The sequence below is a fragment of the Bacillus sp. 205(2023) genome (assembly GCF_037027485.1).
Classification (GTDB): Bacteria; Bacillota; Bacilli; order Bacillales; family Bacillaceae; genus Bacillus; species Bacillus halotolerans.
Map to the genome: position 1 here is coordinate 57,672 of NZ_JAXCHF010000008.1, position 57,671 is coordinate 115,342.

The following is a 57,671-nucleotide window of genomic DNA, read 5'->3' on the forward strand; positions in this document are numbered from 1 at the left end:
GCCGTGTGATGGAGCGTGAGGATTACTTCGAGGACGGCCTGCGCCAGTTTCATGGACATGAGGACGTGCTGCAGGACCCCGTAACCAATCTGTATTACCATGCCTGGGACAACAAAGCGCAAAACCACCTGTCGGGGATTTATTGGGGGCGGGCGAATGGCTGGGCTGCGCTCACGATGGCAAAAGCGCTCCCGCTCATTGAGGTGACGCATCCTTCTTTTATGATCATTGACGGATCGCTCAGAGACCAGCTGAGCGCGCTTGTCCGGCTGCAGGACGATTCAGGGCTGTGGCATACCATTTTGGATGATCCGGATTCGTATTTGGAGGTTTCGGCATCGGCGGGCATTGCCTCTGCTTTGCTGTCGAGCGGGAAGCTCTATACAAAATACGCGCAGAAATCACTTGCCGCCATTTTGGATGCGGTGGAAGAGGACGGACGGGTCAGCAAAGTATCCGCGGGCACAGCCGTCATGAAAAATGCGGAAGGATACAAACAAGTGCCTTACAAACGAATACAAGGCTGGGGACAGGGGCTTGCACTCACATTTCTCGCTGATGTGCTGAGAACGAAAAAACGCGTGTATCAGTAAAGACGGCGGCGGGGGGAAAGGGATGAAAAAACAGCCTCAACAGAAAGAACGGGTTTCACACTGGAAGGGAACGTATTTCAAAAGAAACTTTGTTTTCATTTTGCTGATTGCCTGTATTCCCGGACTGCTGACAGGCGGGGCCATCTACTTTTTGTCTATCGATAAGGTGGAGAAAGAGCTGCAAAAGTCGCATGAAACACAGGTGGCGCGTGAAGTCAGCCGGATGGATGAGAAGCTGGAAGACCTTGAGCTGACGCTTGCCCAAATGGCATACGATTCCTCGCTGATGAACGGATTGGCCGAAAAGGATTTGGAGAAAGACTTTACATTCTCCTATCAATTAACGAAAAAGCTGTTTCTATTGCGGGACCAGCAGCCGCTGATTCAGCAGGCTTCTATCTTTCTGAACAGCCCCCGGCCTCTTGTGCTGAGCCCTGAATACAGCGCGCTGACAGAACAGGATACGCTTCACAAATACCGCTCGCTTCTCGACTCCGATCGGAGTATTTATTGGAGCCGATCGGGAAAAGACGCCGCGCTGATTCAGCTCATTCCGGGTGCGGCTGAGAAACCGTTTGGCGCGATCATGCTGACGGTAGATCCGAAAGAAATGGATGCGCTCCTGCAAAGTTTGTCTCCTTATCCTGAAGGCAGCGCGCTTCTTCTGGATCAAAAGCGTGAGGTGCTTTTCCATGGAGGAGAAAAGGATTTTGAAAATGCTTTAATGAATGAGGTGAAAAAACAGCCTCACCAGAAAGGCCATTTTCAGATGGATTGGGACGGCACGGTGTATTCCGTCTCCTATGGAGAAATGAAGCGAATGCATCAGAAGTGGACCTTTGTTTCTGCGGCGCCTCTTTCAGCTATTACAGCGCCGATGGTGTTTTTATCAAAGGTGATTATTGTGATGCTAGTCATTTGTATCGGCTTGGCTGTGTGCATGACGTGGTACGCTTCAAAGAAAATTTATCGCCCGATTCAGCATCTGCTCGGACTGTTTACCGGCGGCGAGAAAAAAACATGGCAGGCGTCAGGCCAGGATGAATTTAAGTGGATAGAAAAGAGATGGCATGATCTTTCCCTTGAGAGCCGAAAGCTTCAAGAGCAGCTGCTCCGGCAGACGCCCCATATGAAAAAGAGTTTTTTGCAGCATCTGCTTCAGGGTGATTTTTACTATGACACAGAGGACAGTCTCAGATCGCGGATGAAGGATGCGGGCTGGGACATCGGGGAACACGTATTTCACGTCCTTGATCTTCAGGTGACAGGGCTTCGTGGTGATAAGAGTATGTTTTATGCCGATGATGAACAGCTTGCTGTGTTTACACTGATCAATTTACATGAGGAGCTTGCGGCAAACCGCCGTTTTCAACCTTCAATTCTTGATATTGGCCGCCTTTCCGTCACCGTACTTGTGATGAAAACGAGCGGCTCGGATCTGAAGGGGTATGTTTCAGAGCTGGCCCGCGTATTTGGTGCTGTCACGGGACTAAGCCTGACCGGAACAATGAGCAGGCAATCGGCCCGTATTATGGATATCCCATCTCTGTTTAAGGATGTGAAAAGCGGCAAATCCCGCAGGTGTTTTGCCAATTGCCATCAGATCATAGATTTGCAGGATGATGTTTTTCAGGCTGAGCCATCCGCACCCTGCTATCCTTTTGAACTTGAAAAGCAAATCGTTCAGGCCATTCGGCTGGAAAGAAAAGCGGAAGCAGAAGAGCTGATTCGCTTATGTATGGATGAACTGGCCGAAAAGGCGGTCAGCGACAGACAAGTGCATTCTGCGCTGATTCAGCTGTTTTCCCGCATCCAGGAGGATATTCTGCATTCCGGCCTTCATCCGAGCGAGCTGTTTGGCAACAGGGATATGCTTCGCGAAATATCTGAGCTGCATGAGCCTGTCCAAGCGGCTGCCTGGCTGATGGATGCGGTTGTCACCCCGTATCTCGCCAAACTTGAAGGCAGGAAAAACAGACAGCAAAAACAGGTGGCAGAACGTGTGATTGCGATGATTCATGAGCAGTATATGGCGGATCTTTCTCTTGAAAGCTGCGCGGATGCGCTGGGCATGAATTCTTATACCTTGAGCAAGGCCTTTAAACAAGTGACGGGCGTTAATTTTATTGATTATGTGACCCGCATCAGAATCGAAAAAGCAAAAGAACTGCTGGTAAATACAAATAAAAAAATTCATGATGTGTCAGAAGAAGTCGGCTATCGCCACAATTATTTCAACCGGATTTTTAAAAAGCAGGTCGGCATGCCGCCGGGAGTCTTCAGGCAAATGTATCAGGAAACGCCGTGAAAGGAGAGGACATGTGATGGAAAAACCGATTCAGGTGTTTTTAGCAGGAGATTCCACCGTAAGCGACTGCCCGCCGCGTGAAGCGCCGATGGCAGGCTGGGGGCAGGTTTTTGGTCAATTGTTCACCGAACAGGTGAAGGTGCGCAATCACGCCAAAGGGGGAGCAAGCACCAACTCTTTTGTGGAGGAAGGAAGGCTTCGGGCGATTGCTGAGCGTATATCACAAGGCGATTATTTGTTTATCCAATTCGGCCACAATGACCAGAAACCGTGGGGGACGAAGCCGTACTCGACGTATCAGCAATATCTCACTTTGTTTGCGGACACAGCACGAGAAAAAGGAGCGCAGCCTGTGTTCGTTACATCAGTGCAGCGCCGCCGCTTTGATGAAAACGGAAGGATTGAGCACACGCTCGGTGAGTATCCGGATGCGATGAAAGCGTTAGCGAAGGAGCTTGATGTGCCGGTTATTGATTTGTTAACGAAAACGAAGGCGCTTTATGAAGCATACGGACCGGAGGAGTCAAAGCGTTTGTTCGTGTGGCTTCAGCCGAATGAACATCCGAATTATCCAGATGGCATTGAGGATAATACGCATTTTTCAGAAGAAGGGGCCATGGAGGTTGCGAAGCTCGTTGCTGAAGGCATCGAAGAAATCGGCTTGCCGCTGAAGCACCATCTCGTGAGCCGGGAGGGGAAAGAACATGTATAAAGAAGGCGCATGCCTGTACCGCAATCCGCTCCGTTCAGCAAGCGATGTGAAGGACTGGCGGATGGAGGGAGGCGGGCAGGTTTCATTCGAAGATTACCGTATGCACCTGTCACATGTACAGGACGAAGCGCACTTTGTTTATTGGTGCCCGGAAACATTTCCCGACGGCATTATTGTGAAGTGGGATTTTTACCCGATTGAGCAGCCGGGGCTGTGTATGCTGTTTTTCGCAGCTGCCGGCATCGGAGGCGAGGACTTATTTGACCCGCGACTCAAGAAAAGAACAGGAAAGTACCCCGAATACCATTCCGGAGACATCAATGCGCTCCATCTGTCGTATTTCCGCAGAAAATACCCGGAGGAAAGAGCGTTCCGCACCTGCAATGTAAGAAAAAGCCGCGGTTTCCACCTCGCTGCAATGGGAGCTGATCCGCTGCCTTCTCCGGACGACGCTGATTCCCCGTATCATATGAAGCTTATTAAGGATAAAGGGTATGTGCATTTTTCGATCAATGATCTGCCCATTCTGGAGTGGCAGGATGACGGAAGCACATTCGGACCTGTGTTAACAAAAGGAAAAATCGGGCTGAGGCAAATGGCGCCGATGAAAGCCGCTTATCGTGATTTGTCTGTGCACCAAGCGGTGAGAAGATGAAGACGACTGTGACGGATGCGCTTTATGCAGGCTGTGAAGCGGTTGTGAAAATCGCGTGGCTGAACGGGCTGTGGCTGTTGTTTACACTTTTGGGCGGCATTCTTTTCGGATGGGCGCCGAGCACAGCCGCGATGTGTGCCGTCATACGGAAATGGCTGATGGGGCAAAAAGATGTCCCGGTATTTGTGTTATTTCTGGATACTTACAAAAAAGAGTTTCTGAAGGTCAATGCGATTGGACTTGCGTTTTTTGCCCTTTTGCTTATTTTGTCGGCTAATTATTATTATTTTTCGGCAAGTGCGGATTGGCTGTCCTTTACCGTGACGAGCTGCACCCTCTTGGCGGGGCTTTTGTATACCGTCGCGCTCATGTATGTGTTTCCTCTTTATGTGCATTACGAGCTTCCGCTTCGCCAATATATTCCGCAAGCGCTGCTGTTTGGCGCCATGCGGCCGCTGACCACCGGCTGCATGCTGATCGGCTGCGGATTTGTGCTTTATTTGCTGTATACGCTTCCGGGCCTGATCCCATTTTACGGCCCAAGTTTATTTGGGCTCGTGTCGATGTTTTTTGCTTTCAGAGGGTTTCAAAAAACAGAGGCGCAGCACCGCCATCAGGCCGGATAAACAAAAAAATGACAAACAGGCAAAAAAGTGCAGCCAATCAAAAACGTTTATGCAAAAATGTGACATTGAAGACAGCTCCTCAAGCGCATAAAATCCAATTTAAGTAAGCGCTTACAGATAAACGATAAGGAGCTGTCAGATGATTAGACGAAGAAAAAGCATGTTTACCACTCTCACATTGTTGGTGTTGTTGATGATGGGGGCTTCTGTGTTTCCTGTCAAAGCAGAAGGAGCGGCGCGGCAGATGGAAGCGCTGAAACGGGGCCTTGTGGCAGTCAAAACGGATGGCGGCATTTTTGTCAGCTGGCGGTTTCTTGGGACAGAAAACGCATCTGTGACGTTTAATGTGTACAGAGACGGACAAAAGCTGAATGCTTCGCCTGTCAAATCCACGAATTATATCGATAAAAACGGAACAGCGGGCTCAACGTATTCCATTCGGGCTGTTGTAAACGGAACCGAGCAGGCCGCTTCTGAAAAAGCCTCTGTATGGGCACAGCCGTATCATTCCGTTCCGCTGGATAAACCGGCTGGCGGCACGACACCAAAGGGCGAAGCCTATACCTACAGTGCCAATGATGCCAGTACGGGCGATGTGGATGGCGATGGGCAGTATGAGCTGATCCTCAAATGGGACCCGTCCAATTCAAAGGACAATTCACAGGACGGCTATACGGGTGAAGTGTTTATTGATGCGTATAAGCTGGACGGAACAAGATTATGGCGAATCGGTCTCGGCAAAAACATCAGAGCGGGCGCACACTACACTCAGTTTATGGTGTATGACCTGGATGGTGACGGAAAAGCGGAAGTGGCGATGAAAACCGCTGACGGAACAAAAGACGGCACGGGAAAAGTGATCGGAAATGCGAATGCCGATTACAGAAATGAGCAGGGGCGTGTACTTTCTGGTCCTGAGTACCTGACTGTTTTTCAAGGTGAAACGGGAAAAGAGCTTGTCACTTCTAACTTTGAACCGGCACGGGGCAATGTATCAGATTGGGGCGACAGCTACGGCAACCGGGTCGATCGTTTTCTTGCGGGCATTGCGTATCTCGACGGACAGCGTCCGAGCCTGATTATGACCAGAGGCTATTACGCCAAAACCATGCTTGTTGCGTATAACTTCAGAGACGGAAAACTGTCAAAGCTCTGGACGCTGGATTCCTCTAAGTCGGGTAATCAAGCTTTCGCCGGACAGGGCAATCACAACTTAAGCATTGCAGATGTGGACGGAGACGGCAAGGATGAAATTATCTTCGGCTCAATGGCGGTTGACCATGACGGCAAAGGCATGTACTCGACAGGCTTAGGCCACGGAGACGCGCTGCATGCCGGAGATCTTGATCCGAGCCGGCCGGGGCTTGAAGTATTTCAGGTTCATGAGGACAAAAACGCGCAATACGGCTTATCCTTCCGTGACGCCGCAACGGGAAAAATCATTTGGGGTGTCCACGCCGGCAAGGATGTAGGCCGGGGCATGGCTGCTGATATTGATCCGCGCTATCCGGGACAGGAGGTTTGGGCGAACGGTTCTCTTTACACATCGAAAGGCGCCAAAATCGGCAGCAGTGTGCCGTCGTCAACCAATTTCGGCATCTGGTGGGACGGTGACCTGCTGCGGGAACAGCTGGACAGCAACAGGATTGATAAATGGGATTATCAAAACGGCGTCTCTAAAAACCTGCTGACGGCATCAGGTGCTGCCTCCAATAACTCTACAAAAGCAACACCGGCTCTTCAGGCTGATCTGCTCGGTGACTGGCGGGAGGAAGCTGTGTGGAGAACTGAAGACAGCAGTGCGCTCCGCATCTACACCACCACAATCCCGACCGAGCACAGGCTGTATACGCTGATGCATGATCCTGTGTACCGGCTCGGCATTGCCTGGCAAAATGTCGCGTATAACCAGCCGCCGCATACAAGCTTCTTTTTAGGAGACGGCATGGCGGCACAGCCTAAACCGAATATGTATACGCCTTAACAGAAGGGGGGAAGGAACGGGCCAAGCGTGCGGCCCGTTCCCATTTAAAATGAAACCAAAAAAGAGGCAGATGGAATACCTGACCAGAGGCCTGATCGCGGTCAAAACGGAGCAAGGCGTATTTGTGAGCTGGCGTTTTCTCGGAACCGATCATGAGACTGTTACTTTTCACATTTATCGGAACGGAGATCGGATCACTGGCAAACCGATTGCGGATAGCACCAATTTTCTGGATGAAAAGGGAACGGGGGACGCTCTCTATCAAGTGGCGGCTGTCTATAAAGGCCGGGAAGAAAGGCTTTCGAAAGAAGCTCCCGTATGGCGGGAAAACGTTCTCGAGCTCCCGCTTAACAAACCCGAAGGCGGCGTAACGCCGGACGGAAAACCGTATACCTACAGCGCCAATGATGCGAGCGTCGGAGATGTGGATGGGGACGGAGAATATGAAATCATCCTGAAATGGGACCCGTCCAACTCAAAAGATAACGCCCACGACGGATATACCGGAGACGTCCTCATTGACGCCTATAAACTGAATGGCACTTCTCTGTGGCGGATCAACCTCGGCAGAAATATCAGAGCAGGCGCCCATTATACGCAGTTTATGGTCTATGACTTAGACGGTGACGGAAAAGCAGAAATCGCTATGAAAACAGCCGACGGCACAATAGACGGCAAAGGAAACATCATCGGTGAAGCGCATGCCGATTTCAGGGATGAGCAGGGCCGAATCCTGTCAGGTCCGGAATATTTGACAGTGTTTAAAGGGGAAACCGGTGAAGCGCTCACGACTGTCGATTATGAACCGCCTCGCGGCAAATTGGAGGATTGGGGAGACGGCTACGGCAACCGGATGGACCGCTTTCTCGCCGGAATCGCTTATTTAGATGGAGAGCGGCCGAGCCTGGTGATGGCACGGGGCTATTATACGAGAACGGTATTGGTCGCTTATGATTTCAGGAACGGCAGGCTGAAAAAACGCTGGACGTTTGACTCCAATCAGCCGGGGCATGAAGCATACGCGGGACAGGGCAACCACAGCTTGAGCGTTGCCGATGTTGATGGCGATGGAAAGGATGAAATTATTTACGGCGCCATGGCGGTTGATCATGACGGAACCGGTCTGTACACGACGGAACTCGGACACGGAGACGCCATGCACGTCGGCGATCTAGATCCGTCACGCAAAGGGCTTGAAGTGTTTCAGGTTCATGAGGACGCAAGCAAGCCGTATGGGTTGTCGCTGCGTGATGCCGGAACAGGCGAGGTGTTATGGGGCGTCCATGCCGGAACAGATGTCGGCAGAGGAATGGCGGCTCACATTGACCCTCGGTACAAGGGGGCGCTCGTCTGGGGAATCGATCCGCCGGGCAATGAAGGAATGTCATATGGGCTCTATACGAGCAAAGGAGAAAAAATCAGCGACAAAGCGCCTGCTTCCGCCAATTTCTCCATTTGGTGGGACGGGGACTTGGTCAGGGAGCTGTTGGATCATGATTGGAATGGAACGATCGGCAAACCAAAGATTGAAAAGTGGGATGCTGAAAACCGCTGTTTAAAAACGATTTTTCAGCCAGAAGGTGTGCTGTCCAACAACGGGACAAAAGGAAACCCGGTTCTTCAGGCCAACCTGTTCGGAGACTGGCGGGAAGAGGTCATTTGGAGAACCGAAGACAGCAGTGCGCTCCTTATCTATACAACAACACACCTTACCCGCCATCGTTTTTACACACTGATGCACGATCCGGTTTACAGGCTGGGAATCGCTTGGCAGAACACCGCGTACAACCAGCCGCCGCACACAAGCTTTTATCTCGGAACAGGGATGAAAAAACCGCCGAAGCCCGCTCTGTACATAGCGGGAAACAAAGCGGAGACGCCGCTTTAGGAGGAACCGTATGGGATACGAAGCAAAGGCTGAACGCTATGACAAAATGACCTATCACAAAGCCGGGCGAACCGGATTAAGGCTTCCCGCTATTTCTCTCGGCCTCTGGCATCAGTTCGGCGCTGCCTATTCTCCGGAGAACGCGCGGTCCATGCTGAGAGCCGCATTTGATGCAGGCATTGTCCATTTTGATCTGGCCAACAATTACGGCCCGCCGCCCGGCTCCGCTGAGGAGATGTTCGGGCGCATGCTGAAAACGGATTTTGCGCCTTACCGTGATGAACTCGTCATCAGCACTAAAGCCGGCTATGACATGTGGAAGGGGCCGTATGGCAATGGCGGTTCGAAAAAACATTTGACTGCCAGCTTGAATCAAAGTTTAAAGCGGCTGGGGCTTGATTATGTGGATCTCTTCTATTCGCACCGTCCTGATCCTGAAACGCCGCTTGAGGAAACGATGGAGACGCTGGCGGGCTTTGTGCGCCAAGGGAAAGCTTTGTATGTCGGACTGTCAAACTACAGCCCGCAAGAGACAGAGCGCGCCGCCGATCTTTTACAACAGCTCGGAGTCAGGCTCGCCATCCATCAGACGCGATATTCGATGTTTCACCGAGATCCGGAAAAAGGGCTTCTTGATGTGCTGGACAAAAAGGGAGCCGGCTGCATCGCGTTTGCGCCGCTTGCTCAAGGGCTTCTCACGACAAAGTACGTTTCAGGCATCCCGGAAACCTCAAGAGCAAAGGATGCGAACAGTCCTTTCCTGCAGGCGGAGCACATTTCCGAAAGGGCGGTCAGTAAGGCGCAAAGGCTGAATGAGATTGCGAAAGAACGGGGACAATCGCTCCCGCAAATGGCGCTCTCATGGCTTTTGAAGGATGCCCGGATGACCTCCGTTTTAATTGGAGCAAGCCGGGCGCAACAAATAGAGGAAAACGTTCAAGCCTTGCAATCAGCGGATTTTTCAAACGAGGAGCTTTCTGCCATTGAGTTGATATTAAGTGAAAAAAACGAGGGGGAATGAGGCATGGCACATCATATTTATCTTGCTGGTGATTCGACTGTCCAAACGTATGGAGAAAGGACAAATCAAGGGGGCTGGGGGCAGTTTCTCGGTTCGCATCTGCCGGAGCATATTCAGGTGATCAATAAAGCGATCGGCGGCAGAAGCTCAAAAACCTTTGTGGAGGAAGGCAGGCTTCAGGCGATTCTTGATGTGATCGAGCCGGACGATTGGCTGTTTGTGCAGATGGGCCATAATGACGCGTCAAAAAATAAGCCGGAGCGCTACACCGAGCCCTATACCACCTATAAACAATATTTAAAGCAGTATATCGCAGGCGCTAGAGAAAAAGGCGCGCATCCGCTTCTCATTACCCCAGTAGCCCGCTTTCATTATGAAAACGGCGTGTTTTTGAACGACTTTCCTGATTATTGCATTGCCATGAAGCAGACAGCCGCTGAGGAGAATGTCCAGCTCATTGATCTAATGGAAAAAAGCCTCGCTTTCTTTACTGAGAAGGGCGAAGAAAAAGTATACACCTATTTTATGGTTTCTGAGGGGATTGACGATTACACGCACTTTACAAAAAAAGGCGCAAATGAAATGGCAAAACTCGTAGCGAAAGGCATGAAAGAGCTCGGCCTGCCACTAACAGAATCTATCGTCAAAGAAGGGTGAAGGACTTGGGGAGAAAATTATATCACGGCGCTTGCTATTATCCGGAACTATGGGATGAAAAGACGATTCAGCAGGACATTGACAGGATGCGGGAGGTCGGCATCAATGTTGTGCGAATGGGTGAATTCGCCTGGTCTGTGATCGAGCCGGAAGAAGGAAAAATTGACGTGAGCTTTTTTAAGGAAATGATCAGCCGGATGTATGAAAACGGCATCGAAACAATCATGTGCACACCGACGCCGACACCGCCTATTTGGCTGTCGCACGGCCGGCCTGAGCGAATGCATATCAACGAAAAAAGAGAGGTGATGGGACACGGCTCCCGTCAGCATGCTTGTACAAATAACCCATATTTCCGAAAAAGAGCCGCCATCATCACCACAAGCATCGCCAAAGAGCTGGGACACTTGCCGGGGCTGATCGGCTGGCAGCTCGATAATGAATTTAAATGCCATGTGGCTGAATGCATGTGTGAGACGTGCTTAAGCTTATGGCATGACTGGCTTAGAAACCGTTACGGTGTGATTGAACGGTTAAATGAAGCGTGGGGAACCGATGTGTGGAGCGAAACCTATCAAACCTTTGAGCAGGTGCCGCAGCCGGGTCCGGCCCCGTTTTTGCATCACGCTTCATTGCGCACGATGTATCAGCTGTTTTCGATGGAGATGATCGCTCAATTTGCGGATGAACAGGCGAAAATCATTCGCTGTTATTCAGATGCGCCAATCACTCATAACGGCTCGGTCATGTTCAGCACAGACAATGAGCGGATGTTTCAGAATCTCGATTTCGCTTCCTATGATACGTACGCTTCCCAAGAAAATGCATCTGCATTTTTATTAAATTGTGATATTTGGAGGCATTTCAAAAAAGACCGCCCGTTTTGGATTCTGGAAACAAGCCCGTCATATGCAGCCTCGCTCGAAAGCTGTGCCATGCCGCACGCCGATGGATATTTACAAGCTGAAGCCGTGTCTTCTTACGCCTTGGGGAGCGAGGGATTTTGCTACTGGCTGTGGCGCCAGCAGCGTTCAGGCAGCGAGATTTCACACGGTTCCGTCCTTAGTGCCTGGGGAGAGCCGGCGGTTGGTTATCAAAACGTTTTGGCGGTTGAGCGGGCAAGAAAGGAAATCGAACCGATCATTCTTTCTACTGTGCCCGTTCAGGCTGAGGTTGCAATGACCTATTCCGACAGGGCGAAAGCGTTTCTGAAAACAGAGCCTCACCGGGGGCTCCAACACCGAACGCTTATCACACACTTTTACGAGCGCATTCTCAACACGGGTATTCATCGTGATCTCGTTCCGGAAGGCTTTCCGCTGGAGGGCTATCGTGTGCTGTTTACGCCATTTGTGCCTTATCTGTCTTCTGCTTTTATCAAAAAAGCTTCCGCATTTGCTGAAGCGGGCGGCATATGGATTGCCGGGCCGCTGACGGGAGGGCGTACGGGCGAGCATACGGTTCATACCGATTATGGCCTTGGAGAACTGGAGAAAATAGCCGGAATCAAAACACTGTTCACGTTCCCGATGAACGAGGATGCCAATACAGGAAAAGCGTTTGGCATGACGGCGCCACTCGGACTGTGGAGCGCGGTGTTTGATATAGAGAGCGGAAACACTCTCGGCACAGTTGAATCCGGGCCTGGTGCCGGCCATGCATTTCTGTCAGAACGAGAGCACGGCAAAGGGAAAATGGTCATGCTCGGCTCGCTTCCATCAGGCGAAAAAGGGGATGCAATGCTGGAAGCACTCGTCAGGCATTATGCGGGAGAAGCAGCCGTTTCTGTCAGGTCCGATGTCACCCCCGGCACGATTGTTGCCCCGAGAAAAGGAGAAAACGGCCTTGTATGGGTTATCGTGAATATGGATGGAAAAGGCGGGAGTGTGACGCTTCCGGAAGAGGGGACCGATCTTTTGGCAAACCGTTCAGTCGGAGCGGGGAGACTGTCAGTCGGCCAACACGAATACCGTGTGATTCAGTTTGATAATCGCAGCTGATTCTTTGCATTGAATCAGCTTTTTTTATATGGAAGGAGAGAACCGATGAAAAAGATCAAATGGCTATCAGAACAGCCTAAGCTGACAAGCGGCGTAACGTGGGGTGTGCCTTGGAAAAGAGGAGAATTGAAAAAGGGAGACTGTCTGGCGCTTGTAAATGCAAAGGGTGAAAGCCGCTATGTGCAAAGCGATCCGTCGGCCTATTGGCCGGACGGGAGCATCAAATGGACGAAGCACGCGGCTGTGTTCAGTGAACAAACCGATACAAGCTTTACCCTTCAAAAAGATGAAAACCAGCTGCCAGCGAAAAAGCTCATGATCCACGAGTTAAAGGATGCAATCCAAGTGGATACCGGGGCGCTTGTCTGCACTGTGAATAAAACAGGCTCCGACATCATTCAATCTCTGGTGATCAACGGAAAGCCGATCGCCGCAGGCGGGCGGCTGACCGCAATAAAGGAAACGAGAAAGGAGATGGCGGCAGAAAAGGTTTTTTTTCATGAAACATCGGTCAGTCTTATCAAACGTGCGGTCATTGAACAGAGAGGTCCTGTAAAAGCAGTCATCAAGATTGAGGGGGTTCATGTACTCCAAAAGACAAATGAAGAATGGCTGCCCTTCATTATCAGATTGACGTTTTATGCCGGGCTTTCAGAGGTGAATATCATGCACACTCAGCTGATCGACAGGAATTTCAAACGAGAGTTCGTCAAAGGGCTTGGCATGCAGTTTGACCTCTTTCTACAGGGAGAGCCGTACAACCGCCATTTCCGTTTTGCGGGGGACAAAGGCGTTTATAAAGAACCCGCCCAGCTGTTTGGCACCCGCAAATGGAATGAACGGCATCCTCTTTATCAGCGGCACATCAACGGGGAACCGATTTCTCCAAGTGAAGAGCACAAGGATTGGTTCGCACACGGCGTACAGAACGCAGTTTGGAATGATATGAAACTCGTTCAGGACTCCAGCGATCATTACCGACTGGAAAAACGGACCGGCAAGGAATATTCGTGGGTTGACATGCTGCATGGTACGCGGGCGAAAGGGCTTTGCTATGCGGGCGGCGAAAATGGAGGCTTAGCGCTCGGCCTGCGGTATTTTTTTGAAAAATATCCGTCGTCACTTGAGATAACAGGCCTTGCCGATGATCAACCGAACATGACCGTCTGGCTCTGGCCGCCAGACGCGGAAGCAATGGATTTCAGGCACTATACAGGGAACACCCATGTCGTCAGCGCGTACGAAGGATTTGATGAGATGCGCTCTGATCCGACAGGCATTGCCAACACAAACGACATCAGCCTGTCATGCTTTTCTCAGATGCCGTCTGATGACGTGCTGAATGCGTTAGCGGACAAATGGCAGGCACCGCCATTGCTTATTTGTGAGCCGGACGTTTATTACGAGTCAAAAGCGCTTGGCGTTTGGAGTGTAATCGATACGGCCGATCCGGTCAAAAAAGAGCTGGAAGAACAGATGGACGCCGCCTTCTCGTTTTATCAAAAAGAAGTGGAGCAGCGCAGATGGTACGGGTTCTGGAACTATGGGGACGTCATGCATACGTATGACCCGGTCCGGCATATGTGGCGGTATGATCTCGGCGGGTACGCGTGGCAAAATAATGAGCTCATTCCGACCTTGTGGCTGTGGCAGGCGTTTTTCCGCTCCGGCAGAGAAGACTTGTTCCGAATGGCTGAAGCAATGACCCGCCATACAAGTGAAACCGACTGTTTTCATCTCGGAGAATATGCGGGGCTTGGCTCCCGGCATAACGTGGTGCACTGGGGATGCGGCTGCAAGGAAGCGAGAATCAGCATGGCCGGCCTTTATAAATTCTATTATTATTTGACGGGCGATGAGCGCACGGGAGATCTTTTGACGGAAGTGAAGGACGCCGATGCCGCCCTAGTGAACACCGATCCGATGCGTGCTTTCTACGAGAAAGGAGAGCACCCGACTCACGTCAGAACGGGGCCGGACTGGGCGGCGTTTTGCTCGAACTGGCTGGCGGAATGGGAGCGGACTGAGAATCCTGAATATCTCAGGAAAATCCAAACTGGCATCAGCTGCCTGAAACGCCTGCCCCTTCGCTTATTATCAGGCCCGACGTTTGAATATGATCCGGCAACATCTATGCTTCATCACATGGGAGACGGCATCGCGGGCGGCTATCATATGATCATTGCGTTTGGCGCGCCACAAGTGTGGATGGAGCTGGCTGAGCTTCTCGATGACCGTGAATGGGAGGAAATGCTGAGTGAATTCGGCGAGTTTTACACATTCAGTGATGAAGAAAAACGCAAAAAAAGCGGAGGTGCGCTCCATGACGGGCATTTTCACTGGCCGATGTTTGCGGCTGGTATGACAGCCTATGCTGCGAGAAAAAAGCAAGACCATAACCTCGCCGAAAAAGCGTGGAATCTTTTGCTCGACCATAAACTGAGCCATACGCCGCTTCCGATCAAACCCGCGCAAATCGAGACGTGGACTCAGCTTGAAGAGCTTCCGTGGGTAACGACAAACACTGTCTCCCAATGGTGTTTAAATGTCATTGCGGCACTTGAATTAATTGGTGAATACCTCCCCGCAAAAAAAGATACATCCGGCAAAAAAGGATAACAGCCGTCAATTCATAGGAGAAATGATGCAAAAAATGAAGATTGCAAGAATTTATGTAAGCGCTTTATATTAGGGGTGGCAAAGGAGAAATGAAAAAGGAGAAAAAGGGGGACTTACGCATCATGAAAAAAAGAATACGAAAAAGATGGATTGCTTTACCGCTCGCTGCCATGATGATAGCCGGGTGCAGCAATTCAGAAACATCCAATTCAGCGAGCGATTCAAAAAACACGATCAACATCATGGCGCCGCTGCTGTCACCGGAAAGCCCGAGTGACAAAAGCCCATCATTAAAAGCGTTAGAGAAATACACAGGCAAAGATATTAAGGTCACATGGGTGCCTGATTCATCCTACAACGATAAATTTAACATCGTCATGGCCTCTGGAGAGATGCCGCATGCGATTGTGATTAAAGATAAGTCAGCCGGCTTTATTAAGTCTGTCAAAGCGGGCGCTTTTTGGGAGCTGTCTCCTTATTTAAAAGACTACAAGAATGTAAGTCAGGCTGATGAAAAGATACTCAAGAACAGCTCGGTAAATGGCGAGGTGTACGGGGTCTACAGATCGAGAGACTTGATCAGAGCCTGTATGATCATCAGAACCGACTGGCTCAAAAACGTCGGGCTAGATATGCCGGAAACGCTTGATGATTTTTATGAAGTGCTGAAGGCCTTTAAGGAAAAAGATCCTGACGGAAACGGCAAGGACGATACGTACGGCATGGTCGTGCCGAAATGGATGGGGCTTGGCAACGGAAGCCCGTGGGATGTTCTGCAGATCTGGTTCGGCGCCCCGAATCGCTACGGCGTTGAAAACGGGAAGCTGGTGCCTGATTTTTCAACGAAGGAGTATATAGAGGCGCTCACCTTCTTTAAGAAGCTGTATGATGAAGGCTTGATCAACAAGGATTTCGCTGTTATGGATTCGGCGAAGTGGAATGACCCGGTTGTAAAAGGAAAAGCGGGTGTCATCGTTGATACAGGCTCCAGAGCGTCGCAAATTCAAAGTGCCATGGAAGAAGCGGATGAGTCGAACAAGGATATCATTGATATCGTCGGCACAGTAGAAGGACCAAAAGGCAAGCGCACCTTCCCGACATCAGGATATTCAGGCATGATCGCGATACCAAAATCAAGTGTGAAAACGGAAAAAGAGCTGAAAGAGGTGCTGTCCTTCCTCGATAAGCTGAACGATAAGGAAGCACAGATTCTGACCAACAACGGAGTCGAGGACCGTAATTATGAGCTGAAGGACGGCGTATTCACCTCTCTTGAAAAAAACAACAAATCCCTTCTGTATGAGCATGAAGGCTTGGCTCAGTTCAGCATGTCTATCCCGAAAAGCGAGTACTACATCGAAGATCAGAAAACAAAGCTCTTCCAGCATCGCAAGGACATCATCACTGAAGGAGAAAAAATAGCTGTCTTTAACCCGGCTGAGTCGCTTGTATCCGATGTATATACCCAAAAAGGAGCCCAGCTGGACAACATCATTCTCGATGCAAGAACACAATTTATTATCGGAGAAATCGATGAAAAAGGCTTCAAGGATGCGGTGAAGCTTTGGGAAAACAGCGGCGGCAATGAACTGATGAAGGACTTAAACAAATTGTATCAATCGTCAAAATAAACCGACGCGTCTGCCGTTCAGCGGGCGCACCGGTATCACGAAAGGAGAACAGATATGGAAACGGTGCCGAAGAAGGGAAACGCACCAGTTCTCACTGCTGGAGAAGGCATCAGCTGGATGGCTGCGCTCAAAAGAGACAAATGGCTTTATCTTCTTCTTATTCCTGGTCTGCTTTATTTTCTGATTTTCAAATATTTGCCGATGTGGGGCGTGCTTATCGCGTTTAAGGATTATTCGCCATATCTCGGCTTCTGGAAAAGCGAATGGGTCGGTCTTGATTATTTTAAAGATTTTTTTATGAATCCGGACTTTTTCCGGCTGCTGCGCAACACGCTCATGCTGGCTAGCCTTGATCTGCTGTTTGCCTTTCCCGCGCCGCTCATTTTGGCTTTGCTGTTGAATGAGCTGAGGAAGGCTGTGTATAAAAGGTGCATTCAGACCCTTATTTACGTGCCCCATTTTGTCTCATGGACAATCGTGGTCAGCATCACCTTTGTTTTCTTTACAGTCGATACAGGCGTCATCAACAAAATGGTCATGAGCCTGACAGGGAATCAGATTTCTTTCTTATCAGACGCTGACTGGTTCCGGCCGATGATTGTCATGCAAAGCATCTGGAAGGAGACAGGCTGGGGAACGATTTTATTTCTCGCTGCTTTGGCAACGGTGGATCAGGAGCAATATGAGGCGGCGATCATGGATGGGGCCGGCCGGTTTAGGCGGATGTGGCATATTACGCTTCCGGCAATCAGAAGCACCATCATTGTTCTTTTGATTTTAAGGATCGGAAGCTTTTTAAATATCGGTTTTGAACAGGTGTATTTGATGACAAACTCGCTTAACCGCAGCGTGGCTGACATTTTCGACACGTACGTTTACATGATGGGGATTACCCAAGGAGCGTACAGCTACAGCACAGCTGTCGGTTTGTTTAAATCGGTTGTCGGGATTGTCTTAATTTTCGGTGCCAATTACATCGCGAAAAAGTTCGATCAAGAAGGATTGTTTTAAAGGAGGGAGAGGTATGGCTGACATTCATATGATGCACAACACAAAAGCCGGACGGGTATTTGACGTCTGCAACATTTTGTTTCTTGGCGGCGTCGGCGCGATTACCATTTTGCCGTTTTTGTATATTATCGCCGGTTCCTTTGCGACAGAAGCTGAGCTGGCTCAGCGCAGCTTCTTTATTTTCCCGAAAACCTTTACCCTTGACGCTTATCGGTACGTGTTTTCGACACCGACGTTTATCAGAAGTATGGGCGTATCCATCTTCATCACTGTAGTCGGGACAGCCGTGCAATTGTTTTTCACCTTTACGATGGCGTATCCGCTGGCGAAGCGGCATGTGAAGGGACGGAATCTGCTTTTAAACCTTGTGATTTTCTCGATGCTGTTTTCCGGGGGGATGATTCCGACGTATCTTGTTGTCAAATCACTTGGATTGCTGGATTCCTATTGGGCGTTGATTCTGCCGATGGCGATCAATCCGTTTAACCTCATTATTATCAAAAACTTCTTTCAGCAGCTGCCGCAGGAGCTTGAGGAATCAGCAAAAATTGACGGCTGTTCAGAAATCGGCGTCTTTTGGCGGATCGCCTTGCCGCTGTCAAAGCCGGTCATTGCCACCTTTGCGCTGTTTTATGCGGTCGGAATTTGGAATGATTTCTTCCATGCTCTCTTATATATCAATGACAGTGCAAAATGGCCGCTGCAAATGGTGCTCCGCCAGGTCACGATTTTATCGGACTTAACGGCGACCAATGGCGATACGATGCAAAATACCATTCCGCCGGAGCAGGGGATTAAGCTTGCTGTCATCGTCATCGCGACCATACCGATTTTGGCGGTTTATCCATTTTTACAAAAACATTTTGCCAAAGGAATGCTGATCGGTTCTGTGAAAGGCTGAGAAAGGGAGTGTTTCATATCAGTACGTTAGATCAGATCAAAATCGCCTATATCGGCGGGGGTTCCCAAGGCTGGGCCCGAAGCTTGATGAGCGATTTGTCCCTTGATGACCGAATGGAAGGCACGGTGGCGCTCTATGATCTGAATTTTGAAGCGGCGCAGAAAAATGAAATCATCGGCAATCACAGCGGAGACGGCAGATGGCGGTACGAGGCGGTTTCAACTTTGAAAAAGGTATTATCCGGTGCGGATATCATCATTATTTCGATTTTGCCGGGCACTCTGGATGACATGGAAACGGACGTTCATTTGCCTGAGCGATACGGCATCTATCAATCAGTTGGTGATACTGTCGGACCGGGGGGAATCATGAGAGGTTTGCGGGCCGTTCCGATGTTTGCAGAAATTGCCCGGGCAATTAGAGACTACGCCCCCGAATCATGGGTCATCAATTATACAAACCCAATGTCTGTGTGCACGAGAACGCTGTATAAAGTGTTTCCCGGCATAAAAGCGTTCGGCTGCTGCCACGAAGTATTCGGCACGCAAAAACTGCTGGCGGAGATGGTTACAGATAGGCTTGGACTAGAGGTAAAGCGGCGTGAAGACGTCCATGTTCATGTGCTGGGCATTAACCATTTTACATGGGTCACAGCAGCTTCTTACCGGCATATTGATCTGCTGCCTGTTTTCCGTGATTTCTGTGCGCATTATGCCGAATCCGGCTATGAGCTGGAGGGGGAAAGCTGGAAGGACAGCGTATTTCACTCTGCACACCGTATTGCATTCGATTTATTTGAAACGTACGGTGCCATCCCCGCTGCCGGTGACAGGCACCTGGCTGAGTTTCTCCCCGGTTGTTATCTCAAACAGCCTGCGACATGGAAGTTTCACCTGACACCCATATCCTTCAGAAAACAGGACAGAGACCGGAAACAAAAAGAAACGGATCACATGGCACAGCAAAAACAGGGTGTTGAGAGGAAAGCATCAGGAGAAGAGGGCGTGAACATCATGGCGGCGCTCCTCGGACTGGGCGAACTTGTAACAAATGTGAATCTGCCGAATCGAGGCCAGGTCGCTCATCTCCCATTAGATGCGATCGTGGAAACAAATGCATTCATTACCCGCAACCGTGTCCAGCCGATTGTTTCCGGAGCGCTGCCGAAGGGTGTGGAAATGCTGGCGACACGACACGTATCCAATCAGGAGGCAGTGGCGGAAGCGGGGCTAACAAAGGACCGCGGTCTCGCTTTTCAAGCGTTTCACAATGATCCGCTTGTCACGCTCGACCGCCGTGATGCGGAGCAGCTTTTTGACGACATGCTTTCAAAGCACCAGCCGATATTATAATAGGAGCAGTGACCGTTTAGAAAACGTGCAGTTGACCATAATGATAGTAGCTCTTAAGAAGTAGGTGCTATCAACATGGGAGATTATCTCAATGTAGCGGTAGAATTAGTTTGCGGTTTGGGTATTTTATTTGTCATTTTGAAGTTTCTCGGAAAAACCCAATTCTCTCAAATCACTCCGTTTGACTTTATTTCTGCATTGATCTTAGGGGAACTGGTCGGAAATGCAGTGTACGATCATGAAATTAAGATCAAAGAGATTATTTTCGCTTCGCTGCTGTGGGGACTGCTGATTTATATGATTGAATTCATTACCCAAAAAGTAAAAGGGTCCAGAAAGTTTCTGGAAGGTGAACCGAATATCGTCATCCATAATGGAAAGCTCAAATATGAAATGCTGAAGAAAAACAAGCTCGACATTAATCAGCTGCAGAGCCTTTTAAGGCAGGCCGGCTGCTTTTCCATACAGGAAGTGGAATATGCCATATTAGAAACAAACGGGATGGTCAGCGTTCTTCAGAAATCCGACTTTGGCAATCCGACGAGAAAAGATATGAATCTTCCGCAGCAAAATGTGTCTTTGCCCACCACGTTAATTCTTGATGGGGAGATTGTGTATGACAACCTGCGAGAAGCAGGGGTAGACGAACAGTGGCTTAAGCAAACGCTGAAAAACCAGGGGATTGAAAAGACAGAGGATGTATTATTTGCTGAATGGCATCCTAATAAACCGCTGTACGCCATCACATTTGAAGAAAGCAGATTCTCATGAAAAAAAGAGCTTGCGGCATAGCCCAAGCTCTTTTTCGTTATTGATGAGTCCCTTGTTTAACAGCTCTCACGTGATACATGCTCACTTCAGTGCTGATCATATAGTCAGGCTTTGGCTTGCCTTTGTTCGCTTTATGCCCGGCGATATGCGCATCGCTTTTTTCCCACTGTTTCCAGTGATCCTCGGATTGCCAGCGGATCATGACAACGACTTCCACATCGCCGCGGCGGACGTTTTTCTCAAGCACGGTCACATCAATTAAGCCTTCCTGTTTTTCAATGATTCCTTCAGCGCTGAAACGTTCGATCACTTTATCAGCATGGCCTTCTTTTACCGTCATTTTTCTTAACTGAACAAACATCTGTCCATCTCCAATCATTCTCATATATGAATAATTGTAAATGAAATTCATTCTCAGTGTCAAAGGAAGTGCAGGGCGAAACAGTTTATTCTTTTAATAAAAACACATTCCCATCTTCGTCCTTAAATTGAACGAAGGTGCCCCACTCCATTTGATTGGGCTCACCGAGAAATTCTACACCGTTTGCTTTCATGTTCTCGTATGTACCAAAGATGTCTTCACATTCAAATACGATCGAAGCCTTCATTTGTTCAGAGCCTTTCATCATGGCTTTCGGGTAAATGACTAAACGGGTCTCGGCTCCTTTTGGCGCAACCTCAAGCCAGCTTGCCTCAGGTCCCATCGGGTGGTCCGCCGCAATATCAAAGCCTGCCTTCTCTGCCCAAAATTGCTTCGCTTTCTGCTGGTCCTCAACATATACAGCAACAGTGCCAATTTGTTTGATCATAGGGAAACCTCCAATTTGAAAGATAGTTATAATATAACCTGTTTACAGCCAAAGCAACATAAAAAATCAGCCGGGAAACCGGCTGATTTTCGATTAAAATGAGCAGCTCACAACATCGATCTGATTTGTGTCTAAGGCGAAATAAATCCAGCGGCGCCGTGAAGGATCCCAATAAAAGCCGCCGACGGACCTTCTGCCAAGGATAATTGGGTAGAACCAAAATGAGCGGCCGTTGGTTAACCAAACATAGGTAAACCGGAAAAGGCATGGACGAATGGTGATTGGTTCAACTAACAAAATGGCTCCTTGAGAACCCTGCGGTTTTGGGGGCTTCGCTGGTATTTGGGAAGGAGGAGGCCCTTGTGGCGCACCGCCGAAGCCTGGAGCAGTACTGCCGCCCATGCCAGGAACGGAGCCGCCGCCGAAGCCCGGAGCAGTACCGCCGCCCATGCCAGGCCATGGATATCGGTATTCATATTCAAAAGCAGGCCAAGGCTCATAAAAATGTCCGGCAAACATATAAGGATCAACATAATACATGTGATAACGTCCTTTCTCATTGTAAACTGTACAATTGCAGTTTATGCGAGCGGACTTTTTTGGTGCATTCGCCTATGGATGAAAATGGAATGCGCTCATCAAGCAGAATCATCCCATTTTTCCCTAGTCCCATTCACAATTCCGATTTATAATTTTATAATATAAGAGCTTCTATTATGAAAAAGGAGACAGGCCGTGAATATCGATCAAAAACTATATCAATATATCATAGACCATACGGCTGACATTACTGAAAAATGGTTCAGTTTACGATGTCAGCTGCAAGGCGAATTATATTCCGCCGACCATTTAAGTGAAGAAACGAAAAAGCTTTTGACAGAGCAGCATACGTTTACGAATATAACAATCGCAAGTGCATTCCTGGAGGAACAAACCGAATTTCAAGACAATATGGCAAAATGGGCGCTGAATGTTGCGAAAAACAGAGTAGAGCAAGATGTTCCGGTGCATGAGGTCGTCGAAGCCATATCAAATTCAAGAATCGCATTCTGGGATGCTGTCGTTACGTTTATAAAAGAGCATCGGGATATCGTCACAAATGAGGATGCTGACCGCTGGAACCGTATTGTGAATCAGTCTTTCGATAAGCTGATTATTGAGTTTTCCGAGCAGTATCAAAAATTTATGCTGATGAGGCTCACTTCTCAGCAGGAATTAATCAGTGAATTAGGCTGTCCGGTGATTTCCATTGCGGATGGAATCGGCATATTGCCGCTGATTGGCTCTGTCGACACAAAACGTGCGCAGGTGATTTTAGAGACAGTGCCGGTCCGATGCATTGAGAGAAAAATCACAAGTCTTGTTGTCGATCTTTCCGGCGTCCCGATTGTGGATACAATGGTTGCGCAGCAATTGTACAACCTGTCAAAAACACTTTTCTTACTTGGCGTCAAAGCCGTATTTTCAGGCATTCGGCCGGATGTAGCCCAAACATCCATTCAATTAGGGCTCGATTTCAGTGAATATGAAACATACGGCACGCTGAAGCAGGCGCTTGAAAACATGGGCGTTCGCTGTATTGTTGAGGAATTGGAGAAAAACTAAGATGAAATCTGATTAGGCATATGACCGCCCCTTGATGAGGTGATCATATGCCTTTTTGATTTGAATAGAAATCACCATTGATTTATTGGAAAAAACATAATATTATAATTCTTATAAGAATACTATGAATTAAAACCGAACAGAGGGGGGAAGGTCATTGGTTTCAAAAACAACCGTTGATCCGAAAGTGATTGAAAAAATCATCAGTTCGTTGGAAACACTGGATTTCGGCACCGTTCAAATCACCGTACACGATTCCCAGGTCACACAGATTGAGAAGGTCGAAAAGCACCGCTTCTCACTGAAAAGCAAAGAATCGAAGTAAAAGAGGTGTTTTTAAAGGCCTTTGTTCGACATTAAATTCTCCTTAAAACATATACATATTTCATCCATTTTTTATATAATAGACCTTTAAGATCATTTCTTAGGAGGATTTTTGACATGCAAGCTACGGTTCACGAGAGTAAGCAATCGATCATGCAGCGCATTTTGACAGTCTTTGTCTTCACGCTGCTGATCGCGACTGTCGGCCTTTATATCGGCCAATTTGTTCCTGTCGCTTTGATGCTGCCGCTTTCCATTCTTGAAGTGGGGATGATTATTCTGGCCTTCTGGATGCGCAGAAGAAAAGCGGTCGGGTATGCGTTTGTATATACATTCGCTTTCGTTTCCGGCATTACGTTATTTCCGATCGTCAGCCACTACGCTTCCATCGCCGGCGCCTATGTCGTGCTTGAAGCCTTTGGCTCTACATTTGTCATTTTTGCCGTTCTCGGCACAATCGGCGCAAAAATGAAGAAGGATTTATCCTTCCTGTGGTCATTTCTGCTGGTAGCGGTGCTCGCACTCGCAGTGGTGGGCATTTTCAACATTTTCAGCCCGTTAAACTCAGCGGCGATGATGGCGTATTCCGTGATCGGAACCATCGTCTTTTCCCTTTACATCTTGTATGATTTAAACCAAATCAAACACCGCCATATTACAGAGGACTTAATTCCGGTTATGGCATTGTCACTGTATCTTGACTTTATCAACTTGTTCATCAACCTGCTTCGCTTCTTCGGCATTTTGAGCAGTGATGATTAATCAGAAAGCGCCTGTCATTGGATAGGCGCTTTTCGTCATACATAAAAAGGCAGGTGATGTTGTAATGAAAAAACAAATGGGCGCTTATGTCTCCTTGGCAGCAGCCATGGCGATCGTCGGTAGCTCGGTCGTCGTCGGCAAGCTGATGGTCGAGCGCATTCCGGTTTTTCTATCCTCGGGACTGCGTTTTTTGCTGGCCTCTATCGTATTGCTGACGCTGCTGTTTTGCATTGAAAAAGGGTTTCCGGCTTTGACGAAAAAAGATGTGTTCGTATTGCTGGTGCAATCATTCACAGGTGTGTTTTTGTTCAGTATTTGCCTGCTGTATGGGGTTCAATTTACGACGGGAACGGAAAGCGGCATTTTAACCAGCACAACCCCCATGGTAATCGGTATTTTATCCTTTTTCCTGCTGAGAGAAAAAATAGAGAAAAAAACGCTGATCGGCATTTTGCTGGCGGTTTGCGGTGTGCTGACGATTAATCTGTTTGGAGCGGGGAGCCAAGACGGGACGCCGAACGCCTTATTCGGCAACATGCTGATCATTGCCGCAGTCATTGGCGAAGCGTTGTTTACATTGCTGGCCAAGCTGCTATCCCCGCATGTTTCGGCACTGGCAATTTCGACCTTCGTATCGCTCTTCGGCTTCCTGTTTGCTTTGTTTGAGGCCTCTTCATTTGATTTCAGCGTGCCGACTGTTTTGGATTGGTCGTATGTGCTGTATTACGCGCTTTTTGTGACCGTTTTGGCATTTTACTTATGGTATAGCGGGGTGACGAAGGTGCCGGCGAGGGTGTCTGGCATTTTCACATCCGTTCTTCCGGTCTCTGCTGTTATTTTGTCAGGTGTGATATTGAAGGAGCCGTTTGAGCTTGTGCATTTGATCGGCATTGCATGTGTCATCAGCGGCATATTTGTTACGGTTATAAAGAAAAAACAGCCGGATACGTATCCGGCTTCAAAAGAAAAGACGCTGTAGCCTGTCCTGGCCGGACGGGTTTTTTAGTCTTTAAACACGCTCAGCCTTTCAAACAGATTGCCCAGCATCTTCACGAACATGTCTTTTTCCTCATCGCTGTAGTTTTCCATGACAGCGGAAATCTTGCTGAAATGGCCGGGCAGAAATTGCTCCAGCCGTTCTTTGCCTTCCTTTGTCAGCTCGATACTCATTTTTCGTTTATCCTCGGTGTGATGCCTGCGGCGGACAAATCCGTCCCTCGCGAGTCCGTCAAGCAGGCCGGTAATCGTTGCTTTTGTGACGTTTGATTGCTTGGCGAGCTCCGTCGGGCTTAACGTGTGATCCTTTGCGTCGAACAAAAGCATCAGGATTTTAAATTTTCCTTCAGACAGTCCGCGTCTGGCGAAATAATGCTCCATCACATGATTCATTTTTTTCGAGATATCAAACAAAGATAAAAATAATTCAAGAGAACCGGCGTCCACATTGGAATATGTCTCGGCATGTTCTGTTATATGCTTGTATTTCGGTAAATGTTTTAATTCCATCACAATAAGCTCCCGTACGTTTGTCGTGACACGATTATAATGGAGGGGAAATCAGAACGCAACCTGTGTTGGAGATGATTGACAGCTGTTTGCCGTACATAGTAAGGTAATGTAGTTAGGTGCCTAACTATATATAGAGAACTGAAAAGGTGGTTATCAACATGAAACATATACTGATTGCGGGGGGCGGAATCGGCGGGCTGTCGGCAGCCATTTCTCTCAGTAAAGCAGGTTTTTCCGTCACCTTATGTGAAGCGGCTGCAGAAAACCGCAAGACCGGCGCAGGAATTCTCCAGCCGCAAAACGCACTGGCGGTGTTAAAGGAGCTGGGCGTATTTGAAGAGTGCTGCGTGCATGGATATCAAACAGCATGGTTTAAAACATTCGATAAGCAGGGGAATCTATTATTCAAAGTCAGTGAGTCTTTCTTAGATGATAAGCTTCCGGGCCGCAATAATATTTTGCGAAAAACGTTAAATGACATTCTCATCAAGCATGCCGAAGCTTCGGGTGCAAGGATCTTGTGGGGGAAAAAGCTTGTGGCTTATGAAGAAACGCCTGAAGCGGTTACTGCCATATTTGATGATGGAGAAAAGATGCAGGCCGACATTCTGGCGGGCTTTGACGGCATTCATTCCATTGTGCGGGATGCCATGCTCCACAAAGAAATAGAAAAAGAGTTTCTCGGCATGGGGGCGTGGCGCTTTTATATCGAACTTCCCGATTACACATTTGAGGATGCGACATTGATGTACAGAAGCGGAGAGACACAAATCGGCGTTGTGCCTTTGGCGGAACACGCAGGCTATGTTTTCGTCCTCCAGCCTTGCGCGAGCGATTATTGGGATGAGGAAGACACCCGGTTTGATAGAGTAAGAGAGATTCTCTCTGGCTTTCCGGGGCTCAATTTTGTTACAAAGCATATGTCAAAAGAGCATCCTGTCATTTTTAATAAACTGGAGCAGGTTGCAGTGCAGGAGCCATGGTACAAAGGACGCGTCGTCATCGGGGGAGACGCGGCCCATGCCGGAGCGCCGACCCTCGCACAAGGAGCGGCAATGGCCATCGAGGATGCTATGGTCCTCGCCGAAGAACTCAAAAACCACGGCGGCATCAAAACCGCATTTCATGCATACTACGAAAGAAGAGCGCCAAGAGCGCTCAAAGTGCAGGATTTATCCTCAGAAATCGTCCGCCGCGGGCTGAAAGGCCAGCCGGGAGCGGAAGAGCTGATCGGGGAGTGTTATGCGGTGTTGAGGGAAGGATATTAAAGAGGAAAAGTCCAGAATTGAATTCTGGACTTTTTATTCTTGCTCTGTTTTATTCCGTATCCGCTCAATCACCTCATGCAGCCCCTCAGGCTTATAAAACTCCACCGGCGAACTGCCCTTCTCAAACGAAATCGTCTCCGCTTCAATCAGCGCGACATAGCGACCGTTCACCTTTGCTAGGTGAATCGATTCGCCAAAATCAGCTAGCAATCCCTTAATCTCGGTTTCTCCGACTTTCATTTTCAGCTCGGCTTCCGGCGTGTGCTCGATGATCTGGGCGGAGGCTTCGATCACTTGATGCGTGTCGAGACGTTCTTGAATTTCCCGTTTTTCGCTCGCTTCCCAGATTTCGATGTCTTGTTCAAACTGCTTGAGCTCTTCGCTGTTGTCCTCAAATGTCTCATAGACGTGCTCCTGCACCATGTTCATGACCTGGGTTTTCATGATTTCCGGCATTGATTCGCCGTACTCAACGAATTTCAGGAAATCCTCGAAATAGCGGGCGTGCGAGGCTTGGTGGATTTTCAGCTCGCCTTCCTCGACCATTCCTTCCTCCGGCATGAACGGGTATTGGATGCTCTTCATGTTTTTTGTCGTGATGGCCATTTCGACTTTTTTAATGAGGGAAGACGCGTCTGAGATGCGGGCGACCTTCGGCTCAAAATCACATTTCATAATGAAGACAAATGACTCGTCGAAGTACTTTCTCGGCACAGCCGAAGCGACTAAGAACACACCGCCGCGGACCGCGCTTGTATCAAGGTACGTGCGGACGAACTGTTCGCTCAGCTCATTAAAGTCCTCTTTTGTTTCCGCCAGGCGCGCGCGGTTGAACATGTTGTAGTTCGGGTTGGAATCCAGCTCGTGGCCGGGTTCGACGATAAAATGGCCGATTTTCGTCGGCACCTGCTCGGATTGCGGATGGCGGTCGGCTTTCCGTTTGACGATTTTTTTCAGCTCTCCGTCAAGAAAGTCCCTCAGTTCGCTTTCTTCAAATTCCTCTGTATCAAGGGTCTGGAAGTGCTTGAATTGCTTGTTTGCCTGCTCATCCTTGCCCTCCACCTGTATGACATAAAAGGATAAAAATCGAATTTCAAAATCCATATATGAACTCACCTTATTTGCGTATTGTACAGCTTCTCAAGTATAGAAAAAACAATGATCAGGCGTCAATCAGAGAAATGGAATAATCGTCACCATGAAAGGGAAATGTAGTCAGATAGAAAGCATTACATACGGAAAGGAATGGTTCGATGAAGGAAATAAGCCCGATTCCTCAGCCGAAGACGTTTGGACCGCTCGGCAATCTTCCTTTAATTGATAAAGATAAACCGACCCTGTCACTGATCAAATTGGCGGACGAGCAAGGCCCCATTTTTCAAATTCACACACCGGCGGGCACGACAATTGTGGTGTCCGGCCATGAACTCGTGAAAGAAGTTTGTGATGAAGAGCGTTTCGATAAAAGCATTGAAGGCGCTTTGGAAAAAGTTCGCGCGTTTTCCGGTGACGGATTGTTTACAAGCTGGACGCATGAGCCCAACTGGAGAAAAGCGCACAACATTCTGATGCCGACGTTCAGCCAGCGGGCCATGAAGGATTATCATGAAAAAATGGTCGATATCGCTGTTCAGCTGATTCAAAAGTGGGCCAGGCTCAATCCGAATGAAGCAGTCGACGTCCCTGCGGATATGACCCGGCTGACGCTGGACACGATTGGGTTATGCGGATTTAACTATCGTTTTAACAGCTACTACAGAGAAACGCCTCATCCGTTTATCAACAGCATGGTGCGCGCGCTGGATGAAGCGATGCACCAGATGCAGCGGCTTGATGTTCAAGATAAACTCATGGTCAGAACAAAGCGCCAATTCCAACACGATATTCAAACGATGTTTTCGTTAGTCGACAGCATTATTGCAGAGCGCAAGGCGGATGGGGACCAGGATGAAAAAGACTTGCTCGCCCGGATGCTGAAAGTGGAAGATCCGGAGACCGGGGAAAAGCTTGATGATGAAAACATCCGTTTTCAGATCATTACATTTTTAATTGCCGGCCATGAAACAACGAGCGGCCTGCTTTCGTTTGCAATCTACTTTTTATTGAAGCATCCCGACAAATTGAAAAAGGCGTATGAAGAGGTCGACCGGGTGCTGACGGATGCAGCGCCGACCTATAAACAAGTGCTTGACCTGAAATACATCCGGATGATTTTAAATGAATCATTGCGTCTATGGCCGACGGCTCCGGCTTTCAGCCTTTATCCGAAGGAAGATACGGTCATTGGCGGAAAATATCCGATCACAACCAAGGACAGAATTTCTGTCTTGATTCCGCAGCTTCACCGCGATCAAGACGCATGGGGAGAGGATGCTGAGGAATTCCGTCCAGAACGGTTCGAACATCAGGACCAAGTCCCTCATCATGCTTACAAGCCGTTCGGGAATGGACAGAGAGCCTGTATTGGCATGCAGTTCGCCCTGCATGAGGCTACACTTGTGCTGGGCATGATTTTAAAGTATTTCACTTTGATTGATCATGAGAATTATGAGCTTGATATCAAACAAACGCTGACACTTAAGCCCGGTGATTTTCACATCCGGGTTCAAACGCGAAATCAGGAAGCGATTCATGCCGGCGTCCCGTCTGAGGAAAAAGCGGCGCACGACGATGAACAAAAGGGCAAACAGGAAACGAAAAGTGCATCAGTTATCGGTCTCAACAACCGGCCGCTTCTCGTACTGTATGGCTCTGATACCGGCACCGCGGAAGGCGTCGCCCGGGAGCTTGCAGATACAGCCAGTCTTCACGGCGTAAGGACTGAGGTGGCGCCCTTGAACGATCAGATTGGAAAGCTGCCGAAAGAGGGAGCCGTTGTGATCGTCACCTCTTCCTACAATGGAAAACCGCCAAGCAATGCGGGGCAGTTTGTGCAGTGGCTTGAAGAAATACGGCCAGATGAGCTTGAGGGTGTCCATTATGCGGTGTTTGGCTGCGGAGATCATAACTGGGCAAGCACGTATCAGTATGTACCCCGAATCATTGACGAGCAGCTAGCGGAAAAAGGGGCGACCCGTTTTTCTGCACGCGGAGAGGGCGATGTGAGCGGCGATTTTGAAGGACAGCTTGACCAGTGGAAAAAAAGCATGTGGTCGGACGCCATCAAAGCCTTCGGACTCGAGCTTAATGAAAACGCTGATAAGGAGAGAAGCACGCTGAGCCTTCAGTTTGTCAGGGGTCTGGGAGAATCCCCATTAGCCCGGTCGTATGAAGCGGTTCACGCATCCATTGCGGAAAATCGTGAACTCCAGTCCGCAGACAGTGGGCGCAGCACCCGCCATATTGAAATTGCGCTGCCTTCTGGCGTCGAATACCGGGAGGGCGATCACCTTGGCGTTCTGCCAAGGAACAGCCGGACAAATGTCAGCCGGATTCTTCACAGATTCGGCTTAAAAGGAACTGACCAAGTCACACTGATGGCAAGCGGGCGCAGCTCGGGGCATCTGCCTTTGGATCGGCCTGTCAGCCTGCATGATCTGCTCAGCTACAGCGTCGAGGTGCAGGAAGCGGCAACAAGGGCGCAAATACGCGAGCTGGCCGCATTTTCCGTCTGTCCGCCTCATAAACGTGAATTGGAAGATATGACAGAAGAGGGCGTTTATCAGGAACAAATTTTGAAAAAACGGATTTCCATGCTGGATCTGCTCGAACAATATAAAGCATGTGAAATGCCGTTTGAACGGTTTTTAGAGCTTTTACGCCCGTTAAAACCGCGGTATTATTCGATTTCAAGCTCTCCGCGGGTGAATCCGGAACAAGCCTCGATTACTGTAGGCGTTGTGCGCGGGCCGGCTTGGAGCGGCCGCGGCGAATATCGCGGAGTGGCATCGAATGACTTGGCGGAGCGCAAGGCGGGAGATGATGTCGTGATGTTTGTCCGCACACCGGAATCCCGATTTCAGCTCCCGGAAGACCCTGAAACACCAATCATCATGGTGGGGCCGGGAACAGGGGTTGCGCCATTCCGCGGATTCCTGCAAGCCCGGACAGCTTTAAAACGCGAGGGAAAAACGCTCGGCGAAGCCCATCTTTATTTTGGATGCAGAAACGACAGCGATTTTATTTACCGAGATGAGCTTAAGCAGTTTGAACAAGACGGAATTGTTACTGTGCACACGGCTTATTCCCGTAAAGAAGGCATACCGAAAACGTACGTTCAGCACCTCATGGCGGCACATGCGGAAACCTTAATTTCGATCCTCGACCGCGGCGGCCGGCTTTATGTATGCGGTGACGGCAGCAGGATGGCGCCTGATGTGGAGGCCGCGCTGCAAAACGCGTATCAGTCTGTTCATGGCACCAGTGAAGAAGCGCAAAACTGGCTCAGACATCTGCAGGAAACAGGCATGTATGCAAAGGATGTCTGGTCAGGGATTTGATCGTTTTTACAAAGGACTGGAAAGATCCAGTCCTTTTGTTATGTCCTTTTTAAAAAAATGTGATCTCGCTAAACGTCTGTGCATACAATAACCACAGTCCGCCTGATGGGCGGGCTGTCCTTAAGACCTATTTCTCGTTTTTGCTAGTTTATGTTATTCTTATACTCGGTATCTATTTCTTTTTTTCCAAAAGCGGGCATGACAAAAGAAACCTTTTTTATTTACGAGAAAAAAAGTGAAACGAATTGAGGGCTTCTTTCGTCCAGTGTTTGGTTTGAAATAGGTGTAATAGAAATGGTATGGTGCAAAACGTAAATATCCCGGTATAGCGCGGTATATTTATTTGTTGTGTGATGCCTTGATTTTGTTTGGAAAGAAGGAATTGGAAGACAGGATAAAAGAGAAGGTAAAAGTAAATAAAGACTTAAAGTGTTTAAGAAAGTAGAGGTTGCCATGAAGAAACTTTTTTCTTACAAACTTAGCTTTTTTGTGTTGGCTGTTATACTGTTTTGGGCAAAAACGTATTTATCCTACAAAACAGAGTTTAACCTTGGGGTAAAAGGCACAACCCAAGAAATCCTTTTGGTGTTTAACCCGTTCTCAAGCGCCGTCTTCTTTTTAGGACTGGCTTTGCTTGCGAAAGGGCGAAAATCGGCTATTATCATGCTGATTATTGATTTTGTGATGACGTTCATTTTATATGCAAATATTTTATTCTATCGTTTCTTTGATGATTTCTTAACGTTCCCGAACATTAAACAGTCCGGCAACGTCGGAAACATGGGAGACGGTATTTTCAGCATCATGGCCGGTCATGATATTTTCTATTTCTTAGATATTATCATCTTGATTGCGGTACTGATCTGGAGACCTGAATTCAAAGGATTCAAAATGAAAAAACGTTTTGCGTCTTTGGTGATTCTTTCCGGGGTCGCACTGTTTTTCATCAACCTGCATTTTGCGGAAAAAGACCGTCCGCAGCTGCTGACAAGAACATTTGACCGCAATTATATCGTAAAATACTTAGGTCTTTACAATTACACCATTTATGACGGTGTGCAGACGGCTCAAACAGAAACGCAAAGAGCGTATGCAAGCAGCGATGATCTGACAAGTGTCGAGAATTACACGACGTCACATTACGCGAAGCCGAACGCTGAGTACTTTGGTTCTGCCAAAGGCAAAAACATCATTAAGATTCATCTGGAAAGCTTCCAGTCGTTCCTGATTGATTACAAGCTGAACGGTGAGGAAGTTACGCCATTCTTAAATAAACTGGCCCACGGCGGCGAAGACGTCACGTACTTCGATAACTTCTTCCATCAGACAGGTCAGGGTAAAACATCTGATGCCGAGCTGACAATGGATAACTCGATCTTCGGTCTTCCGGAAGGCTCCGCATTTGTAACAAAAGGCGAAAACACATACCAGTCGCTTCCTGCGATTTTGGATCAGAAGGAAGGCTATACGAGCGCCGTCCTGCACGGTGACTACAAATCGTTCTGGAACCGCGATCAGATTTACAAACATATCGGCTATGACAAATTTTTCGACGCAAGCACGTATGACATGTCAGAAGAAAACATCATTAATATGGGGCTCAAGGATAAGCCGTTCTTTACAGAATCGATTCCAAAACTTGAATCTCTGAAAAAGCCGTTTTACGCGCATTTGATTACCTTAACAAACCATTATCCGTTTAACTTGGATGAAAAAGACGCGACGATTAAGAAAGCGACGACTGGCGATAATACAGTCGACAGCTACTTCCAGACTGCCCGTTACCTTGACGAGTCCCTTGAGCAATTCTTCAAGGAACTGAAGGAAGCAGGTCTGTATGACAACTCAGTCATCATGATTTACGGTGACCACAATGGGATTTCTGAAAACCATAACCGCGCGATGAAAGAAATTCTCGGAAAAGAGATCACAGATTATCAAAACGCGCAAAACCAGCGTGTGCCTCTGATGATCCGCATTCCTGGCAAAAAAGGCGGAGTGAACCATACGTATGGCGGCGAAATTGACGTCATGCCGACACTTCTTCACTTGCAAGGTATTGATTCTGAGAAATATATCAACTTCGGTACCGATTTATTCTCTAAAGACCACGACGACACAGTGGCGTTTAGAAACGGCGACTTTGTAACGCCGAAGTACACATCTGTCGACAATATCATTTATGATACGAAGACAGGTAAAGAAGTAAAAGCGAATGAAGATACGAAGAACCTGAAAACGAGAGTGACACAGCAGCTGAAGCTATCAGACAGTGTCCTTTACAAAGATTTGCTGAGGTTCCACAAACTCAGTGACTTTAAAGCCGTTGATCCTTCTGATTATCATTACGGCAAGGAAAAAGATATCGAATAAGACAAAGAAGAGCCTTGAGCGGGCGCATTGCCGCGCTCAGGGCTCTTTTTTTGTGTGGTTACATAACCAAGTTGAAAAAATAGATTCCATTTGGTCACCAAGGCCGCCTCTCTCTCATATCATTACAGTAGATTTTGAAACCGGTATTGGAATCGGACAAATTATCGGGGAAATGCCTTGATAGATTGTAAGGAGGTACCAAGGTTTCGAACTCAATATTCATAGAGATGAGGGGTAGAGATGAAAGCGGTCATTCTCTGCGGCGGAAAAGGAACGAGAATGAGTGAGGTCACGAATGAACTTCCTAAACCGCTCGCCATGATAGGCGGAAAACCGATTCTATGGCATATTATGAAAATCTATCAGTACTACGGAGTGAACGAGTTTATTCTGCTTTTAGGCTACAAAGGAGAAAAAATCAAAGAATATTTTCTGAACTACGAATGGAAGCACAACAGCCTCACGCTCGACAGTTCTACAGGAGAGGTGCAGATGCTGGGACAGCCTGAAACGTGGAAAATCACATTTTTGGAGACAGGGGAAGACACGCTGACAGCCGGAAGAATCTTGCAGGCGAAGGACTACATCGGCGATGAAACGTTTATGCTCACCTATGGGGACGGGCTGGCCAATATCAATCTTTTTCATCTCATCAGCTATCATCAGACAAAGGGTGCTGCCGCGACTGTCACCGGCATTGATAAAGTCTCGCAGTTCGGCACCTTGACGGTTGAGGATGGCATAGCGAAAACATTTTCTGAAAAGACATCGAGTGACGGCATCATCAATGGCGGATTTTTCGTTCTCAATCCAAAGGTTTTCGATTATTTGCCGGAGGACGGAAATGCCATGTTCGAAGATGAACCGCTGAAGAATCTTGCGAAAGACGGTGAACTTGCCGTGTATCGCCATTACGGATTTTGGACGGCAATCGATACGTATAAAAATCTTTTGGAAGTCAACAAGCTGTGGGATCAAGGACAACATGTATGGAAGGTATGGTGAACTGATTTGAGTTTCTGGAAAAATAAAAACGTATTTGTCACGGGTTGTACAGGTCTTTTAGGAAGCTATTTGGTGAAAGAGCTGATCGAACAGGGCGCAAACGTGACGGGGCTTGTCAGAGATCATGTGCCTCAGTCCAACCTATATCAGGGAGAACATGTGAAGAAAATGAACATCGTGCAGGGCGCTCTTGAAGATTTGCCCGTGATTGAACGCGCACTTGGCGAGTATGAAATCGACACGGTGTTTCACCTCGCTGCACAAGCGATTGTCGGCGTAGCGAACCGCAACCCGGTTTCCACTTTTGAAGCGAATATTCTCGGCACGTGGAATGTTCTTGAGGCCTGCCGGAAGCACCCTTTAATCAAGCGTGTCATTGTCGCGTCAAGCGATAAAGCATACGGCGATCAAGAAAACCTTCCGTACGATGAAGATATGCCGCTGCAAGGCAAGCATCCGTACGACGTATCGAAAAGCTGCGCCGATCTGATCAGCCATACGTACTTTCACACCTATGGCCTGCCTGTCTGTATTACACGCTGCGGAAATCTGTACGGCGGCGGGGATTTGAACTTCAACCGTATCATTCCGCAGACGATTCAGCTTGTGCTGAACGGGGAAGCTCCTGAAATCCGCAGCGACGGCACCTTTGTCCGCGACTATTTCTATATTGAAGATGCCGTTCAGGCTTATCTGCTTCTGGCGGAGAAAATGGAGGAACACAATCTCGCCGGGGAAGCCTTTAACTTCAGCAATGAGATTCAGCTGACTGTGCTTGAGTTAGTCGAGAAAATATTAAAGAAAATGAACAGCAATCTAAAGCCGAAGGTGCTGAACCAGGGAAGCAATGAAATCAAGCACCAATATTTATCTGCGGAAAAAGCGAGAAAGCTGCTGAATTGGACACCTGCTTACACCATTGATGAAGGACTTGAAAAAACCATTGCGTGGTATACAGAATTCTTCAAAAAGTAACGCGAAATGAGGTGAACATACCGTGACGAGCGCCTATTGCACCGTTTTATCAAAAGGAAGATTATATCAGGCAGTCGCCTTATTTAAGTCTTTAGCGCAAGTCGATCAAGACAGCCCCATTTTTACGCTTTGTATGGATGATGACACGCACCGCGTATTGCAGAAATTGAATCTGAAGCAGCTGACACTTGTACCGGTGGCAGCGCTTGAAAATGAAACGCTCCTGAAGCTGAAGGATACACGGGATCAAAGCGAATACTGCTGGACGATGAAGCCGATCTTTCTGCAAGCTGTGCTGAACAGCAATCCTGAACTGGCACGGGTGACGTATATTGACGGAGATTTATTTTTCTACACCGACCCGTCACCGATATTTGCGAACCAGCCGGACTGCTCGGTGCTGCTTTCCCGGGGCGATATTATCATCCCTTCCTTTGAAAGAGAGCAAATTGATATGCTGCAGCGTCTGTTAGGCAGATATAACTCGGGCTTTATCAGCTTTAAACATGATAAAGCAGGAACGGACTGTCTGGAGTGGTGGAAGGAGCGCTGTCTTGAGGAGTGTAAAAATGCGCCGGGTGAAGGGAAATTCGGGGATCAGGGCTATTTGGATTATATGTCTGAGCTGTTTCCGAATGTGTGTGACATTACGACACCAGGTGTGAACATCGGCCATTGGAATTACGGACAGCATACGTTTTCCTGGAAGGATGGCCGAATTGTGCTGGAAGATGGAAATCCGCTGATCTTCTATCATTTCAGCGGATATCGAATCGTCAGCATCAATGAAATCAAACAGATTCACGAAACAACACGCACAGACCTGCCGTTTGTGCATGAGCTGTACCAGCAGACCCTGCCACATATCATTCAGCATATCAAAGCGCTTGACCCTGAATTTAACGGTTTTGCTTCAAAAGATGATAACAAATAAATGATTAAATACAGGAAGTGAAAATGAAGTGAAAGCAAGCGTTATTATTCCTGCATATAATTCAAAGGAGCGCCTCTATAACAGCCTTCTGTCTTTAAACCAGCAGGAGTGCGATGAAGAGTTTGAGGTCATCGTAGCGGATAATGGCTCTGAGGACGGGACGCTCTCGATGCTCAAATCGTTTCAAGCGGACTTTCCGCTGATTTTTGTACGGATTAAAGAAAACAGGGGCATTGCATACGGAAGAAATCAGGCGGTCCGCAATGCCAGAGGAGATATTCTGATATTCCATGACAGCGATATGCTTGCTGCCAAGGATCTTGTGGCAAAGCATATCAAAGCGCATGAAAACGAAGAGAATCTTGTCGTGTGCGGGTTATTTTGGAAAAGGATCTACAGCTATTATTATGAGCGCTTTGAAGATGAACATAAGAAGCAGCTCGCAAAATTATATGATGAAATGCCGAGAAAAGACAAACAAAAGCTTCTGGCGGAAGCGGATATTAAAAACGAAAGCTTTCTGGATCAAAGCTTTGACCTTGATACCGATTTTATTGACGTGCTGAAGCGGATACTGGAAGAATACGGCGATGACTTAAAGGGCTACCATATGCCGTGGCGTTTTTTTATCACAAACAATTCATCAGTAAAACGAAAGCATGTGGCTGATCTCGGTTTGTTTGACGAAGGCATTGTGCGGTACGGGTTTGAGGATTATGATCTTGGGATCAGGCTCCATCAGGCCGGACTCACGTTCAGGCTGCACCGCGATATTGTCAGCGTTCATCAGGAGCACCCGAGCAATTGTCAGTCAGTAGACGATATCAGAGCAAACATTGCCTATATGTGCGACAAATATAACAACATTCAGTCATTAGACGTTCATCTTGCCTTTAACGGCCCATTCCCTCCGGACATGACCAACAGGATCATGGATGATATTCATAAGCTGCTGGACTCGAAGAAATACGACATGCTGCTGCATCTGTTTCTTGAGCTGCTTCATGTCGTGAAGGATCGCAATCTGGACCCGGATTGGCAGAAAAAAACACCGCGGGTGACTGCGAAAAGCTTTGATTTGCAAGCCGTTCAAAAGCTTCTGCTAAAAGCGAAGAAGAAGCTTGGCGTGAACGATTTTGCCAATGCACTGTATGCGCTTGTCAATGATTTACTGCACGTGGATCTTAGATAAATGGATGTGGTATGGTGAGTCAATTTCATTTTTCAACAATAGTGTCAAGGACGCACATCTTTAAACTGATGCCTATGATTCATTCCCTCCATGAGCATTGCGATGATTTTCATTTATATGTGCTGTGTGTCGATCAGAAGGCATATGAATTGCTACAGCACGTGCCATGGGAGCATGTCACCTTTGTGCAGCTTTATGAAATGGAAGATCCGGAGCTATTGGAAGCGAAAAGCAACAGAACGTTCCATGAGTATTGCTGGACACTGAAGCCCGCATTTTTGTTCCATGTCATGAGTCAGTGGGATGACGCCGAATATTATGCCCATATGGATACCGATCTGTTTTTCTTTTCTGATCCAGCGCGTATTTTTGCCGAAAACCCGGCGGCTTCACTGTATTTGACCGATCACCGCAACTCGCCGCGGTTCATGTCTTATTATGAGCGGACCGGGCGTTTTAACACAGGCTTTGTCGGCGCCCGGAATACGGAAGAAGCCTATAAAGCGGTGTGGCAGTGGAGACAGGATTGCATTGAATATTGCACAGTGGAAATGAATACGAAAAGAAAGACGTACGGCGATCAAAGGTATGTGGAGAAGTGGCCGGCGCAGTATCAGGGTGTGCATGTTGTCAAATCAACCGGAGCCAATACGGCGCTTTGGAATATAGAAAACTATAAGGTGACTCAAAAGGACGGCCGCGTTTATCTAGATGAAACGCCGCTGATTTTCTATCATTTCTCCGGGTTTACATTGGTGACGGAGAACGAATTTAATCTTTGCTGGTATTACCGCATTGAAGACGAAGCGACAATTGAAATGATTTATATGCCTTATATATTAAACCTGAAAAGGTGGATTGACGAAATACAGTCGGCATTTCCGGACTTTGCGGACGGCTTTATCCCGAAGCATGCGGTGCCGGACACTCATTTTATACAGCTTGATTAAAAAACCCCTGCCAGGCGGCAGGGGTTTTTTCAGCTATGCCATTCTCTCAGTTTCTGATCACTCGGCAAAAGAAACGCGAGGATGCCAAGAATCGGGAGAAACGCAATGGCAATCATGGTCGGGGTCAGTCCCGCAGCATCAATGAGAGCGCCAAGCGCCACAGCGCCGATTGCTCCCATACCGAAGGCGAGGCCGACGGTTAAACCGGACATCGTGCCGATCTTTCCGGGGACAAGCTCCTGTGCATACACAACCGTTACGGAAAAGCTCGACATGAGAACCAAGCCGATCAAAGCGAGTACGCCATAGGCCAGAACCGGTCCGGCAAATGGAAGCAGAATCGCCAGCGGCGCTGAGCACAGCAGCGAGCCGAGAATGACAACTCGTTTTCCAAAACGGTCTGCGAGCGGGCCGCCGAGAAAGGTTCCGACAGCGCCAAACAGCAAAAAGACGAAAATATAGCTCTGAGCCTGCTGAATGCTTACGTGATATGTATCCATCGCGTAAAACGTGTAAAAGTTGCCAATCGCACTCGTATACCAAGAACGCGCGAAAATCAAAAAGATAATAATAATAAGAGCGGTTATAACGGACTTGGTGACAGACGAGTTTTGTTCAGCGGCTTTCTTTTGGGTGCCCTGCTTCTGTGCAAGACTACCGAGCCGAGCGGCGTACCATTTTGCAATATAAAGCAGAAACATAACGGCGAGCGCGGCTACAAGTGTAAACCAGACAGCACCGAATTGTCCGAGCGGAACAAGGATCAGCGCGGTAATCAGGGGCGCCATCGCTTGGCCTGAGTTTCCTCCGACCTGATAAATGGACTGGGCAAGCCCGCGTTTTGTGCCGGCGGCCATATAAGCCACACGGGAGCCTTCCGGATGAAAAATAGCGGAACCTAATCCGATGAAAAACACACAGCACAAGATCGTCACAAATGACGGGGCAAATGCAAGGCCCAATATGCCGAGCATGCTGGCAGTCAGCCCGATCGGCAGGGCGTACGGCCGCGGCCGTTTATCCGTATACCAGCCGACGACAGGCTGCATGACGGATGACACCATGTTTAACGTAAAAGCGATGATGCCAAGCTGTGTGAATGTCAAACTCATGGAGCGTTCCAAAATCGGGAACATGGCCGGAATCACAGCCTGAAGCGAATCGTTGAGCATGTGGCAAATTCCGATGATAAACAAAATCGGATACACGGTGGTGCCCGGTTTTTGAACAGGTTTTTCCTTCAGTGGGGCGGCAATAGCCAAATGATTCTCCTCCTAACATATATCACCAATGCATACCACCATATTATTCATAAGGTGAAGGATTTATCAAGAGGAAAAAAGACTCCTTCTTGAAAGAAGCGGCGCCCGCCGCCAAAAAACATTAACAGTTGATGATTGTATTTTCGATTTTCAGAATATGATATAGCTCTTCAAGCTTACGGATATGATACGTTGGCACAACTTCTGTTTCAGTGAGATTCATGCCAGGGTTAAGCCAGCACGTATCAATTCCGGCGAGCTGTCCGCCTTTGATGTCCGCTGTCAGCGAATCGCCGATGATTAAGGTGTGCTCCGCTGAAAAATGGGGAATCCGTTCAAACACATAGTCGAAGTACTCTTTCATCGGCTTTTGAAAACCTGTGTCTTCAGAAACGAAAATGTCCTTAAAGAACGGAAATAATCCTGAATCTCTGAGACGCTTATATTGAGTACTGGAAACGCCGTTTGTCACGATATACAAATCAAAATGCTGTTCCAGTTTTGCGATGAGATCAAAAGCCCCGTCCATAAGCTGGTGCCCTTCTTCAAGAAAACGGCGATATTTCTGGTCTAGCAGCACTCCGTCTGCTTCATAGCCATATTCCTTGAACAAAGCGGAAAAGCGGGTGGTCATCACTTCATCGCGAGTCATGTTTCCGCCTTCAAAGGCTCTCCAGAGGCCTTGGTTAATTGTTTGATAACGGGATTCCATTTCATCGGTAAGCGGAATGTTCTGGTCTTCAAACAGCAGGCGCAGCGCTAATTTTTCTGCCGCTGTAAAATCCAAAATGGTATTATCTACATCAAATAATAAAGTGCGGTATGGTTTCAAGGCTTGTCTTCCTTTCTGTATGTGTACTCAAAGTATAGCACACGCGAAAACGAAAAAAGCCGGCGGATTGGACGTTTGAAATGTCCGCACCGACGGCTTACAATTATTTGTTTAATAAGCTGTGTTTTTTTGCATAAAGGAAATAAACGATCGTTCCGACGGCGATCCAGATGACAAATGAAAGCCATGTGATGCCTGGAAGGCTGTACATAAACCAAAGGCATATTCCAGCGCTGATGATTGGCACAACCGGAACGAACGGCACCCTGAAGGAAGCTTTGATTTCCGGGTGTTTTTTTCTTAACACAATAACAGCGATCGAAATGACTGTAAATGCCGCAAGCGTTCCCATGTTTACGAGGTGCGCAAGTGTGCCGAGATTAATAAATCCAGCGATCCCCGCCGCGACGATTCCTGTCAGCCATGTGTTGCGGAACGGCGTTTTGAATGACGGATGAATCTTTGCGAACAATCCCGGCAAAAGACCGTCTCTGCTCATGGCAAAGGTTAAACGGACCTGGGCATACAGCAATGCGAGCATCACTGTTGTGATTCCGATGATAGCGCCGACAGAAATAATTCCCGCAACCGCATCCTGGCCGACGAATTTAAGCGCAAAGGACACCGGATCACCGACATTTAATTTGGCATAAGGCATCATACCTGTCAAAACAAGCGATACCGTGATGTATAAAATGGTGCAGACGGCCAGAGCTGAAATGATGCCGATCGGCATATTTTTTTGCGGATGCTTCACTTCTTCTGAAGCGTTGGAAACTGCGTCAAATCCGAGATACGCGAAGAAAACCGTTGCCGCGCTGACAATGACTCCTTTCATTCCAAACGGCATAAAAGGAGTCCAGTTATCCGGTTTGACATAACCGAAGCCGACAATAATGAACAATAAAATAATTCCGATTTTCATCAGCACGATCACGTTGTTGAAGCGTGTACTTTCTTTGACACCTCTGCTGACAATTGCAGTGATGATGAGAATAATGACCGCAGCCGGAAGGTTAAACACGGCGCCCGGCGAGCTTCCCGGAGCTCCTGTCAGCGCAGCCGGAATATGAAAGTTGAAGCCGGCGAGCAGCGATTGAAAGTATGAAGACCAGCCCGTGGCAACCGCCGACAGCGCAATGACATATTCAAGCATGAGATCCCATCCGATTAAAAAGGCGAGCAGCTCTCCAAGCGTGATATAGGAGTATGAGTACACGCTTCCTGAAATCGGAATCGAAGACGAAAACTCAGCATAACAGAAGGCGGCAAGCGCACAGGCGAGACCCGCTAAAATGAACGATAAGATCAGGGCAGGACCGGCACCGGTCGCGGCCACAGTTCCTGTAATAACGAAAATCCCAGTGCCGATGACACACCCGATACCGAGAAGTGTTAAATCAAATGCGCTTAAAGTACGGGCAAGGCTTTTTGACTGGCTCTGCGCATGTAATGTTTCAAGCGGTTTTTTTCTAAATAATGAACTCATAAAAAGTTCCTCCTGGAAAATTCAAAATATTCTAATCATTATATACATTTCTCGTTGTATTATATTGTCGAAATTTGACGGCGTCAATCATATATTTTTCTGCTTTAAACGATAGAAGCTAAAAAGCGTTGCCGTAGCATAATATAGTAATTTTTACAAACAGGATATTGAATTTTGCTGATGGTGAACCGATAGAAATGATAGATTGGCCATATTTTGATTTGCTGTTAAAAAGGAGATGCTGACCATGTTTCAATATGAAGAATTAAACAAACAATTTATTGGCGGAAAATGGCAGGAGGGCAGCAGCCCAAATGTATTGGAAAACAAAAATCCTTATACTCAAAAAACAATCACATCCTTTCAAAAAGCGACTGCTGATGATGTAGATGAAGCGTACCGGGCAGCGGCTTTGGCAAAGAAAAAATGGGATGCGGTCAACCCATTCGAGAAAAGAGCAATCTTAGAAAAAGCCGTAACGTATATCGAAGAGAATGAAGAAGCCATCATTTATTTGATTATGGAAGAGCTGGGCGGAACAAGGCTGAAAGCAGCTTTTGAAATCGGACTCGTGAAAAATATCATGAAAGAAGCGGCGACGTTCCCTGTCCGCATGGAAGGGAAAATTCTTCCTTCTACAATAGACGGCAAGGAAAACAGATTATATCGCGTGCCGGCAGGCGTTGTCGGTGTCATCAGTCCTTTTAACTTCCCATTCTTTTTATCTATGAAATCAGTAGCGCCGGCACTCGGAGCAGGCAATGGCGTCGTTTTGAAGCCGCACGAAGAAACACCGATTTGCGGCGGTACGCTGATTGCGAAGATTTTTGAAAGCGCGGGCGTTCCGGAAGGACTGCTGAATGTTGTTGTCACTGACATTGCAGAAATCGGTGACAGCTTTGTCGAACATCCGGTGCCGCGGATCATCTCATTTACAGGATCTACGAAAGTGGGGAGCTACATCGGCCAGCTCGCGATGAAGCACTTTAAAAAGCCGCTTCTTGAGCTTGGCGGAAACAGCGCCTTTATCGTGCTTGAAGATGCGGATATCGAATATGCAGTCAATGCGGCAGTGTTCAGCAGATTTACCCATCAAGGCCAGATTTGTATGTCAGCCAATCGCGTACTGGTTCACTCATCAATTTATGATCAATTCCTTGAGCTGTATCAGGCAAAAGTGGAATCGCTGAAAGTTGGCGACCCGATGGACCCTGATACGATTATCGGGCCTTTAATCAACAGCAGGCAGACTGACGGGTTAATGAAATCTGTTGAGAAAGCGATTGAAGAAGGGGCTGTTCCAGTGAAGCTTGGCGGATTTAACGGGACGATCGTGGAGCCGACCATCTTAAAAGACGTGAAACCGTTTATGAGCATTGCAAAGGAAGAGCTGTTCGGGCCAGTCGTCTCCTTCATGAAGTTTGATTCAGAAGACGAAGCGGCGGATATCGCGAACGATACCCCATTTGGCTTAAGCGGAGCAGTGCATACCTCAAATCTTGAACGCGGCGTGGCTTTTGCGAAACGCATTGAAACGGGCATGATCCATGTTAATGACACGACGATTAATGATGAACCGAATGTGGCCTTCGGCGGTGAAAAGCAATCTGGCCTCGGCCGATTAAATGGCGAATGGAGTCTTGAAGAATTTACGACGCTGAAATGGATTTCGGTTCAGCATGAAAAACGCAGCTTCCCTTACTAATAAAAGGAGTGATTGGAATTGAGCATAAGAACGGAAAATGAAACAGCAGATCTTCTAGACGCATTTGTGAAAGTAGCCCCTTATTTAAACAGCCTGGTTCAGGATGATATTACAATCGGCATTTATGATACGGAGAAATTGCTGGTCAATATTCCGGCAAAAACCTTTTCCCTTAACGTAAAAGCCGGAGATCCGCTGCAGGAAGGGGATATCATCACAGACGCGATCCGCAGCAATCAGAAAAAAACGAGCATGGTGCCGAAAGAATTGTTCGGCTTTCCATTGATCGCACGCGCCATCCCGCTTCATGACCAGAACGGAAGAGTGATTGGGGGAGTGGGCCTCGGCACGAGCCTTGAGGAGTCCTCTAAGCTTCATGATGTAGCGGAAAGCTTATCGGCAGTTGTTGAACAAACGGCTGCGGCCATTTCCGATATTTCTGAATCAATTAACGGTTTCTCATCGCAAATGTCGGGCATTTCCTCACAAGCGAAAAAGGTAAGCGAAAGCGCGGGAGAAATCGCCGATATTTCAGTAACCGTGAAAGGCATTTCTGACCAGAGCAATCTGCTCGGTTTAAATGCTGCGATTGAAGCCGCACGGGCAGGGGAGTCCGGAAAAGGATTTTCTGTCGTAGCGGATGAAATCAGAAAGCTTGCAACGCATTCGAAAGAAAATGTCGGCCAGATCGATCAGATCACGAAAAAAATCCACAGCCTGTTAAAAGGGCTGGAAGAATCGATTGAATCGATTAATCAGCATACTGACGGACAAGCTGCTGCTGTTGAACAGATTTCCGCCACGATGCAGGAGATCTCAGGCAGTGCGCAGCATCTCGCTAAAATGGCAGAAAAAGCGCTTGAAGAAGAGTAAGAGACTGGGGACAGAGTCCCCGGTCTTTTTTTTTGTCCGGTATTTCCATGAAATTTGTCTGCTCTTTTACTAGTTTTATTCCAGCGGCTGATTTAAAATGTACACATGAACTTACGTGAGGATTGATAGGAACCATGAGCATACTAAAAGCGGAGAACCTTTACAAAACATACGGAGATAAGACGTTATTTGACCATATCTCCTTTCATATTGAAGAGAATGAGAGAATCGGATTAATCGGGCCTAACGGCACCGGAAAATCAACGCTGCTGAAAGTGATTGCCGGCTTGGAATCTGTTGAAGAAGGCGACATCGCCAAATCCGGCAGCGTGCATGTTGAATTTCTTCATCAGGACCCGCAGCTGCCTGCCGGACAAACTGTACTGGAGCATATTTATTCCGGTGAATCGGCTGTCATGAGAACGCTCCGTGAATATGAAAAGGCGCTCTATGAACTGGGAGAAGACCCGGAAGATGAAAAACGCCAGAAACACCTGCTGGCTGCGCAGGCTAAAATGGATGCAAACAATGCGTGGGATGCGAATACCTTGGCGAAAACGGTGTTATCGAAGCTGGGAGTAACTGACGTGACAAAGCCTGTCAACGAGCTCTCAGGCGGACAGAAAAAACGGGTGGCGATTGCGAAAAACTTAATCCAGCCCGCCGACCTCCTGATCTTAGACGAGCCGACGAACCATTTGGATAATGAAACGATTGAATGGCTTGAAGGGTATTTGGCGCAATATCCAGGCGGCGTCATGCTGGTGACGCACGACAGGTACTTCTTAAACCGCGTGACAAACCGCATTTATGAGCTTGAACGGGGCAGTCTCTATACCTACAAAGGCAACTATGAAGTCTTTTTGGAAAAGCGCGCGGAACGGGAAGCGCAGGCCGAGCAAAAAGAAACGAAGCGGCAAAATCTGCTGCGCCGTGAACTGGCCTGGCTCAGACGCGGAGCGAAAGCACGCTCCACAAAACAAAAGGCGAGAATCGGCAGGGTAGAATCGCTTAAGGAGCAGAAAGGCCCTCAGTCAGCCGGCTCGCTCGACTTTGCGATCGGCTCCCATCGTCTTGGAAAGCAAGTAATCGAAGCGGAGAACGTGATGATCGCTTATGGAGGAAACGTGCTTGTCGATCGATTCAATGAACTGGTTATACCAGGTGAACGAATCGGGATCATCGGGCCGAACGGCATTGGAAAAACAACACTGTTAAACAGCCTTGCCGGACGAATCACTCCTGACGGCGGGCATATTACGATCGGCCAAACAGTAAGAATCGGCTACTATACCCAGGATCACAGTGAAATGAACGGTGAGCTGAAGGTAATTGAATACATTAAGGAAACAGCGGAAGTCGTGAAAACAGAGGACGGCGATATCGTCACCGCTGAACAAATGCTTGAGCGCTTCCTCTTCCCGCGCTCCATGCAGCAAACCTATATCCGCAAGCTGTCCGGCGGAGAAAAGCGGCGCTTATATTTGCTTCAGGTTCTGATGCAGGAGCCGAATGTGCTGTTTCTCGATGAGCCGACGAACGACTTGGATACAGAAACGTTAAGCGTGCTTGAGGATTATATTGAACAGTTCCCTGGCGTTGTCATCACCGTATCCCATGATCGCTACTTCCTTGACCGCGTCGTAGACCGTTTGATTGTATTTGAAGGGAATGGCGTGATTTCACGGTTCCAAGGCTCCTACAGCGACTATATGGAGCAGGCCAAAGCGAAAAAAACGGCTGAAAAACCCGCAGCAGAAATCAAACCGGCTGAAGCGGAGCCGAAGAAAAAACGGAAAAAGCTTTCTTACAAAGATCAGCTTGAATGGGACGGCATTGAAGATAAAATTGCCGAGCTTGAAGAAAAGCATGAACAGCTCGAAGCGGATATCGCCGCGGCGGGCAGTGATTTCGGGAAAATTCAAGAGCTGATGGCTGAGCAGGCAAAAACAGCGGAAGAGCTTGAGACAGCGATGGATCGCTGGACGGAATTGTCCCTCATGATAGAAGAGCTGGAAAGCTAAAAAAGTGCGGCCGCAGCAGGCCGCACTTTTTTTCACATAATGTACAAAAACGAAACGGCCAGCTTATGATAGGATGGAATTGTGTGTCAGCGGCACACGGAAAACTAACGGAGATGATGAAGTATGACATGGGCTATCGTGATGTTAATCCTCATGAGTCTGGTGAAAATCGTATTAACCTGCCTGCCGACAGGCGTCATAGAATGGCTGCTCAGTAAATTCGAGGTGCACGCCAAGCTGAACGACGAAGATGCTGTTCTCTCTCTAGATGGAAAACGGCTCGAGGGTGAAGAGAAAAGGCACATGATCGATCAATTTAACGAAGCTGTCTTCCTGGAGAAATATTATATTTACCCAGGCGACGAAGAGCGTTATTTATACCCTGAAAACGGCGGAACACCGCTCGTGATAGATACGAAAAAAGGCAAAAAAGATGTAAAGCTGTTTGTGTACAGCTACGATGACCATATCGATGTCGTGAAACAGTACAAGAAGAAGGTTATCGCATATCGACTGCTTTCTGAAAGCATGCAAAAGCAGTCTTTGTCAGTGACAGGGAGCCTAGCTTAAAATAGGATAATGAAAGACGGGTGCTTTATGTACTCGTCTTTTTTATTACCTTTCAAAACTTAACGTTTACGTTAAGGTCCGAAAGGTGTATAATGATAACAGAACAGGCGAAGGGGGATTTACCATGGAATGGATGAAGATTGATCAAGTTGCCAAAAGAAGCGGGCTGACAAAGCGGACCATTCGGTTTTATGAAGAAATCGGCTTGATTCCAGCGCCGAAACGGACGGAAGGCGGCGTTAGACTTTATTCAGAGGATGATATGGAAGAGCTTGAGAAAGTGATCAGCACAAAGGAAGTGCTTGGCTTTTCCCTTCAGGAGCTTCAGCATTTCATGGAAACCAGCCGCCAGCTTGAGTTAAACAAAGAGGGGTATTTGTTGTCACTGGATCCAAAGGAACGGAAAGAGAAGCTGGAGGAAATTCAGGAAACGCTGAATCACCAGCTGGATTTGATTGATGAAAAAATCCGCACATTCCAAAGCTTTAAGGAACGTCTGCACGGGATGAAAGACAAAGCGGAGCATGCCATTCAATCAATCGAATAAAACGTTTGGTAAACGCTATTTTTGTAGCGTTTCTTTTAATGGAATAAAGATGGAGGTCAGATCAAATGGACAATACAAAACAAGTGAATCAGAAGACAGGTTTGCTGAATCAGCCGAAAGCTGTATGGGCTGTCGCGTTTGCCTGTGTGATTTCCTTTATGGGAATCGGGCTGGTCGATCCTATTCTTCCGGCGATTGCCGCACAATTACATGCTTCACCTAGTGAAGTATCACTCTTATTTACAAGTTATTTGCTCGTTACTGGATTTATGATGTTTTTCTCAGGAGCCATTTCCAGCAGGATCGGCGCAAAATGGACGTTAATTCTCGGACTTATTTTTATTATTATCTTTGCAGCGCTTGGCGGAAGTTCAAGCTCAATTGCTCAGCTTGTCGGCTATCGCGGCGGCTGGGGACTAGGTAATGCTTTATTTATTTCAACAGCGCTTGCGGTCATTGTCGGCGTGTCTGTCGGCGGCAGCGCTCAAGCGATTATTTTGTATGAGGCGGCGCTCGGACTCGGGATTTCCGTCGGACCGCTTGCAGGCGGAGAGCTTGGAAGCATTTCATGGCGCGCGCCGTTCTTCGGGGTATCTGTCCTGATGTTTATTGCGTTAATCGCCATTTCTTTGATGCTGCCGAAATTGCCTAAACCGGCGAAGCGCGTTGGGGTATTTGACGCCATGAAGGCACTCAAATATAAAGGCCTGCTGACAATGGCGGTATCGGCTTTCTTATACAACTTTGGATTTTTTATTTTGCTCGCTTATTCTCCGTTCGTTCTGGATTTAGATGAACACGGCCTTGGGTATGTTTTCTTTGGCTGGGGACTTCTGCTGGCGATTACGTCAGTCTTTACGGCGCCGCTCGTGCACAAAGCGCTGGGTACAGTGCGTTCCTTGGTTGTTCTCTTTATCGCCTTTGCGGTCATTCTGATCATCATGGGCATCTGGACAGAGCATCAGGCGTTGATTATTACATGTATCGTTGTTGCCGGTGCTGTCCTTGGTATGGTCAACACGATCATGACAACAGCTGTCATGGGCTCTGCGCCGGTTGAACGTTCAATCGCGTCTTCAGCCTACAGCTCAGTCCGCTTCATCGGCGGAGCGATCGCTCCGTGGATTGCGGGAATGCTGTCAGAACACTTCACAGCAAGCGCGCCGTATACGGTTGGCGGAATTGTTGTTCTTGTCGGTATGCTTGTGCTTCTGCTAGGTCGTAAACATCTTGCCGGAATTAAGGCAGGACATTAATAAGGAAAGACACTGCTAAGGTGCAGTGTCTTTTTTTATTTGCTTAATCTTTCCCTCATAATGGTATGATTGCATTTCCTGTCAGATAGCATTTATCATTTTTTTAACCCCTTCTATTATGAAGTGAAATGGCATGCAAGGATATGTTTTTAGTCTCGATTGAACCGGCTCACCATTTGCAATCGGTTATAATCTAATCATAATGGAATCGACGCGGCGGGCATTTATCTTGAGGAAGCCGAGAATGTGTCTGTGCATTTACGGTTGCCTTATCAAATAATAGTTCATGCTGAAGAGGGATCATTTTCCATGCATAAGGCAAAGCCTGACGCATATGACCTGAAGTGTTTACACATGCTTTATCAATACATACACAGCGTTATGAAAAACAGCTTTTCGGTTGAATGGTTCACTGCATGGGCTGATGAGGAAGACCTTGAACTGTCTGCCAAAAGAGAGCTGATACTTGATGAATTCATATCTCCATTGCAGCTCATTTTAAAAGACAGAGAGCTTTTGAGAATCGTTCAGAAAAAATGGCAGTAAAAAACCCGCCCTTCACCAGGCGGGTTTTTTCGTAACATTAAAGCACTTTTGTCGTCCAAGACTCGCAGTTCCATGTTTCTGTCGCGATGTCCATATAGAAATCAGGCTCGTGAGAAATAAGAAGAATGGAGCCTTTGTATTCTTTGAGGGCGCGCTTGAGCTCTTCCTTGGCGTCGACATCCAAGTGGTTTGTCGGCTCATCGAGCACCAGCAGGTTGGTTTCCGAATTGATCAGCTTGCATAATCTGACCTTCGCTTTTTCGCCTCCGCTTAATACGGAGACGCGGCTTTCGATATGTTTTGTCGTCAGTCCGCATTTTGCCAGAGCGGCGCGGATTTCATACTGTGTATACGAAGGGAATTCGCTCCAAACTTCTTCAATACACGTATTGTTGTTTGTTTCCTTGATCTCTTGCTCGAAATAGCCGGTAAAGAGGTGCTCGCCTCGTTCAACAGAGCCTTCGAGCGGCTGGATTTCGCCAAGCAGGCTTTTCAGCAATGTCGTTTTCCCGATCCCGTTTGCGCCGTAAAGGGCGATTTTTTGGCCGCGCTCCATGCGGAGGTTCAGCGGACGTGAGAGCGGGGAATCGTAACCGATCACGAGATCCTTCGTTTCGAAAACCAGCTTTCCTGATGTTCTGGCCGGCTTGAAGTGGAATTCAGGTTTCGGTTTTTCAGCCGCCAGCTCGATCATATCCATCTTGTCGAGTTTCTTTTGGCGGGACATCGCCATGTTTCGCGTGCTGACCCGGGCTTTGTTGCGGGCAACGAAATCCTTCAGCTCCGCGACTTCCTGCTGCTGTTTTTTGTAGGCCGCTTCTAGCTGCTGTTTCTTCACCTCGTAGACTTCCATAAACTGATGGTAGTCGCCGACATAGCGTGTCAGCTCCTGATTTTCCACATGATAAATCAGGTTGATGACGCTGTTTAAGAACGGAATGTCATGGGAAATCAAGATGAACGCATTCTCGTACTCCTGCAGGTAGCGTTTCAGCCATTCGATATGCTGCTCATCAAGGTAGTTGGTCGGCTCATCGAGAAGCAGGATTTCCGGTTTTTCCAGAAGCAGCTTGGCGAGAAGCACTTTTGTGCGCTGACCCCCGCTCAGATCAGTAACGTCACGGTCAAGTCCGATATCACTCAAGCCAAGTCCGCGTGCAATTTCTTCCACTTTAGAATCAATCACATAAAAATCATTGTTCGTCAGCGCGTCTTGAATAACACCGACGTCTTCAAGAAGCTTTTCAAGCTCGTCAGGATCCGCTTCGCCCATTTTGTTATAAATCTCATTCATTTCTTCTTCCATTGCAAATAAATAATGGAAAGCGTCTTTCAGCACATCACGGATGGATTTTCCTTTTTCAAGCACAGTATGCTGATCCAGATAGCCGACACGGACGTTTTTTGACCATTCGACTTTTCCTTCATCAGGCTCAAGCTTTCCGGTAATAATATTCATGAAGGTTGATTTTCCTTCACCGTTCGCGCCGATCAGACCGACGTGCTCGCCTTTTAAAAGACGGAAAGATACATTATTAAAAATGGCCCGGTCACCGAAGCCGTGGCTTAAGTCCTTTACAGATAAAATACTCATGTTTACACCTCTATCGTTTATCGAACACGCCAACACGCTGTATGGCGTGTATTTCTCACCTTTTGATTATAAAGGAGGAAGACGATTGTTGAAAGGCATAGGAAAGAAAAAGAAAAATTGCGTTCCGCGCGCTGTTTTGAGATACTATGGAATAGATTTCAGGAATCGAGGAGAACAAAATGACGCAAACTTGGCCATTTTTACATAATGCACAATCATTTATCAAAGAAAATTGGAACGCTTCAGGCTTTGAAAAGCCGACTCCTGTACAGGAGCAGGCGGCCCAACTCATCATGGAAGGTAAGGATGTCATCGCAGAATCGCCGACAGGAACAGGTAAGACGCTTGCCTACGCACTGCCGATATTGGAGCGCATCAAACCTGATCAGAAGCATCCGCAGGCGGTGATTTTAGCACCTTCACGTGAGCTGGTGATGCAGATTTTTCAGGTGATTCAGGACTGGAAAACGGGATCAGAATTACGCGCAGTTTCCTTAATCGGCGGAGCGAATGTGAAAAAGCAGGTCGAAAAGCTGAAAAAGAATCATCCGCATATTATCGTCGGGACGCCGGGCAGGGTGTTTGAGCTGATTCAAGCGAAAAAACTCAAGATGCATGAAGTGAAAACGATCGTACTTGATGAAACCGATCAGCTTGTCTTGCCGGAGCATCGTGAAACGATCAAGCAAATCATTAAAACGACATTAAGAGACCGCCAGCTTCTTTGTTTTTCAGCCACGCTGAAGAAAGAAACAGAAGACGTGCTCCGCGACATGACGAAAGAGCCCGAGGTGTTGAAGGTAGAACGCAGCAAAGCGGAAGCGGGAAAAGTGAAGCATCAATACATCATCTGTGACCAGCGCGACAAAGTGAAGCTGCTGCAAAAGCTTTCAAGACTTCATGGCATGCAGGCGCTTGTGTTTGTGAGAGATATCGGTAACCTTAGTGTGTACGCGGAAAAGCTGGCGTACCATCATGTCGACCTTGGCATTCTTCACAGTGAGGCCAAGAAGATGGAGCGGGCGAAGATCATTAAAGCGTTTGAGCAGGGCGAGTTCCCGCTGCTTTTGGCAACTGACATTGCCGCGCGCGGTTTGGATATTGAAAACCTGCCGTATGTGATCCACGCCGATATTCCTGATGAAGACAGCTATGTTCACAGATCTGGACGAACAGGACGGGCTGGAAAAGAAGGGAACGTGCTGAGTCTTGTCACGCGTATGGAAGAATCAAAGCTGAAGAAAATGGCGAAGAAACTTGGCGTGGAGCTGAGTGAAGCTGTTTATTCAGGCGGTAACCTGAATACGAAATAAAAGGAAGGGCGGAATCGCCCTTCCTTTTTGCTGTAAAATAAAAGAAAATAGGAGCGGGGTGAGGAGATGGCTTCGATAGACAGTTTTCGTTTTTTGAAGGAGTCTGAGCTGAACATTATTGAAAAGTGGTTTGAGAATGAGAATGTCAGGCAGAGAATGGATGGAATGCTGCCATTACATCAGTGGTACGCCCGAGTGATTAATGATGAAAGCAATGCTGTCATGATGGCATATGACCAACAGCTGCCGGCAGGGGTGGTCATCATTGAGTTCGTGGAGGATAAGGCGTATATGGGATTGATCGTAAATCCTCAGCATCATCTTCAAGGTTATGGGAAAACGATATTACGTAAATTAATTGCTGATCCCAATTTTGCGAGGGTAAGTGAATGGGCTGCCTGCATTGAAGAAGACAATCAAATCAGTTTATCCTGTTTTAAAGCAGCCGGGTTTACGTCGGTAGAAACAGAACCGGATGAAGATGGATTTTTCACTTTGACTCTTCGTCATTGACTTATTCTCAAAAATAAAAGGAGGGCGGAAAGCCCTCCTTTTTTAGGTATAATCTCAGCTTTGATCACTGACTTTGATCAGCTGTTTTCCTTTATTTTCTCCTTTAAATAAGCCAAGAAATGCGTCCGGAATGTTTTCGAAGCCATCAGTGATCGTTTCCTCATAATGAAGCTTTCCGTCTCTCAGCCATTCCGCCAGCTGTTTTGCGCCTTCAGGAAAACGGTCGGCGTAGTCGCTTACGATAAACCCTTGCATCAGCGCCTTCGTTTTGATCAGCTTGGATTGGACGCGAGGGCCCATGTCATCCGCTTCGTTTTCCGCGTTGTAGGAAGAAATGGCGCCGCACACCGGAATGCGGGCAAACTCATTGAGGAGGTTCATGACCGCATCTGAAATCGGCCCGCCGACATTGTCAAAATACACATCGACACCGTTCGGACAAGCGTCAGCAAGCGCTTGTTGAATATCATCTGCAGTTTTGTAATTAATCGCTTCGTCAAATTGCAGTTCATTCTTTAGGTATTCAATTTTGTCATCAGAGCCTGCGATACCGACGACGCGTGCTCCCTTGATTTTGGCGATCTGTCCGACAGCGGAACCGACAGCCCCTGCTGCTCCGGAGACAACCACGGTTTCGCCTTCTTTCGGGCGGCCGATGTCCAGCAGGCCGAAATATGCCGTCAAACCGGTCATTCCTAAAATGCCGAGATACGCTGAAGCAGGGGCGAGACCTGTATCAATTTTTCGCACGGCGGACTCGCTGACAGCGGAATATTCCTGCCAGTTCAGGTTTCCGATGACGATTTCTCCTTTTTTCAGCTTATCTCCGTCTGACACGACTTCAGCAATGACACCGCCTGACAGCGCTTCGTCTAAGGCAAATGGCTCTACGTATGACTTCGTGTCTTGCATTCGTCCGCGCATGTAAGGATCGACTGACACATAGAGTGTTTTGACAAGCACCTCACCTTGCTTCGGCTCAGGAACGGGGATCGTTTCAAAGCGGAAATCTTCGTGAACGGGCACCCCTTGCGGACGTCTTGCTAATTGAATCTGCTGTTGAGCTGTTGTCATATTCATCCTCCTATCATTTGATTGACACCAATGTAACACGGACAAGTGATGAAATACAAAAAGTAAGCCGCATAAATAAAGGAGAGGCAGATTCCTCTCCTTTTCAGCGTGTCGACAAACCCTCGCAAATCAGAACTGTGCGTCGGTGCTCACGAATTTACCCTCCGATGCTCGTCCTTTCTAGATTTCAAGGGTTTTCTATCACGCTGAAAGGATGACAAAAAGCTCAAAACGATAACCGTTTTGAGCTTTTGTCAACAGTCTGAAAGGAGAGGTATCCTCTCCTTTTTCATCACGTCCGTAATTTTGGGCATAGTCCCATCGGCAGGCACATCGGCTTCTGGTCGATCGGGCTTCTCATGATGCAGCATTCCAAGCCGAAGACTTCCCGGAAAAACGGCTGGGTGAAGACGTCTTCCGGCGTTCCGGCATTGTAGATTTTTCCGTCCAATACGCTGATCAGATAGTCAGCATATTGAGCGGCTTGGTTTAAGTCGTGAAGCACCATGACAACTGTTCGTCCATGATCCCGGTTCAGCTTTTTCAGGAGCTCCAGCACCTCAATTTGGTGAGAAATGTCCAAGTAAGTGGTCGGTTCATCGAGCAAAAGCAAATCAGTGCCTTGTGCAAGCGCCATGGAAATCCAGGCTCTTTGTCTTTGACCGCCTGAAAGGGCATCAAGTGTCCGATCCTTCAGCTCATTCATCCCGGTTGCGTCAAGCGCCCACTCTACCATATCGTGATCCTCTTGCGTATGCTTGGATAACAGTTTTTTATGAGGATGTCTGCCAAAATAGCATAGTTCCTGTACCGTCAATCCTTCAGGCGCTTGAGGAGACTGAGGAAGAATCGCCAGCTTTTTAGCCACTTCTTTGGACGGCTGGCGATGAATATCTTTTCCTTCTAATAGGACCGTGCCGCTTTTTGGGGCCATCAGCCTGGCAAGCGATTTGAGGATTGTTGATTTTCCGCAGCCGTTGGCGCCGATGAGCACAGTGATTTTTCCTTCTTCAATCTTTAAATCGACTCCGTCAATAATCACTGTGCTGTCATATGAAAGAGTGAGCTGGTCTGCAGCCAGTTTTCCCATGGTATCCTCTCCCTACTGTTTCCTCGCTTCGAATTTCAATAAATATAAAAAATAAGGCGCGCCGATCACAGCTGTCAATATTCCGGCGGGTATCTCAACCGGAGGCATGATGCCGCGTCCTAATGTATCTGCGATTAGTAATATAATAGCACCGATTAATGCTGATGCAGGCAGTAAATATTTAGCTTTTTCTCCGGCAAGCCTTCTGGCGATATGCGGCGCAAGCAGCCCGATAAAACCGATTGATCCGACGACAGCTACACAGCTCCCCGCCAGTGCAACTGCGGTGAAAATCAGGATGAATCTCAGCCTGTTTGCGTTTTCGCCGAGACCCTGCGCTAACTCATCTCCGAGTGACATCAGATCCAGCTTCGGAATGAGGATGCAGACAATCGGCAAAAGGACAAGAAGCCATGGTGCAAGGAGCTTGACTTCTTCCCAGTTTCTCCCCCAGAGGCTGCCTGTCAGCCAAATGAGCGCTGCATTGACGTCCCCCGGAAATTTGACCATCATATATTGCATGCCGGCGTGGCAGACCGCGCCTAAGGCAATGCCTGATAAAGCCAATGAAGAGGGCTGAATGTTTTTTTTGCGGGCTATCATTAATAATACTACAGCAATAATGGCTGCTCCGGCAAATGCGGAGAACGGCAGCACGTAGACCGGAGACTCAGGAAAAATGAGAATAACGGCCATGGCGGCCAGTCCGGACCCTTTTGAAATTCCGACAACGTCCGGAGACGCAAGGGGATTTCGGATGACACCCTGCAAAATGGCTCCGGCAGCGGCAAGCCCGGCGCCTGCCAGAATCGCCAGTATAATGCGGGGGAGCCGGTACTGCTGAATAATAAACTCGAAGGAATGATCCGCTCCTAACAGGTTCGTAACCACCGCATCAGGTGAAATATACAATGCCCCGAAGCCGATGCTGATCACGGACAGCACTAGCAAGATGACAGCCAATATGAGGATGGCCAGCAAGGGGCGTTTTTGTTTTCTGGTTGATTTCTTCATTTCAGATTTCGCCCTTTCCTTGCTAAATATAAGAAAAATGGTGTTCCGATAATGGCGGTGACAATGCCGACCGGAGATTCATAAGGGAATGCAATCCATCTGGCCAGGACATCTGCGTACACCAATAAAATGGCGCCGAACAGTGCCGAAAACGGCAGCACATACTTGTAATTTTCTCCGATCAGCTTGCGGACGATATGCGGGACGAGCAGCCCGACAAAGCCGATTGGGCCGGCAACCGCCACAGAAGCGCCGGAAAGAATTAAAATGATAAAGCTGATCAGAATCCGCATGCCGTTCATGTTTTGCCCGAGTCCTTTTGCGGTTTCATCACCGAGACCGAGAACAGAAACGGGGCCTGAAAACATAAGGGCAAGTCCAATGCCGATGACAGAAAACGGGGCAATGGTCATGACGTCCTGCCAATTGCTGCCGTCAATCGCACCCGTCATCCAATACAGCACATCCTCTCCCGACTCATTTAAAATAATAATCGCCTGTGTCATGGAGGACAGGAACAAATGCACCGCCATTCCTGACAGCGCCAGTTTGACAGGTGTCATTCCGCCGGAAGAGGCAATCATATACACAATTGCGCCGCCTGCCGCCGCACCTGCAAAAGCGAACACAACCGAAGAGTAGGACGACGCCGGCAGAATGACGAGAGAAGCAACGACAAACAGCGATGCACCCGCATTCACACCGAAAATTTGAGGTGAAGCCAGAGGGTTTCTTGTCATGGCCTGCATCAGCGCCCCTGCTACAGCCAGGCTGGCGCCGACGAAAACGCCGATTAATGTGCGGGGGAGGCGAAGAGTAGAGATGATAAGCTGTTCTTTTGATCCGTCCCATACAAAAAGATATGTCAAAGCATCAATGATGCCGATGTCTGAGGCGCCTACTGAGAGATTCAGCCCAAGCCCGAAAATAAGGATGATCAGTGCAATGATAAAAACCATCGATCTTGATGATGAGCGCCGTTTGGCTGAGTAATACAACAGTCTCACTTCCTTGCTGCGTCTGTTTGCAAAAACGAAGAAGCAAGGATTCTCCTCGCTTCTCTTTTGTCCTACTTATTATACACTTTTTTGAGCA

The 57,671-nt window shown here is 48.0% G+C and carries 50 protein-coding genes and 1 pseudogene (2 of these 51 cut by a window edge); 37 read left to right on the forward strand and 14 right to left on the reverse strand.

Going from position 1 to position 57,671, the window contains the following annotated elements; all coding sequences use genetic code 11:
• From yesR to WA325_RS17455, 16 genes are all read left to right on the forward strand, one after another.
• Positions 1 to 593: the 3' portion of a rhamnogalacturonyl hydrolase YesR gene (gene yesR / locus WA325_RS17380; RefSeq protein WP_322012971.1), read on the forward strand. The gene continues 442 nt to the left of window position 1, outside the view; the window shows 593 of its 1,035 coding nt (coding positions 443–1,035); its start codon lies beyond the left edge, outside the window; its stop codon occupies positions 591 to 593.
• A 22-nt stretch (positions 594 to 615) separates the two neighbouring features.
• Positions 616 to 2,901: an AraC family transcriptional regulator gene (locus tag WA325_RS17385; protein WP_336184004.1), complete on the forward strand. Its 2,286-nt coding sequence runs from the start codon at positions 616 to 618 to the stop codon at positions 2,899 to 2,901.
• Positions 2,902 to 2,914: 13 nt separating this feature from the next.
• Positions 2,915 to 3,613 carry a rhamnogalacturonan acetylesterase gene (locus WA325_RS17390; protein WP_336184005.1) on the forward strand — a complete coding sequence of 233 codons (699 nt, stop codon included), beginning with the start codon at positions 2,915 to 2,917 and terminating at the stop codon, positions 3,611 to 3,613.
• Positions 3,606 to 4,268, forward strand: a complete 663-nt coding sequence (locus WA325_RS17395) for a YesU family protein (RefSeq protein WP_202853024.1) — start codon at positions 3,606 to 3,608, stop codon at positions 4,266 to 4,268. Before WA325_RS17390 ends, WA325_RS17395 begins: the two co-directional genes overlap by 8 nt.
• Positions 4,265 to 4,894, forward strand: coding sequence for a YesL family protein (locus tag WA325_RS17400; RefSeq protein WP_227599296.1), 630 nt, complete (start codon positions 4,265 to 4,267; stop codon positions 4,892 to 4,894). Before WA325_RS17395 ends, WA325_RS17400 begins: the two co-directional genes overlap by 4 nt.
• A gap of 139 nt (positions 4,895 to 5,033) precedes the next feature.
• The gene (locus tag WA325_RS17405; protein ID WP_202853022.1) at positions 5,034 to 6,878 is read left to right on the forward strand and encodes a rhamnogalacturonan lyase; all 1,845 of its coding nucleotides are present in this window, start codon (positions 5,034 to 5,036) and stop codon (positions 6,876 to 6,878) included.
• Between the two features lie 49 nt (positions 6,879 to 6,927).
• Positions 6,928 to 8,766, forward strand: a complete 1,839-nt coding sequence (locus WA325_RS17410) for a rhamnogalacturonan lyase (protein WP_202853021.1) — start codon at positions 6,928 to 6,930, stop codon at positions 8,764 to 8,766.
• A gap of 10 nt (positions 8,767 to 8,776) precedes the next feature.
• Positions 8,777 to 9,787: an L-glyceraldehyde 3-phosphate reductase gene (gene mgrA / locus WA325_RS17415; RefSeq protein ID WP_105954779.1), complete on the forward strand. Its 1,011-nt coding sequence runs from the start codon at positions 8,777 to 8,779 to the stop codon at positions 9,785 to 9,787.
• A gap of 3 nt (positions 9,788 to 9,790) precedes the next feature.
• Positions 9,791 to 10,444, forward strand: coding sequence for a rhamnogalacturonan acetylesterase (locus tag WA325_RS17420; protein ID WP_322012981.1), 654 nt, complete (start codon positions 9,791 to 9,793; stop codon positions 10,442 to 10,444).
• Between the two features lie 5 nt (positions 10,445 to 10,449).
• Positions 10,450 to 12,444, forward strand: coding sequence for a beta-galactosidase (locus WA325_RS17425; RefSeq protein ID WP_336184006.1), 1,995 nt, complete (start codon positions 10,450 to 10,452; stop codon positions 12,442 to 12,444).
• 45 nt (positions 12,445 to 12,489) lie between these two features.
• The gene (locus WA325_RS17430; RefSeq protein ID WP_336184007.1) at positions 12,490 to 15,063 is read left to right on the forward strand and encodes an exo-rhamnogalacturonan lyase family protein; all 2,574 of its coding nucleotides are present in this window, start codon (positions 12,490 to 12,492) and stop codon (positions 15,061 to 15,063) included.
• Between the two features lie 122 nt (positions 15,064 to 15,185).
• On the forward strand, positions 15,186 to 16,694 hold the full coding sequence (locus tag WA325_RS17435) for an extracellular solute-binding protein (RefSeq protein WP_336184008.1): 1,509 nt from the start codon (positions 15,186 to 15,188) through the stop codon (positions 16,692 to 16,694).
• A 54-nt stretch (positions 16,695 to 16,748) separates the two neighbouring features.
• Positions 16,749 to 17,705, forward strand: a complete 957-nt coding sequence (locus WA325_RS17440) for an ABC transporter permease (RefSeq protein ID WP_105991316.1) — start codon at positions 16,749 to 16,751, stop codon at positions 17,703 to 17,705.
• Between the two features lie 13 nt (positions 17,706 to 17,718).
• Positions 17,719 to 18,606, forward strand: a complete 888-nt coding sequence (locus WA325_RS17445; RefSeq protein WP_105991317.1) for a carbohydrate ABC transporter permease — start codon at positions 17,719 to 17,721, stop codon at positions 18,604 to 18,606.
• 8 nt (positions 18,607 to 18,614) lie between these two features.
• Positions 18,615 to 19,958 carry an alpha-galacturonidase LplD gene (gene lplD / locus WA325_RS17450; protein WP_336184009.1) on the forward strand — a complete coding sequence of 448 codons (1,344 nt, stop codon included), beginning with the start codon at positions 18,615 to 18,617 and terminating at the stop codon, positions 19,956 to 19,958.
• A 75-nt stretch (positions 19,959 to 20,033) separates the two neighbouring features.
• On the forward strand, positions 20,034 to 20,729 hold the full coding sequence (locus tag WA325_RS17455) for a DUF421 domain-containing protein (protein WP_105954785.1): 696 nt from the start codon (positions 20,034 to 20,036) through the stop codon (positions 20,727 to 20,729).
• Positions 20,730 to 20,766: 37 nt separating this feature from the next.
• Here WA325_RS17455 and hmoA read toward each other — a convergent pair whose 3' ends face one another.
• From hmoA to WA325_RS17470, 3 genes are all read right to left on the reverse strand, one after another.
• Positions 20,767 to 21,090 (reverse strand): heme-degrading oxygenase HmoA, encoded by a 324-nt coding sequence (gene hmoA, locus WA325_RS17460; protein ID WP_336184010.1) that lies wholly within the window; start codon positions 21,088 to 21,090, stop codon positions 20,767 to 20,769.
• Positions 21,091 to 21,175: 85 nt separating this feature from the next.
• A complete protein-coding gene (locus tag WA325_RS17465) occupies positions 21,176 to 21,538 on the reverse strand; it encodes a VOC family protein (protein ID WP_105954787.1) in 363 nt (120 codons plus the stop codon).
• Positions 21,539 to 21,631: 93 nt separating this feature from the next.
• Positions 21,632 to 22,078 carry a hypothetical protein gene (locus WA325_RS17470; RefSeq protein ID WP_336184011.1) on the reverse strand — a complete coding sequence of 149 codons (447 nt, stop codon included), beginning with the start codon at positions 22,076 to 22,078 and terminating at the stop codon, positions 21,632 to 21,634.
• Positions 22,079 to 22,273: 195 nt separating this feature from the next.
• On the opposite strand from WA325_RS17470, the gene WA325_RS17475 reads away from it, so the two are divergent.
• From WA325_RS17475 to WA325_RS17490, 4 genes and pseudogenes are all read left to right on the forward strand, one after another.
• Complete coding sequence (locus WA325_RS17475) at positions 22,274 to 23,143, forward strand: STAS domain-containing protein (RefSeq protein ID WP_248338690.1); 870 nt, start codon at positions 22,274 to 22,276, stop codon at positions 23,141 to 23,143.
• A 157-nt stretch (positions 23,144 to 23,300) separates the two neighbouring features.
• A complete protein-coding gene (locus tag WA325_RS17480; RefSeq protein WP_024120518.1) occupies positions 23,301 to 23,468 on the forward strand; it encodes a YezD family protein in 168 nt (55 codons plus the stop codon).
• 116 nt (positions 23,469 to 23,584) lie between these two features.
• Positions 23,585 to 24,229: a Bax inhibitor-1/YccA family protein gene (locus WA325_RS17485; RefSeq protein WP_227599286.1), complete on the forward strand. Its 645-nt coding sequence runs from the start codon at positions 23,585 to 23,587 to the stop codon at positions 24,227 to 24,229.
• A pseudogene (locus WA325_RS17490) lies at positions 24,229 to 25,208 on the forward strand (DMT family transporter). The gene WA325_RS17485 and the pseudogene WA325_RS17490 overlap by 1 nt, the downstream one beginning before the upstream one ends.
• Before the next feature lie 23 nt (positions 25,209 to 25,231).
• On the opposite strand, the gene yetL reads toward WA325_RS17490, so the two are convergent.
• Entirely contained in the window at positions 25,232 to 25,735 is a 504-nt protein-coding gene (yetL, locus tag WA325_RS17495) for a transcriptional regulator YetL (RefSeq protein WP_336184012.1), read from the reverse strand.
• A 161-nt stretch (positions 25,736 to 25,896) separates the two neighbouring features.
• On the opposite strand from yetL, the gene WA325_RS17500 reads away from it, so the two are divergent.
• On the forward strand, positions 25,897 to 27,006 hold the full coding sequence (locus WA325_RS17500) for an FAD-dependent oxidoreductase (RefSeq protein WP_336184013.1): 1,110 nt from the start codon (positions 25,897 to 25,899) through the stop codon (positions 27,004 to 27,006).
• A gap of 33 nt (positions 27,007 to 27,039) precedes the next feature.
• Here WA325_RS17500 and WA325_RS17505 read toward each other — a convergent pair whose 3' ends face one another.
• Positions 27,040 to 28,110 (reverse strand): DUF3900 domain-containing protein, encoded by a 1,071-nt coding sequence (locus tag WA325_RS17505; protein ID WP_336184014.1) that lies wholly within the window; start codon positions 28,108 to 28,110, stop codon positions 27,040 to 27,042.
• 149 nt (positions 28,111 to 28,259) lie between these two features.
• On the opposite strand from WA325_RS17505, the gene WA325_RS17510 reads away from it, so the two are divergent.
• The 7 genes from WA325_RS17510 (at position 28,260) to WA325_RS17540 (ending at position 38,874) form a co-directional block, all read left to right on the forward strand.
• Positions 28,260 to 31,445, forward strand: a complete 3,186-nt coding sequence (locus WA325_RS17510) for a bifunctional cytochrome P450/NADPH--P450 reductase (protein WP_336184015.1) — start codon at positions 28,260 to 28,262, stop codon at positions 31,443 to 31,445.
• A gap of 453 nt (positions 31,446 to 31,898) precedes the next feature.
• On the forward strand, positions 31,899 to 33,818 hold the full coding sequence (ltaS1, locus tag WA325_RS17515; protein WP_024120525.1) for a lipoteichoic acid synthase LtaS1: 1,920 nt from the start codon (positions 31,899 to 31,901) through the stop codon (positions 33,816 to 33,818).
• Positions 33,819 to 34,058: 240 nt separating this feature from the next.
• On the forward strand, positions 34,059 to 34,823 hold the full coding sequence (locus WA325_RS17520; RefSeq protein ID WP_024120526.1) for a glucose-1-phosphate cytidylyltransferase: 765 nt from the start codon (positions 34,059 to 34,061) through the stop codon (positions 34,821 to 34,823).
• 6 nt (positions 34,824 to 34,829) lie between these two features.
• Positions 34,830 to 35,798, forward strand: coding sequence for a GDP-mannose 4,6-dehydratase (locus WA325_RS17525; RefSeq protein WP_024120527.1), 969 nt, complete (start codon positions 34,830 to 34,832; stop codon positions 35,796 to 35,798).
• Between the two features lie 22 nt (positions 35,799 to 35,820).
• Positions 35,821 to 36,732 (forward strand): putative nucleotide-diphospho-sugar transferase, encoded by a 912-nt coding sequence (locus tag WA325_RS17530; protein WP_336184016.1) that lies wholly within the window; start codon positions 35,821 to 35,823, stop codon positions 36,730 to 36,732.
• Between the two features lie 28 nt (positions 36,733 to 36,760).
• On the forward strand, positions 36,761 to 37,924 hold the full coding sequence (locus WA325_RS17535) for a glycosyltransferase family 2 protein (RefSeq protein WP_336184017.1): 1,164 nt from the start codon (positions 36,761 to 36,763) through the stop codon (positions 37,922 to 37,924).
• 14 nt (positions 37,925 to 37,938) lie between these two features.
• The gene (locus WA325_RS17540; RefSeq protein WP_248338705.1) at positions 37,939 to 38,874 is read left to right on the forward strand and encodes a putative nucleotide-diphospho-sugar transferase; all 936 of its coding nucleotides are present in this window, start codon (positions 37,939 to 37,941) and stop codon (positions 38,872 to 38,874) included.
• A gap of 29 nt (positions 38,875 to 38,903) precedes the next feature.
• Here the strand turns inward: WA325_RS17540 and WA325_RS17545 are convergent, their stop codons facing one another.
• The 3 genes from WA325_RS17545 to WA325_RS17555 form a co-directional block, all read right to left on the reverse strand.
• Positions 38,904 to 40,136 carry an MFS transporter gene (locus WA325_RS17545; protein ID WP_059293863.1) on the reverse strand — a complete coding sequence of 411 codons (1,233 nt, stop codon included), beginning with the start codon at positions 40,134 to 40,136 and terminating at the stop codon, positions 38,904 to 38,906.
• A 121-nt stretch (positions 40,137 to 40,257) separates the two neighbouring features.
• The gene (locus WA325_RS17550; protein ID WP_227599278.1) at positions 40,258 to 40,968 is read right to left on the reverse strand and encodes a YjjG family noncanonical pyrimidine nucleotidase; all 711 of its coding nucleotides are present in this window, start codon (positions 40,966 to 40,968) and stop codon (positions 40,258 to 40,260) included.
• A 103-nt stretch (positions 40,969 to 41,071) separates the two neighbouring features.
• Entirely contained in the window at positions 41,072 to 42,457 is a 1,386-nt protein-coding gene (locus WA325_RS17555; RefSeq protein WP_105954800.1) for an amino acid permease, read from the reverse strand.
• Positions 42,458 to 42,704: 247 nt separating this feature from the next.
• On the opposite strand from WA325_RS17555, the gene yfmT reads away from it, so the two are divergent.
• The 7 genes from yfmT to WA325_RS17590 all read left to right on the forward strand — a co-directional run bounded on the left by yfmT (position 42,705) and on the right by WA325_RS17590 (position 49,978).
• Positions 42,705 to 44,162: a benzaldehyde dehydrogenase gene (gene yfmT, locus WA325_RS17560; RefSeq protein WP_059293860.1), complete on the forward strand. Its 1,458-nt coding sequence runs from the start codon at positions 42,705 to 42,707 to the stop codon at positions 44,160 to 44,162.
• 468 nt (positions 44,163 to 44,630) lie between these two features.
• The gene (locus tag WA325_RS21500) at positions 44,631 to 45,035 is read left to right on the forward strand and encodes a methyl-accepting chemotaxis protein (protein ID WP_369888597.1); all 405 of its coding nucleotides are present in this window, start codon (positions 44,631 to 44,633) and stop codon (positions 45,033 to 45,035) included.
• A 134-nt stretch (positions 45,036 to 45,169) separates the two neighbouring features.
• Entirely contained in the window at positions 45,170 to 47,059 is a 1,890-nt protein-coding gene (locus WA325_RS17570) for an ABC-F family ATP-binding cassette domain-containing protein (protein ID WP_202647048.1), read from the forward strand.
• 123 nt (positions 47,060 to 47,182) lie between these two features.
• Entirely contained in the window at positions 47,183 to 47,629 is a 447-nt protein-coding gene (locus WA325_RS17575; protein WP_044163571.1) for a YfmQ family protein, read from the forward strand.
• A 124-nt stretch (positions 47,630 to 47,753) separates the two neighbouring features.
• Complete coding sequence (locus WA325_RS17580; RefSeq protein WP_024120538.1) at positions 47,754 to 48,176, forward strand: MerR family transcriptional regulator; 423 nt, start codon at positions 47,754 to 47,756, stop codon at positions 48,174 to 48,176.
• Between the two features lie 65 nt (positions 48,177 to 48,241).
• On the forward strand, positions 48,242 to 49,432 hold the full coding sequence (locus WA325_RS17585) for an MFS transporter (protein ID WP_105991338.1): 1,191 nt from the start codon (positions 48,242 to 48,244) through the stop codon (positions 49,430 to 49,432).
• Between the two features lie 309 nt (positions 49,433 to 49,741).
• Positions 49,742 to 49,978 (forward strand): hypothetical protein, encoded by a 237-nt coding sequence (locus WA325_RS17590; protein WP_305934916.1) that lies wholly within the window; start codon positions 49,742 to 49,744, stop codon positions 49,976 to 49,978.
• 37 nt (positions 49,979 to 50,015) lie between these two features.
• On the opposite strand, the gene WA325_RS17595 is transcribed toward WA325_RS17590, so the two are convergent.
• On the reverse strand, positions 50,016 to 51,572 hold the full coding sequence (locus WA325_RS17595) for an ABC-F family ATP-binding cassette domain-containing protein (protein ID WP_105991339.1): 1,557 nt from the start codon (positions 51,570 to 51,572) through the stop codon (positions 50,016 to 50,018).
• A gap of 179 nt (positions 51,573 to 51,751) precedes the next feature.
• Between WA325_RS17595 and WA325_RS17600 the strand changes: the two genes are divergently transcribed.
• Together WA325_RS17600 and WA325_RS17605 are read left to right on the forward strand one after the other, a co-directional pair.
• Positions 51,752 to 52,885 carry a DEAD/DEAH box helicase gene (locus WA325_RS17600; protein ID WP_336184018.1) on the forward strand — a complete coding sequence of 378 codons (1,134 nt, stop codon included), beginning with the start codon at positions 51,752 to 51,754 and terminating at the stop codon, positions 52,883 to 52,885.
• Positions 52,886 to 52,951: 66 nt separating this feature from the next.
• Entirely contained in the window at positions 52,952 to 53,398 is a 447-nt protein-coding gene (locus WA325_RS17605) for a GNAT family N-acetyltransferase (protein ID WP_105991341.1), read from the forward strand.
• A gap of 54 nt (positions 53,399 to 53,452) precedes the next feature.
• Here the strand turns inward: WA325_RS17605 and WA325_RS17610 are convergent, their stop codons facing one another.
• The 5 genes from WA325_RS17610 to WA325_RS17630 form a co-directional block, all read right to left on the reverse strand.
• Positions 53,453 to 54,472, reverse strand: coding sequence for an NADP-dependent oxidoreductase (locus tag WA325_RS17610; RefSeq protein WP_227599271.1), 1,020 nt, complete (start codon positions 54,470 to 54,472; stop codon positions 53,453 to 53,455).
• A gap of 292 nt (positions 54,473 to 54,764) precedes the next feature.
• Complete coding sequence (gene yfmF, locus WA325_RS17615; protein ID WP_010333352.1) at positions 54,765 to 55,562, reverse strand: Fe(3+)-citrate ABC transporter ATP-binding protein YfmF; 798 nt, start codon at positions 55,560 to 55,562, stop codon at positions 54,765 to 54,767.
• A gap of 12 nt (positions 55,563 to 55,574) precedes the next feature.
• Positions 55,575 to 56,576, reverse strand: a complete 1,002-nt coding sequence (gene yfmE / locus WA325_RS17620) for a FecCD family ABC transporter permease (RefSeq protein WP_248338714.1) — start codon at positions 56,574 to 56,576, stop codon at positions 55,575 to 55,577.
• Positions 56,573 to 57,574, reverse strand: coding sequence for a FecCD family ABC transporter permease (fecD, locus tag WA325_RS17625; RefSeq protein WP_248338716.1), 1,002 nt, complete (start codon positions 57,572 to 57,574; stop codon positions 56,573 to 56,575). Before fecD ends, yfmE begins: the two co-directional genes overlap by 4 nt.
• A 71-nt stretch (positions 57,575 to 57,645) precedes the next feature.
• Positions 57,646 to 57,671, reverse strand: partial view of an ABC transporter substrate-binding protein gene (locus WA325_RS17630; protein WP_336184019.1) — the 3' end only. It continues 925 nt past the right edge of the window; the window shows 26 of its 951 coding nt (coding positions 926–951); the start codon falls outside the window, past its right edge — the gene reads right to left on this strand; it ends in the stop codon at positions 57,646 to 57,648.

Bases quoted from the DNA above. Each gene is read 5' to 3' on its own strand.
- WA325_RS17595 (WP_105991339.1), bottom strand. From the start codon at position 51,572: ATGAGTATTTTATCTGTAAAGGACTTAAGCCACGGCTTCGGTGACCGG.
- WA325_RS17600 (WP_336184018.1), top strand. From the start codon at position 51,752: ATGACGCAAACTTGGCCATTTTTACATAATGCACAATCATTTATCAAA.
- WA325_RS17485 (WP_227599286.1), top strand. From the start codon at position 23,585: ATGCAAGCTACGGTTCACGAGAGTAAGCAATCGATCATGCAGCGCATT.
- WA325_RS17395 (WP_202853024.1), top strand. From the start codon at position 3,606: ATGTATAAAGAAGGCGCATGCCTGTACCGCAATCCGCTCCGTTCAGCA.
- WA325_RS17420 (WP_322012981.1), top strand. From the start codon at position 9,791: ATGGCACATCATATTTATCTTGCTGGTGATTCGACTGTCCAAACGTAT.
- WA325_RS17510 (WP_336184015.1), top strand. From the start codon at position 28,260: ATGAAGGAAATAAGCCCGATTCCTCAGCCGAAGACGTTTGGACCGCTC.
- WA325_RS17500 (WP_336184013.1), top strand. From the start codon at position 25,897: ATGAAACATATACTGATTGCGGGGGGCGGAATCGGCGGGCTGTCGGCA.
- yfmF (WP_010333352.1), bottom strand. From the start codon at position 55,562: ATGGGAAAACTGGCTGCAGACCAGCTCACTCTTTCATATGACAGCACA.
- hmoA (WP_336184010.1), bottom strand. From the start codon at position 21,090: ATGTTTGTTCAGTTAAGAAAAATGACGGTAAAAGAAGGCCATGCTGAT.
- WA325_RS17410 (WP_202853021.1), top strand. From the start codon at position 6,928: ATGAAACCAAAAAAGAGGCAGATGGAATACCTGACCAGAGGCCTGATC.
- WA325_RS17605 (WP_105991341.1), top strand. From the start codon at position 52,952: ATGGCTTCGATAGACAGTTTTCGTTTTTTGAAGGAGTCTGAGCTGAAC.
- WA325_RS17610 (WP_227599271.1), bottom strand. From the start codon at position 54,472: ATGACAACAGCTCAACAGCAGATTCAATTAGCAAGACGTCCGCAAGGG.
- WA325_RS17430 (WP_336184007.1), top strand. From the start codon at position 12,490: ATGAAAAAGATCAAATGGCTATCAGAACAGCCTAAGCTGACAAGCGGC.
- WA325_RS17585 (WP_105991338.1), top strand. From the start codon at position 48,242: ATGGACAATACAAAACAAGTGAATCAGAAGACAGGTTTGCTGAATCAG.
- WA325_RS17455 (WP_105954785.1), top strand. From the start codon at position 20,034: ATGGGAGATTATCTCAATGTAGCGGTAGAATTAGTTTGCGGTTTGGGT.
- WA325_RS17465 (WP_105954787.1), bottom strand. From the start codon at position 21,538: ATGATCAAACAAATTGGCACTGTTGCTGTATATGTTGAGGACCAGCAG.
- WA325_RS17385 (WP_336184004.1), top strand. From the start codon at position 616: ATGAAAAAACAGCCTCAACAGAAAGAACGGGTTTCACACTGGAAGGGA.
- WA325_RS17435 (WP_336184008.1), top strand. From the start codon at position 15,186: ATGAAAAAAAGAATACGAAAAAGATGGATTGCTTTACCGCTCGCTGCC.
- WA325_RS17570 (WP_202647048.1), top strand. From the start codon at position 45,170: ATGAGCATACTAAAAGCGGAGAACCTTTACAAAACATACGGAGATAAG.
- WA325_RS17520 (WP_024120526.1), top strand. From the start codon at position 34,059: ATGAAAGCGGTCATTCTCTGCGGCGGAAAAGGAACGAGAATGAGTGAG.
- yetL (WP_336184012.1), bottom strand. From the start codon at position 25,735: ATGGAATTAAAACATTTACCGAAATACAAGCATATAACAGAACATGCC.
- yfmE (WP_248338714.1), bottom strand. From the start codon at position 56,576: ATGAAGAAATCAACCAGAAAACAAAAACGCCCCTTGCTGGCCATCCTC.
- WA325_RS17590 (WP_305934916.1), top strand. From the start codon at position 49,742: ATGCATAAGGCAAAGCCTGACGCATATGACCTGAAGTGTTTACACATG.
- WA325_RS17580 (WP_024120538.1), top strand. From the start codon at position 47,754: ATGGAATGGATGAAGATTGATCAAGTTGCCAAAAGAAGCGGGCTGACA.
- WA325_RS17470 (WP_336184011.1), bottom strand. From the start codon at position 22,078: ATGTATTATGTTGATCCTTATATGTTTGCCGGACATTTTTATGAGCCT.
- yfmT (WP_059293860.1), top strand. From the start codon at position 42,705: ATGTTTCAATATGAAGAATTAAACAAACAATTTATTGGCGGAAAATGG.
- WA325_RS17505 (WP_336184014.1), bottom strand. From the start codon at position 28,110: ATGGATTTTGAAATTCGATTTTTATCCTTTTATGTCATACAGGTGGAG.
- WA325_RS17555 (WP_105954800.1), bottom strand. From the start codon at position 42,457: ATGAGTTCATTATTTAGAAAAAAACCGCTTGAAACATTACATGCGCAG.
- mgrA (WP_105954779.1), top strand. From the start codon at position 8,777: ATGGGATACGAAGCAAAGGCTGAACGCTATGACAAAATGACCTATCAC.
- WA325_RS17440 (WP_105991316.1), top strand. From the start codon at position 16,749: ATGGAAACGGTGCCGAAGAAGGGAAACGCACCAGTTCTCACTGCTGGA.
- ltaS1 (WP_024120525.1), top strand. From the start codon at position 31,899: ATGAAGAAACTTTTTTCTTACAAACTTAGCTTTTTTGTGTTGGCTGTT.
- WA325_RS17405 (WP_202853022.1), top strand. From the start codon at position 5,034: ATGATTAGACGAAGAAAAAGCATGTTTACCACTCTCACATTGTTGGTG.
- WA325_RS17445 (WP_105991317.1), top strand. From the start codon at position 17,719: ATGGCTGACATTCATATGATGCACAACACAAAAGCCGGACGGGTATTT.
- WA325_RS21500 (WP_369888597.1), top strand. From the start codon at position 44,631: ATGTCGGGCATTTCCTCACAAGCGAAAAAGGTAAGCGAAAGCGCGGGA.
- WA325_RS17400 (WP_227599296.1), top strand. From the start codon at position 4,265: ATGAAGACGACTGTGACGGATGCGCTTTATGCAGGCTGTGAAGCGGTT.
- WA325_RS17575 (WP_044163571.1), top strand. From the start codon at position 47,183: ATGACATGGGCTATCGTGATGTTAATCCTCATGAGTCTGGTGAAAATC.